Consider the following 57,671-nt stretch of genomic DNA (forward strand, 5'->3'; position numbering starts at 1 on the left):
AAGTTCGTCAGTCTCGGGATCAATCAGCTGATTGATAATGACACAGGTACACGGAAAATGATGCTCGGTAATCAACCGCCTCAGGACAGGCCGCCCTTCCTCGACTTGAAACATCTGAGCCACATCGCCTTTGGGACGGTAATTGTGTAGATCGCGCTGCGTGCGGATAAAATTCTTGCCATAATCGACCTTCATTTTGACCGTGGCTATATCATCCTCGCCCTCATTATCGACCAGACCTTCATGCAAATAGCTGACATGCGTGGCATCCAGCAAATTATCGTGGAGCAACTGGAAATTGCCGTTCATGGGTAGGATTGCGAGATAGCGGTCCTCGTAATTTGGCCGATGGAAGAACTCCGATTCGGGCAGAAGGTCGAGATCCGCCTTTTCCGGATCGCCCATCCAGGCCCATACCCAAAAGGATTTCTCTGCGACCGGATAGCTGCGGACCTTCATGACATTCGGAATTGTCGATTGAGACGGAATGTGGACGCACTTGCCGTCGCTGTTGAATGTCATGCCGTGATAGCCGCAAACAACGTTATCGTTTACCAGCCGGCTTTCCGAGAGCTTGAATCCGCGGTGGGGACACCAATCAGACAACACGACCGGCTCGCCGGTCGACTTGCGGTACATGACGAGACGATCTCCGCAAACCTGGCGACCGAGTAGTTTTTCGCCAACTTCGTCGCGACCGGCAACGATATACCAGCAGTTGCGAGGATATTCCTGATTTGCGGCGTTTGGAACGACGTGAAGCGGTCGTGCGATAATCGGGGTCTGAGTGTTCATCGCAATACTCTCCATGAATCGGCGTCAATCTTATACTGATATAATTATCAATAACGCTTTTATGACGCAAGTCCGTTCTCGACAGCCCCGTTTTGCTGCTCAAATAATGCCTTCTTTGGGCATTGCCCGTTTTATGAACCGGCGTATCGACCGGAAAAAGCGGCACGACCCACTCGCACTGCGCACCGGAAAACCAAAGGATCAGAAATCCAAACGCTTCCTCACGGACACGAAAAATCACAACCTCGTGCGATTGAAAGCCGGTTATTGCGCTCGTACCCAAAACTATCCCAATACAGCGCCTAATATAGTGTCAAATTGCGATTGTTTGCTTTTCTATAAATGATATTCTGGTTTTAACGTAAGTGCTTGCGCATATGAGGATCTTCACTGCTCTCTTAGAATTCTGTTCCGCCGGTCTCGATTATCGCGCGGACTTGGCTAAAGAGATGAGCGTCGTAACAGGCGCTCCGCCTCGTTTATTTCGGAAATTCCATGGCTGCCTAATAGGAGATTATAGTGACGATCGTGGATGTTCAAGAAAGAGAGGAAAAGGTATCTCGGCTGATCATCCAGAAAATTGCCTATTTTCTTGGGATTATTCTCTTCTTGAGTACACTCGATCGAGTCAGCGTTAGTTTTGCGGCGAAAACCATGAATGTCGAGATGGGGTTCAATCCCGAGATCTATGGGTTCGGGGTTGGCCTCTTTTTCATAACTTATATGCTGTTTCAGATGCCGGGTGTAATCTTGGCAAAGCGGAAAGGTCCCGCCTGGACGCTCGCTATGATGACGGTCATGTGGGGCATTGTAACGGTCGCAACGGGCTTCATGTGGAATAAGAACTCATTCTATATCTTCCGCCTGCTGCTGGGCATGATGGAAGGCAGCATCGCGCCCGTGCTAGTTTTGTATATATCGCGGTGGGTGCCCACGAGTGTATTCGGCCGGTTCCAGAGCCGTTCTTCGCTTGCCTTGCCAGCATCCTTCATTCTCGGCGGGCCGATTTCAGGGTGGCTCATCACACAGTTCGGCGATCTAGGTGGCCTTGCAGGTTGGAGGTGGATGTTCATCATCGAAGGCTTAGCAACTATCTTGGTCGGCATCCTCGCTTTCCGGCTGCTTCCCGAGCGGATAGAAGACGCGAAATGGCTGAATGCCGAAGACGGTGCTTGGCTCGTCCAAGCGCTGGCGCGAGGAGCCGATGCGCCGCCAAGTCATGGTGCGAAGAGCCCGTATCTCGGGAATTTGAAGCCGGGCCTTATGCTCCTCAGTTGGAGCGCGATATTCTTTTGTCTTTGTATGGGTTTCTACGGATTCATGTACTGGCTGCCGCAGGTCATCCAAATGCTCGCTCCGGATAGTAGCTCGCTCCAACTCATGGGTCTGTCGGCCGTGCCATGGTGCGCCGCGACGATAGGCATGTTAGCAAATGGCAAACTGCTCGATCGCACGATACACCGGTCGCTTCATGTCGGCGGCGCTACCTTCATTGCCGCCGCCGGCCTCCTGATCGCCGGTGTGGCTCCAAATCCAATAGTCGCCTTTGCGGGTCTGGTTATCTGCGGCCTGGGGATCGGCGGGTCGCAAACCCTGTTTTTTAGCATTCCAGCTGACAAGTTGCGGGGACGCCCTAGCGCTGGTTTCGCATTTGCTTGCATCACGCTCGCAGGCGGACTCTCGGGCCTCGTTGGGGCAAATCTGATCGGCGTTATGCGCCAGGCGACGGGCAGCTTCACGTCAGCCATCTTTATGTTGGCAACGGTGTATATGATCGGTTGCTTGATTATGATCGTATCGGGACGTGGCGAGGGGCGAAGCAGGCGATGTTGAAGCCTCGATGCGATAGCGAAGATCTCGCGCGTTGGAGCCGCCAAGCATAAGCACGAAGTGCGCATCATCTAGGCGGCGTGGACAAATTTGAGCCAGTATCTGGCTGCGGCGATGTGGACCATGGATAGGAAGCTTTCGGCGAGTTGGTCATAGCGTGTGGCAATGGCGCGGTTGATTTTCAGACGCCCAAAGAACCGCTCGATCTGGTTGCGCTGCTTGTAGAGTTCGCGGTCGTGGCTGATTTTAACGCGCCGGTTGGAACGCCCGGGAATGACGGGCTGTATATTCCGGCTCGCAAGATCGACCCGGATGGCGTCGGCATCGTATCCCTTGTCGGCCAGAAGTGCCTTGGGCGGCTGCTCGGGTAGAGCGATCAGGGCGTCATAAGCCTTGCAATCGGCGGCTTCGCCAACCGTCAGGTGGAAGGCGAGCGGTCGTCCTTGTCCATCAGCCAGACAGTGAAGCTTACTGGTGAACCCGCCCCGCGAGCGGCCAAGAGCGCGTCGATGAGCCCCCCTTTTCCGCCCGCTGCCGAAACATGGGCGCGAACCGTGGTGCTGTCGATGCTGTAGTGGCCGCTATCTGCCATGACCTCGGCCAATGTGACCGACACGGCCTCCCAGACCCCGGCATCGCTCCATCGTCTGAAGCGCCGGTAGATCGTGTTCCAATTGCCATATTTGGGTGGAACGTCGCGCCACGGCGTTGCGCAGCGAAGTCGCCAGAGTATGCCGTTGATGATCGCCCGGTTCTCTTCAGGGAGGCGCCCGCGCCCTCGGTTTGCGCATCAATCGGCAGCAGCCCCTTTAGAGCGCGATGACTTTAGGTCGATCCAGACCCGTCATTGCGAGCGTAGCGAAGCAATCCAGAGCGGTGTATGCCACCTTGGATTGCCGCGTCGCTGCGCTCCTCGCAATGACGGAGCCATCTAATGTCATCACGCTTGTCTTATGACTTTACGGTCCGTTCGGGTCAGGATGCGATGTCCGGTCCGGGGTGGCCACCCCGGACCGGACGGAAGGGGACGGATCGCAAAACCGCTGGTCGGCAAGGGACCGGGTTAGAGTAGGATCGCCCCTTTCTTTTTCATCAGGCCCGAACGGATACCGGGGCTTTCAAGGCCCGGATGACAAGCATGGGACAGCGAAAAAGATGAGCGACTCTCTACCACAAACCATCGGCATCGACATCTCCAAAGCGACGTTGGACTGCCATGTCCATCCCGCCGGGATCGAGCGCCAGTTCCCCAACACCACCAAGGGCCACAAGGCGCTGATCGCATGGGCCGGACAATGGGAGGTCGAGCGGATCGCCTATGAGGCTACCGGCACCTACCACCGCGCGCTGGAGGTCGCGCTCGGCCATCTGCCCTGCGTCAAGCTCAACCCGGAACGGGCAAGGCGCTTCGCCCAGGCGACGGGCACGCTCGCCAAGACCGATCGCATCGACGCCAGGCTGCTCGCCCGGATGGCGGCCACGCTGCAACCGCCGGTCAGGCCCGCCCGCAACCCGCAGCAGAACCAGCTGGCCGAACTCGTCAACGCGCGCGACGGCCTGGTGCGTGATCGCACCGCGCTCAAGAATCGCGAAAAGAACCTCACCGTCACGCTCCTCAAGCGCCAGTGCAGCCAACGGCTCGAACAGATCGCCCGCCACATCGAAGCGCTCGATGCCGAAATCGCCACCGTCATCGCCGCCGATGAACATCTCGCACGGCGCCACGACATCCTCACCAGCATCGCCGGTCTGGGTACACTCACCGCCAACCAGATCATCGCCATCATGCCCGAACTCGGATCGCTCGATAACAAGCAGGCCGCCTCGCTCGCCGGCCTTGCTCCCGTCGCGCGACAGTCCGGCCAGTGGAAAGGCAAGAGCTTCATCCGCGGCGGCAGGGCCAATGTCCGCCAAGCCCTCTATATGCCTGCCTTGGTCGCCGCGCGCTTCAATCCAGACCTCAAGGCCAAATACCAGCAACTCATCGCTGCCGGAAAGCCCGCCAAAATCGCCATAACAGCCATCATGCGAAAGCTCATCGTCACCGCAAATGCTCTGCTCAAGCAAAACCGCCTCTGGATCAAATCTCCCGCTTGACCATCACGGATACTCTAATATCCGCCATTCTGCTTCTGAAAGATCACCCCGGCTCAAACCTGCCTCCAAAAGGCAGCCTTGAATCAACCGGCCATCGCAACGTCAACCAATTTGTCCACGCCGCCTAGCTCGAGGTTGCAGCGTGGAGTTCACGAAACTTTCGCTAGGCCAATTGCGCGCAATGCACGTGAGCCTGCAGGCTAGACTTCCTACGCTCTCGACGGCATTTATCCCGCTGCTGCCGCTCCTCCTGTTAGCGCAGCGACCTCGACGATCGTCGGAACATGAGCGAAGATTCCGCCATCCACGGGCAACACCTGCCCGGTGATGAACTGGGACCTCGACGATCCCAGGAACGCGACCATCTCCGCGATATCCTCGGGACGACCAAGCTTCCCGGTAAGACTGTGGGCCTGAAAGATTGCTCTTACCGGGTCCGGTAGCAACGCATTCACCAAAGGCGTCGCGATCAGGCCAGGCGCGATCGCATTGCAACGGATACCGCGGGATCCGTATTGGACGGCGACATAGCGCGTCAACGTATTGATTGCGCCCTTGGTGCACGCATACGCTGTGGCGAAGAAATCTCCGCCCTGCGCAGTACCCGAGCTGATATTGACGATCGAGCCACCGCCGCCCTCGATCATGACAGGTAATGTGTGCTTACACATCAGCATCGTACCGCGCGCATTGATGCCAAAAACACGATCCCAAAAGGCAGCATTCATGTCGCCGACCAGAACATCTTCCTGATGATTCTGGACTGCGGCATTGTTGTCGAGGATATCGATACGCCCGAACGTGTCCTTAGTGAATGCAATCAGTGCCTTCACTTGTTCTTCGCTTGAAATGTCGGCGAAACACGCCTTGATCGCGAGACCCTGATCGCTCAAGGCGAGCGCCGTCTCGAGAAGGTTGCTTCCCGGCAGATCGGCGATCACTACCTTTGCTCCGGCGTTTGCGAGGACGTGCGCCGTTACCGCGCCGATGCCTCCGGCACCGCCGGCCCCCGTCACGATAGCCACCTTTCCCTCAAGGTCAGCCAGCTGTTTGGTCATTGTTGCACTCCATCGCAATTCACAAATGCCAATCCGCCATGCCGAACGGCTGATCGCTCCCATCAGGCTTAGCGTCACGCTTATTCGCTCGCCAAGGAGCGCCAAACCGCACCCGTGACATGGCCGAGTTATACCGGCTATTCGACACGGTTACGAAGTACGCCGATCTTCTCGACTTCAGCTTCGACAAGGTCACCGCGCTTGAGAAAGTTGCCCGTTGCATCGGACACGCCGTGCGGTGTGCCAGTGAATAGGATATCGCCCGCTTCCAGGCTGGAGCGTTCATCAACAAAGTTGAGTAATTCCGCGATGCTCCAGGTCATGTCGCCGCTATTCCCGTCCTGACGCAAATCCCCGTTGACCCGGAGGCGAAGGCCGAGTCGGGGCTGCTGCTCGGTGAACTCATCAAGGGTAACGATCCACGGCCCCACGCCACATGTGCGATCCTGGCTCTTCGCTCCGAAAAGATCGAGGCCGATCCCTGCAGGGCCAAGGCGCTGTATATCGCGTGCGCTCACGTCATTGCCGACAGTGTAACCGAGCAGACTTGCAAGGGGGTTCGCGCGATCGAGTGAGAAGGTGCCCATAACGGCGACGAGTTCGACCTCGTGATCGAGCTGTTTTGTGGTGGGTGGGTAACGGATGGCATCATTCGCGCCAATGAGTGCGCCATATGATTTCAGGAATGCCACTGGCTGCGATGTGGGCTTTACCCCAAATTCCATCAGATGCTTCGCATAATTGGCACCACAGACCACGATTTTGTTGGACTTCTCGACCGGCGGAAGCAAACGCAACCCTGCGAGAGGCCGTGTTATCCCATTGAAGGGGAGCGTGCTGTCGTCGCGCGTCTCGGTAAATTGCGGAGCCCAATCGTTCAGCGCACCACTCAGCAATCGAACGGATTGACCTTCGGGATCAACCGCGGCCCAGAATATTTTGCTATCCTCGTCAGCGCATCGTGCGATCCGCATCAAACAGTCGCCTGCTTTGCCATGATCTTGGGAAGATCGAAGCGACAAAGATCGACCGCATTTTCATAACGAATTTTGCGACGGTCCGAATCTGAAATGCGCAGTCCCTCTGTCAGATCGGTTCGAATAGCGTCGCTGCCGCCAAAATTTGTTCCGTACAGCAGATTATCGGCGCCGATTACCTCGACAAGCGCCTGCCGCATCGGAAGCTCATGCAGTTCAGGATCAAACCAGAAATTGCGCTTGAGATAGTGACGCAAAGGTTTCTGATTCCTCGACACGTCGAGGTTTTTCACCGTCTCCTCAAAACGGCCGATCTGGTAGGGGACGAAGCCCCCAGCATGGGTGATGTAAACCTTGAGATCAGGAAAGCGATCCAGCACACCGCCGACCGTGAGATACCAGAAACATTTGGTTTCATCGTAGTTCATGCCTACGATCGAGGTCGTTTCGTAGCGATCTTCGTTGGCGCGCTCCCCCCATGTAACCGATTGGTTATAACCATGAACGAAAATGGGGAGATCCACGTCACACATAGCCTGCCAGACGGGATCGAGCTCGGGAGAATCGAAGTCGAGTCCGCCGAAGTTGGACCCGCCCGCGCTCAGGCCGACGGCCCCCAGTTTCACGGCCCGACGGATTTCCTTGGCAGCTTCCTCGGGAGCATTCAGAGGGGCGTGAGCCCAGAAGTAGAGTCTATCATTGCCGCGGCTGCAATATTCCGCCAGCGTGTCATTGCAGGTTTGCGCAAATCGAATTGAAAAATCGCGATCCGCCCAATACATGTAGGCGTGAGACGGGATTGAGACGGCCTGCGCACTTTGATTTAAGGCGTCCATTGCCTTCAGGCGCCCAGCCGGGTTACCCCAGGCGTTCATGATCCCTTCAATCCCAAACTTTTCGCCGCGGGAGAGGGCAGCCTTCTGTTCGGGGATGCCGAGCGTCAGAAGCCAATGCCCGATGCGCAGGCGCAGTTCGCCATCATCGCCCTGCTCCCAGCGTGGACCCCAAAATGGGTCTTGGTCATAGAAACCGGGCAAAATGACATGCGCATGCAGGTCGATCAACGGGGAAGTCTGCCGCAACGGTGGGGAGAGATCAAGATTGGCTATATGGTTCATTCTAAACTCCAAGTATTCTTGACGTGCAAAACTGAACTTCACGAGTGAAAGGGACGTCTTCTGCGATCGACGAAGCGATCAAAATTTTATGCGTGCTTCGACAGTGAATGTCCGTGGGTCTCCGGGATTACGGATGTTTGCCTGGAAAATTTGCCCCGCGTTGACTCCGCCCGTATAATATAAGCGGTTGAATGCATTCTTCAGGTTTGCGGTTAGAGACCAGCCAGTCTTGCTATCCTCTAGTCCAACATGAAAATTGGCCAAAGCATAGCCCGGGATATCAGTTCCAAAGTTATTGGCCGACGTCGGACTGGTGAAGGTATTATCCTGCGCATACACATCTCCATGCAACAGGATCGACAGGTCAGCCTTGACCGGAATTTCGACATCCGCATAGAATACACCGGATTTCCGCGGGGTATCTGGAACCTGATTAAAAACATCAGGGTTTCCGAACACCACCACGCCGCCGTTTGTAAAACGCGGGTGCAGGTAGCTGAATGATCCGCCAATAGTCAGCCACCGCAAGAGCTTGATCTGCCCATCGACCTCGAAACCGTAAGTCTTTGCGGAGGGCACGTTGACTGTCACTGCAGTTGGTCCAACGCCTGGCGGCGGAATGAACGCGTAGGCAGTGCGCTGACTGTCCTTGTCCCAAATGTTGAACAGCGCGACGTTCAAACGCGCTGGCATGTCACCCACCCGACCACTGAACTTCGCGCCGACTTCAACATCAGTCAGCTGTTCCGCGCCAAACTCATTGCCTCCGACAACCGCAGTCCCGGTTTGCGCGCCCACCTGGCCATTATAGCCCCCGCTCTTATAGGCTCTCCGCGACACAATGTAGAGAAGTAGGTTGGAGCTCACTTGATCCTGAACGCCGATCTGCCAGCTCAGCTTGTTGTATTTGGTGGATGGGGAGTAATTGAGTCCCGCCGGCGCTGGAGCGGCTATGGCACTCCCGTCTGGATTGAAAAAGTCCGCCTTTACCTTTTCATTGGTATATCGAGCGCCTAACGTTAGCGCCAATCCATCATCATTAAGCTTTAAAGTCGCCTGACCATAGGCTGCATAGGTTTTATTGATGGTGCTATACGCAGCGCTTATGGGAATCCCCCCGGCGAGTATGTCAAACAACGTTGCATTGTTAAGCGTGTCGCGCTTCTCATGGGAGTAATACAGCCCCGTAACATAGGATAACCTATCGGAGAATGCGCTGCCTAAAAGCTGAAATTCGTCAGATATCTGTTTGGTATTGTCAATAAAACGCGTGTCGGATCCCGGTGCCGCCGTAAAGATGACTCCAAACGGGTTGCCACCGGCATCAAACGCGCTTTCCGAGAGCAACTTCGTGTAACCAAAAATATTCTTGATCTGAACCTCGTCGCTCAGGTCGAAGATGCTGGAGTTTGAGATGATCGTGTTTTTGGCATTGTATATATTTTGGCCCCTGACCGCGACAACGAATGGCCCACGCGCGAGCTGCTCTGCCAGGAATGACCTCAATCCCCCCGCTGGATGCTGGGGATTCGCAAAATAGGCGTCGTAAAAGGCCGGCTGCGCAGCGATCGCGGCTGCCGGGAAACCGAAAGCTGCCATCAAGCCCTGCGCGGTTGCGATGCCCGTCGCGCGCGCTTGCGGCGTCGCGTTTCCGGCATAGAGGAGTTCGGCCGGTATGAATGGCGCGCCGACGCCGGTAAATGGCATCAATCCTGAGATCGAGGGGATGGTGTTGGACCCATCATACTTATAATAATCGACGACAAGCTCATTGCGGAAGCGATCGCCCAGTTGTGCGGTCAAACTGCCACGAATGCCCCACCGATTATGATCGCCTTCGCGGCGTGGACTACCAGGGTCGAAGACATTCGTCTGAAAGCCGTTGCGTGTGTCATAGAAGCCCGCGACCCGGGCTAGCAACGCCGAGCCATTAGCATTCTGAGCCAGGGGCAGGTTGATGGCGCCCTCGATCTTACGAGCGCCATAATTACCTAGCAATCCGCTTGCGTAACCGTTCAATTCGTCCGTCGGCTTGGCGGTGGAGAAGAGCACCGCTCCGCCGGTTGCGCTGCGACCGAACAGAGTGCCCTGTGGCCCTTTGAGAACCTGAACCGAAGACAGGTCGTAGAAAAGCGAAGCGCCGCCGGCTCCACCAATCTGAACATCGTTGAAATAGGGCAGCACGCCGGGTCGCGTGCCGCTGTAAACATCACGGGATTGTCCGCGGATTGCATAGTTTAGGTTATTCGACGAGAGCCCACTACGGACGCTTAGGCCAGGCGTGGCAATGTGCAAATCCTGCTCCGAAACGATCTGATTCTTCGCCAGGGTTTCTGAATTGAATACAGAGACGGCAACTGGCGTCTTTGAAAGACTTTCGTCGCGCCTCTGTGCCGTCACGATGATGTCCACCACAGCAGGATCAACGGTATTGGGCGTCGTGGGTGATGCCGCGCTTTGCGCGTAACTCAAGCTGGCCGTGAACATCGAAGACAGCATTGTTGTCGCCCAGATCGCTCGACGACCTAAGCCGTTCCGAAAGTAATCCATAATCCTCTCCCCTAACAAAGCGCGGCATTTATATACCGATTACACTTTAGTATCGATCGTTTGTACTAGTCCGATAAGCTAATAAATCTTCAGAATGCTTCGATCTTATGCCGATTTAGAGCCAGGCCTCCAAGTATTCGACCTAATTAGAGACACTCATGATCAATTGACTTCTCAAATTTCGTAGGCGGCACGCCCATCGGACACTCTCCCATGGAGCTTTAACGCGCCGGATGGAGGAATTGCCTGTTACTGACAATGCTATCCGAATAAGGGCCTGTCAACAAAAAACGCCCCATGGGTAATGTAGTGACCGATCGGACGTTATATCTGCGTGGCGGACCATCCGACCCGTCTCTTATGCGCCACCGGAGGCGGCTTCCGTGGCGCGATGAGGCAGCGAATACTCTTGGTGATCGGCTTGCGACCGTGTGATAACGGTGCGCTCGTCCGACCAGGAAGGGTCGTACGGCTATGAACTGCGTCGTCTATTAGTTCCCAAGCCGATTCTCGGCACTTTCGGCGCTCCTCTGCTTTGGAACGATACCCGGCCGATCGTTTTGCTTAGATCTGGTGTGCATCACATGCGGGCCGAGGAGAATTGCGACCGCATTTCGTCAGACCTGGGCCATGCCGCCATCGGCAAAGATAACGCTACCGCTCAGATATCCACTGTCGCCCGACGCAAGAAACAGCGCGACCTTGGCGACATCTTCAGGCACTCCGATGCGGCCGAGCGGTACCGCGCTCACCATCTGGTCGAGCATCGCATCATAATTGTCGGTTTGTCCCGGCACTCTTAGTCCGGGCGTGTCGACGATACCGGGCGCAACAACATTCACGCGGATCCCGCGTGGTGCCAGTTCGGCTGTCCAGCCTCGCGCATAATTGTGAATAGCTGCTTTAGTTGCCGTGTACACTCCCATGCCGGGCACGCCGGAAACAGCCGCGATAGACCCCGTCAGAATGACAGCTGCGCCAGATCGCAATAGCGGCAGGGCCTTCTGGACAGTGAAATAGGTCCCTTTGGCGTTGACCGAAAAAATCCTGTCGAACAGTTCTTCTGTCACGTCTTCAACGCGCGCAAACTCTGCGATTCCGGCGTTTGCCATGACGATGTCGATCCCTCCGGCTTCGGTGCCAACAACATCATACAGGGCGTCGAGATCAGCCATCCGGGAGATATCGCCCGGAATGGCACGCGCACCGAGCTGCGCCGCCACCTGTGTCAGGTTGTCGCGATCGAGATCGTTGAGAAAGAGCGTTGCCCCATGCTCGGCAAACAGTCGTGCCGTGGCGAGGCCGATCCCACTCGTCGCGCCGGTGATCACCGCGACTTTGCCGGCGAGACGCTGCGTCATTTGCCCGATTGCCGAAACAGGAAGCTCAGCGCGAAGGGTAGCATACGCCACCCAAGCATTTTGATCCCCTCCCGCATCGCCTCGGGCGTAAGCACCACGTTCATCGGCATTGCACCAAGAACCCGCGTCTTTAGGATGAACGTATTGCCTGCTCGCTCGATTGAATCGAGTTGCATCGCTTCTGCGCCGTCCGGCGTTTTAATTTTCATCACGCCGCCCCTTGATTGCGAAAGCTCGGTCAAAGCGTCGCAAGATGATCGACCTTCATGCCGAGATCCTGGAAGATCTTGATAGCAACGGGGCGCCCGCCACCAATAACGCCACCGCCGGGGTGCATGAACGGTCCGACGAGATACAGATCTTTAATACCGGGCACAGTATAATTGCCAAGTTCGGGTGTGGGACGACGGCCCATGAATTGCGAAGCAAAAAGGCCAACGCCGCAGATGTCGCCGCGCTGGAAACTCGGCGAGCAGATTTCCATGTCGCGAGGACTCTCGACGTAACGGCCCAGAATATTGTCGTCGCCCATGTTGGTCGTGATCTTGCGGAGTTGATCAAGCATCTGGTCCGCAACCTGCTCCTTAATTTCATGCCATTTTTCGGGACCACCATCTGCCAACGCATAGGGCATAAAGGTATACAGGTAGAGCGTGTGCTTCCCCTCGGGCGCACGTGCGGGATCATGGTTGGTATTACAGATCGACAGCACGCTGATATGTGCTGGAATCTCCCCATAGCGCAAGTCGTCGAAAATCTGCCTAAATTCCTTCATCGTGGCAGGCTGCGCCTCAACCGCGAAGGAGTCGTTGGCGTATTCTGCGCCTTTATAATTTGGCGCTTCGTTGAGCGCATAATGGGTATTTACTGCGGCATAGTCGGAGAACTTTATGCCTGCAATTCCGTATCGGGTCTGGTCGTCGAGTGCACCATCGGTAAAAGCATCAAGGAGCTTGGGGTGAACCGAAGCCACAACGGCCCGCTTTGCCCTATGCACTGATCCATCGGCCAGCTCGACGCCGGTGGCACGGCCTCCGTCCATCAGCAGCTTCTTGACGGGCGCATTCAGGACCACCTCACCGCCATGATGTTCGATGCAGCGAACGAGCGAGTGCGACAGCTCACCACTACCGCCCTTTGGAAATTTGCAGTTATAGCGATGACAAAACGAGCCCTGCATGTAGAGGATCGAACCAGTCCCGTTTGTCTCGGGGCCGATCATCCCCTCGGATGCCCAGCGCATATAATGCATACGCACCTTATCGTGTTCAAACAGCCTGTGCACCATGTCCCAGGCGCTGCCCAGAATGTCGCCCAGCATGGATTTGCCATCTGGCGTACCCTCCAACATCGCGGCGAAAGTGCCGAAACCCATCGGGGGGTTGAAAAGCGCCATCTGAAACATCGGCAGGAGCAATTCACTCTTTTTGACGAAAGCTCGGTAACTGTCGGCATCCTTTTGCGAAAACTGCGCAATGGACTCGCATGATTTATCGAGATCGCTAAAAGTCTGGAGTACCGTCCCATCTGGGAACAGGCTGGTGAAATAGCAGCCGGCGGATAGGTACTCGAGGCCGAATTTGGCCTGCAATCCGAGCTCATCCTTCTCAATGAGGGGATTAGCTTGAATAAAGATGTGGCCGGTCGAATGAAGGTCGTGCTTGAACCCCGGTAACGTTTTTTCCAAGCTCACAACCCCGCCGCCGGGATATTCGTTCTTTTCGAAAACGGTCACTTTGAGCCCAGCTGCTGCCAGATAAGCCGCCGTGGTCAGCGAATTATGACCCGCGCCAACTACGATGACGTCAGAAATTCCGGCCATTCCGCGATCCTTCTCGATGTGAGGTGGCCGCCCCCTGAATCCGGGCCACACCAGTTGCTTTGAGCGCAATATAGTATCACTGACATATATGTCAAATCTCCTGACACATTGTCAGTAACGTATGACTTGTGGTAGCATTACGATGTTCAAATACGATGTGAGAGGCCATACAGGGCGGGACGCGCATTGTCGGTCAGGAGGGCGGGAAGGATTTGTAATGGCGGACAATCGTGGGCCTGTTGTGGCTGTGAACCCTGAGGGCGCAGGCGAGCCCACGGCACCCCCTCGCGCCTTGGCTCCCCGGGGCGCGGGTGTCACAGGTACGCGACGTAGCGAGGTGCTGGCGAAGGCTGCGAGTATTTTCGCGGAGAAAGGGTTTGCGGCAACCACGTTGCGCGAAATCGCGGATGCGCTGGGCATCAGCAGGCCGACAGTCTATTACTATTTTGCGAGCAAAGAGGAAATTCTCGACGAGCTTGTCAGGAATGTCTCCATGGAGGCAATCACGACGGTGCGGCTCCCCGAAACGACGGACGCCGCTGAATATCGCCAGGCACTTCGTTCAGCCGTTCGCGCGGTTTATCTTTACGTTGCGGCCAGTCCCGAAATGTTTCAGATGCTGATGTCCAGCGAGCTTCATCTCCCACAGGGCACCTCGCAACGCTTCCAAATGGCCAAGGCTAATTTCGTTGAGCGGGTAGCGCAGTTGATCGAAGCCGGGATTGCGGCAGGCGCGTTTCGAAAGGTCGACGCGGCGGTTGCGGCGCTCGGGATCATGTCAATGGCGACGATGCGATCGCTTAGCTATCCCGATACCAAGCCCGCATCCGACCAGGCCGCGGCCGATCTGATCGCTGACATGGCAGTTCGAGCGATCGAATCCGGATCGGAGTATGACGTGTCGCGCGCGAGTCAGGTTTTTGAGCGTCTTCGCGAAGATCTTTCATGGGTCGAACGACTGGTTCGCGAACAATGACCCATTCCGCTTGGTGTCCTTATGCGCTTTGAGCGTCTAGACCTTAATCTCCTTGTTGCGCTTGATGCGCTGCTAGACGAACAAAGCGTTACAAAGGCCGCCCGGCGCCTGAATCTGAGCCAGCCGGCGACAAGCAATGCCCTTGCCAAATTGCGGAATCACTTTTCGGACCCGCTGATCATCCCGATGGGACATCGGATGGTCTTGACCCCATTCGCTGCTGGCTTAGCCCCCTCAGTGCGAGATCTCCTAAGACGTGCGCGCGACGTCGTGCGAAGTGCCAACCACTTCGATCCAGCAACGGCCTCGCGGTCTTTCTCGCTCATCGCGTCGGAGTTAATCGCGACGATTTTCATTCCACGCCTTGTGCGGCACCTGGCTTGTGCGGCACCAAATATATCATTGATCCTGATCGAACCCGACGCAGGCGATCCGGTCGGCGATCTTGATAGTGGCATTGCTGATTTCGTGATCGTGCCGAAGGAATTTGCTAACCGTGAGCATCCCTCGCATAAATTATACGAAGACCGGTGGATTGGTGCGATCTGGACTGGCAATCGCCTCATCGGTGACGAGATGACACTCGACCAATATCTTCGCAGCCGTCATATCGTCACCAAATTTGGTCGCGCTCAATGGATGGCCGCCACTAGCGCAATTGTTGAGGCACTTGGCCCGGATGCATCGATCGCTGTCACCATGCCTGTCTCGGCGGCTTTGCCTGAGGCGATCGTGGGCACCGATCTCGTCGCGACGGTACCTGAAAGGCTCGCGTTGCCGCGGATGGCCGATCTCGACATACGTGTCGTACCCATCCCTCTGGTACTGCCGCCGATCATCGAAGTCGTCCAATGGCATCGAGAGCGTTCGAGTGAACCCGGTATGGGCTGGATGCTCAACACCCTGACGGCTTTGTCATGAGCGCATCCTTGGCACGAATACCGACTATCAAAAAATGAGATTTGAATCTTGATCGGCGCTGTTGGAAGAGGTGACGAACAATGTCGGCAAGGCGATCACGGAACCGCGCCACGGCCTAAGGAAAAGCGATATGGATCATGCCGTCATCAGCAGGAGCAAGCGGGAAGCGCGGGGCGATGTCGTTCCGCAACTCATCGCTCACATTGTCTTTGCCACGAACAACCATGATGAAATGCTCGATTGGTACATGAAGGTTCTGAATGCGCGTATCGCGCTTCAGAATCCGGGTACGACCTTCATCGCCTTTGACGATGAGCACCACCGTATTGGCATCGCTCGCGTTCCCCGCTTGGCGAACAAGAATCCAAATGCGAACGGGGTCAATCACATCGCCTTCACCTACGCCAACTTGGGTGCGTTGCTCGGAACCTACAAAAGGCTTGCGGTAGAAGGAATTTACCCGCGCTGGCCAATGAATCACGGCATTACCGTCTCCCTCTATTACCAGGATCCGGACGGCAATCGTCTGGAGCTGCAAGCGGAGCGGTTTGGCAATGTTGCCGACACGCATAATTATTTCGAGCACAATGCCGACTTCCGTGCCAACCCCTTTGGTGCGCCATTCGATCCGGAAAAGATGCTTGCCGATTATGAAGACGGCGTCCCCGACGACGACATGCTTCGGTTCGAGCCGTATGCCGAGGGCGAAGGCCCGATGACTATCATCACCAGCATGGGACTCGGCAAGGAAGACGTCGAGATTTGAAGCCTGCCATGGTCTTGACCCTCATGGGTTGATCAATGTCTCAAACGGCAAGGGCAGTTGCGAGCCGCTGAACGGCTTCGATACCACCACGGTGGTGGAACGCGCTTCTCATTCGAACGGGATCGAAAGCACGACTGTTTCTCAACCGGATGGCGTAAGTGACTAAATATCGCTGGCGTCGTTGTGGCTGAACGATCATCAGCCTTTAGGCGGGAGACATCGGCGCGAGTGCCGCTTTCAAGGCGCGAGCATCGCTCCGCAATTGATCTTTCCTGATCTTTCCCGTTATTGTTCGCGGCAATGCTTCTACGATCACCACGCGTTCCGGCGTCTTCTGCCTGGCTAGGCCCTGCGCTATCACGAAATCGATGATCGCGCGCTCAGTTGGGGTGTGATCGAGGCTTGTCACAACATAAGCGCATACGCCTTCCCCCAGGCGCTCATGTGGCATGGCGACGACGGCTGCTTCGAGGATGCCGGGACAACGATGAAGCACGTCCTCGATTTCCTTTGCACTGATATTCTCTCCGCCACGTATGATCAGGTCCTTCTTCCGGCCTGAGATCAGTAATGCGTTTTCCGTGGTGAGCATGCCAAGGTCACCCGTTCTGAAATAGCCCTCGGGCGTTATCACCTCGCTCGTTTGCGCGGGATCGGCGTAGCCGATGAACATGGATGGGCCGCGCGCCAGGATTTCACCCTCTTTGCCCGCGGGAAGGATCGCTCCGCTATCGTCGACCACCAACACCTCATAATCGATCGGCTCGCCGTCTGTGGTAGCGGCTCGTTCACCTTGGTCCGCACCGCGCCAGTCCAAAGTGATCATCGGCAATTCGGAACAGCCAAAAACGCGAAAGCCTGGCTCTGCTGCCATATTGGCGTTTGCGTCCCGGATTATTTCGGGCGGCACAGCTGCCCCTCCGCAGGCAAAAAAGCGGAGCGAAGGCAGGTGATTACCGGCGGCACGAGCGGCGCGCGTCAACTCCTGAAGGAAGGGTGTTGCCGATATGGTGCCAGTCACTTGGTGCCGGTCGATGAGGCGGATTGCCTCATCGGCGTCCCAGGCCTCCATCAGAATCGTTTGCGTTCCGCTCAAGAACGGCATTTCTAAGCCGAACGAATAACCGGTGATATGCGTGACAGGGGAAGGCATCAGAATGGTCTCGCCTTCGCTGACGGACCAATGGCGCGTGCAGGCATCAACGAACCGCGCAGTGCTGTTATGGCTGTGCAACACGGCTTTGGCGCGTCCTGTCGTTCCCGATGTATACAACAGCAACTTTACGGCGGCCGCAGCCGGCGCTGGCGTGCCCAGCGCGCGTCCTCGGCCGACCTCGATCAACGCATCATAGCTGGTTGGCGCGTCTTCGCGTACATGAATGACATGATCTAGTGATGGAAGGCTTGGTCTGATGCGCCCAATCATCGCGCTATAATCAAATCTGCGGTGCATCGATGTCAGGAAGACGGCGCGACAACCACTATCTGCGAGCATCTGCTGAACTTCGACATCGCGATAGATCGGGCTGATGGGGTTGACCACAAGTCCGGCCATCGCCGCAGCCAGATTTATAACCGCGCATTCTTCCCAATTCGGGAGCTGGAAGCCGACGACATCGCCCTCTGTCAGGCCGATATAAAGAAGTCCGGCGGCGAGCGCTTCGGCATCGCCGACGATGTCGGCAACCGTGCGTATCTCTGCGCCAGCAAATGCAATTGCCTCCGGCCTCGACATCGCTCTGTCGCGGGCGATATCGCCAAAGGGCCGATCGCGCCACACGCCAGTACCGTCATAACGTTGCAGGTGTGGTGGGATCGTACCGTTGCGCCAATTCAAATCGGCAACGGTCATTTTTGCGCCTTTTCCGGAGAGCCAAACAACTGTTTGACGATAATCTCCTTCATAATCTCGCTGGTGCCCGCTCCGATGTTGAATAGCCGTACATCGGTGAACCACTGGCTGATCGCATATTCCTTCATATATCCCCAACCGCCATGAAGGGACACGCAGGCGTAAGCGATTTTATTGGCGAGATCGGAAGCGATGTACTTGATCATGCTGATTTCCTTGATCAGATTCTCCCCCGCCATGTAACGTCGCAATACGTCATAGAAAAATACCTTGGCCAATGTCACCTCCGTGTACATCTCGGCCAGTTTGTGCGCATTGACTTGAAATTCAGAAACCGACCTTCCAAACACTTTCCGATTCTGGGCATAATCGGCCGTTATGCGCAGCATTTCCTCACATGCAGAAATGTAGATACCGCACGACAGGAGACGCTCGATGCCGAGATCGGCCATGATCAGACCCCAGCCTTTGCCCTCTTCCCCGATGAGATTCGCGGCGGGAACCCGCATGTCTTCAAAGAACAATTCTGCGGTGTCGCTCGCGCGATTTCCCATCTTCTGAAGCGGTGCTCCCTTCCTGAAGCCGGAGGTCGTCGTCTCGACAGCAAAAAGGCTAATGCCCTCGTGCGGGCGGGCAGGTTTGGGATCGGTTCGCGCCACGACGATTATCAGATCGGCCGAAATACCGTTCGTAATGAACACTTTCTGCCCGTTGATGACGAAGTCTGAGTCGTCGCGGACCGCCGAGGTTCGGATCGCGGCAACATCTGAGCCGCCACTGGGCTCAGTCAGGGCAAACCCGCAGATAAGTTCGCCCGAAACAACTCTCGGCAGGTATTTGTCCTGTATTTCCTGCGAAGCGTCTAGCATGTAGTTTGATGACATGTCTTTGTGGTTGCAGACCGCGAAGCTAAAGCCCGACACGCGCGTCTTCGTCAGCTCCTCGGCGAGTACTACCGAATAAAGCAAATCGACGTCAGACCCACCGAAGCACTCGGCATAGGCGGTGCCAAGAAAGCCCAATTCTCCCATCTCGATCCAGATAGATCGTGGCAGCATACCAGCCGCGTTCCACTCTTCGGCATGCGGCTCGACCCTCTCGCGGACGAAGCGGCGAACCTGATCGCGGAAAGCCTCGTGGTCAGCGGTAAAAAGCTGCTCACCCGCTACGATTGTCGTGTTCAATTTCATGCTCCTACCATCCCTGTTTCAGCACAGAGACGCCGCAATGCCCCCAGGCACCAAAAACCTGTGCCATCCCGACCCGGGCGCCGTCGACCTGCCGTTGATCCGCCTGTCCGCGGATCTGGTGAACGATTTCGTAGATCTGGCCGAAGTGGGAGGCTCCGAGTGGCTCTCCCTTCGCCTGCAAGCCACCACTCGTGTTGACCGGCAGACGGCCGCCGATATCGGTCGCGCCGTCATCAATCAGCCGGCCGCCATCGCCTTTTGCGCAGAAGCCGAGTTCTTCGTAATATTCGAGTTCGGAAAAGGCATCATTGTCTTGAACCTCAGCTAGGTCAAAATCCTCGGGTCCGATACTAGCGGCCTCGTAGGCCGAAGCCGATGTCGATGCATAAACGCTTGGGTGTCCGGATGGCGTGGAGCAGAATGAACTCGCGTTGAGCAATGGGTAGCGCGATACCGTGTGAACGCAGGCCGCGACTTCCACCGGTCGCGATCCATAGCGATGCGCTATCTTATCGCTTACGACGATCACTGCGGCAGCGCCGTCGACCGGCGAGCACAGCATGTAAAGTCGCAACGGATCGGTGACCAACGGCGATGCCAATACCTCCTGGACCGTCATTTCGCGCTGAAAAAACGCCTTCGGGTTCTTGACACCGTTACGCTTGGCTTTGACGGCGACCTTCGCGATCTGCTCGGCCGTCGTGCCATAATCATGCATGTGACGGGCTGCGTTAAGCGCCCAATATTGTGGATTTTGCGTCATCCCCATCTGGCACTGCCAGTCTTCATACAGAATGTGTGGCGGCATGAAGCCCTTGCCAATCTTCTCAACCCCGAAGGCGAGCGCGATATCAACTTGGCCAGCTTCAACCATCATCACCGCCTGTCGAAGGCCAGCAACCGCTGCGCCGCACGCGCCCTCGACATCCGGACAGGAGATACCAGTGCGGCCCATTACTTCCATCACCCGCGCTCCGGTGGATGACGGCAGGTAGACCCGCGAACAGAAAGCCTGTTGAACGTCGCGGAAATCCATGCCCGCGTCCGCGAGCGCTTCCTCGATCGCTTCGGCCGCCAGCCGCGTAAAGTGGGTATCGGGGTGCCTGCCAAACCGGGTCATGCCAACGCCAACGATCATCGCTTTGCCCATGGAAAAGTTCTTTCTCAATTCCGACTTTTTGCGAGATTGTTCGCGTCCTATGAAAGCTGTTTAAACCACTTGGTAATCAAATGTCCATACGGTATAGGTTAGGCGGATTGGTGACTGTTTCGCCCACCCGCAGACCCTCCTACGGGTGGCGAATCTCAATAGGAGAGTGCCAGATGATTGACGAGAAAGTGCAATTCCGGAGTGGGCAGGAGACGATCGCTGCCGTGCTGTCCCGTCCCGATAATGCGGAGGGAGATGTGCCTCTGGTGATCATGGCCGGCGGCTGGTGCTACACCAAGGAGGTCGTCATGCCGCATTATGCGAAGCACTTCCTAGGTATCGGCTGCGCAACACTTCGATTCGATTATCGGCACTTCGGTGAGAGCACCGGGGTTCCGCGCCAGCATATAGATCCCTGGAGCCAGATCGAAGATTATCGCAACGCGCTGAGCTTTGCCGAGACGCTGCCCGGCATCGATCTCTCGAAGACGGGGATCTGGGGCATTTCCTATTCCGGCGGACACGTGCTTATCGTCTCGGCGCTGGATCACCGGCCGGCGTTCGCGATTGGAACAGTGCCAGTGATCGACGGTTTTCAAACCGTTCGTCGCAATCATGGCGAAGCCCGGTTCAAGGCGGTTCTCAAGCTGATCGAGGACGATCGGAAGAACCGTTTCCTAACCGGCGCACATAGCGCGCAAATGGCGATGTCACCAAAGGAATCCGATGCCGAGATGAGCGCTTGGCCATTCCCCAGCGTATATGCGGGTTTCATGCCGATCAAGGAGCGCGAAGCACCGCTGCACGAGCATGTTAACACGATCGAGTCGCTCGAAAATCTGCTTGGTTATCGGGCTATCCCGTACGCGAGCGAAATCTACGAGACGCCGATCATGGTCGCTTTGGCGCACGGCGACAATATCACGTCCCACGATCTTGAGATCGACGCGTTCAACGCGATCCCGAACCCCGACAAGACTTTGGAATCCGTTCGTGGTGTAACGCATATGAGCATCTACACCGACGTCGCGCACCTCGACAAAGTCGGGAGAGCTCAGGCGGAATGGCTCGCCGCCAAACTCGAGGAACTTTAACCGTTTTCGATTTCTCTTCGGGTCGGCGAAAATCCAGCGACCGGCCTTGCAAAGGAAGCAGGCGGGAGCCAGTAAAAAGCATGCATGCAAAAGAGAGAGCCATGACCGACGCCAAGGTAAAGCGAGCTAGCGTTCAGCGGGCTGAACGAATTGGGAAACCATCACCTTGGAAGCCCATGGGTGCGCGAAAGAGTGATCGCGCCGCAAAAAGACTGGCCGTGCTCGAGGCGGCTACGAGGCTGTTCCTGGAACGCGGTGTGCATCGCGCCACAATGACGGAATTGGCCGAGAGTCTTAACCTCACGAAGCCTGCCCTTTACAATTACTTTCGCAGCAAGGACGAGATTCTTGTCGCCTGCGTCCATTTGGCGAATGAGTATACCAGTGCGGCACTGGCCGAGGTCGAGGCGCTCGAGGGAACCGGTTTCGAAAGAATGCGCGCTTTCGTAGAACGGTATGTTGGCGTCTGCATCCTCGAATACGGCGCCTGCATGAACCGCATCGACGATCGCGATCTTCCCGATCCCGTGCGTGATGAGATCAGGCGCATCGACCGCGTCATTGATCAACGGGTACGCGCGCTGATCGAGCGGGGCGTCGAAGACGAATCGATCGTGAAGTGCGATGTCCGGCTGACAACATTCGCGATCATGGGGTCAATGCAGTGGATCAGCCGCTGGTATCGTCCCGACGGATCTCTTGGTGCGGAGGAGATCGCCGCGGAGTTCACTAAGCGCCTGATGGCATCGCTGTCTCCGGGGAACGGCTTGCCGGCGTGAATGATCCACAAACCAGCGCGCGCGTCGCGTTCCGGCCGGGCTTCCTTGTGGGAAACCTCGCAGAGCTTGCGTCGCTTCGGCTCGCCGGAAGCCGATGTAATGAATGCGCGATTACGCTACTGGGAGAGCGCCATCGGTGCGAAAACTGTTCCAGTGCCGACCTCTCGCATCAGGCGTTTGCGTCACATGGTGTGGTTCACAGCTACACTGTTCAGCGTTTCGCGCCGCCCAAGCCCAATGCTTGCCTGCATCCGTGGGTGCCGCGCCCCCTCGCATGGATCGATTTGGCAGATGGAGGACCCAGAATCATGTCGCCCGTCCTATGCGATCCCGACGCGATCGATATCGGCTCAAAGGTCAGCCTTTCTTGCGGCATTGGGTGGGTCGATGCGGAGGCGCGTGAAGTGGTCGCGTTCCAGTTTATTTTAACATCATAGGGTCGTCATTTCCAGAATTTGGCGTGAACAAGCCAAAATATTACTTTCCATTAAATGGTCTAGATAAAAGCCAGCAAATTGATCAGAATTCTGATGGAATTTCTCTCGGCTTTGGCGTGAGCCAGGAGCAATGATTTGAGTAAAAACCCCAGGTCTGGCGCGTATAGATCGTATCCATGTTAAGTCTGGCTATGCCCGAGCGCAATATTATAATATAATTTCACTAAAGAAGAATTTAGTTCGGTTCGGATTGGTTAATTAAACTGATTGGATGTTAAATCCAAAGCATCCAATGGAGGCGTAATGAATTACATTATCGATGTTCATGCCCATGCCATGCCTCTGGGATATGCCGAATGTCTTATACGGCATGGTGTTAATTTGCCAATGCTGTTACCAATATCATCCAACACGTTCGCCAGAACCCTTGCGCCATCTGGAAATTCGGACGGTGAACTTAAATGCCGCTTAAATTTGATGGACAGTGCCAGTGTACGTTATCAGTTGTTGTCACCAACGTTCGCGCCTTATTTTGCTGACCGTACGGTTGCAATAGAAACCGCTCGCTCGATCAATGATGAACTTGCGCAAATGGTGAGCAGAAAGCCTGATCGATTGCGCGCCTATGCGTCATTGCCCTTGCCGCATGTCGACGCAGCCCTCATGGAAATCAACTACGCTCTCGACGTTCTCAAGCTTGTCGGAGTGACGCTGCAATGCTCTTGCGATGGCCTCTCTTTTGCGGATGCCCGCTTCGATCCAATATTTGCTGAATTGAGCAAGCGCAACGCGACTCTTTTCCTTCACCCTGCTATCAATGGTCTTTGCTCACATCTCATAAATGATTGGAAGCTTACATCCGCGGCTGGCCCACTCTTCGAAGATGCGGTCGCAGTGATGCATATTATCGTGGCGGCGATTCCGCAGCGTTTTCCGGGAATCAAGATTGTTGTGCCGCATCTCGGCGGCGGATTGGCGACGTCCATCGCTCGCTTGGATAACCAACTGCCTCTCTTCACCGACTTGAGAGAAAATCCGTCTGTCACCGTACGACGACTTTGGTATGATACATGCTGTCACGGCTCCGCCGCTGCAATGATATCCGCCATTGAAGTATTTGGCGCAGACAGACTCTTGGCAGGCAGTGATTACCCATTTTTGACGCTTCATGAAGACTATGCCGACACGTTCGACTTCATCCAAAATATCGGCCTGACTAAAGAGGTTGCGGAGCGGATATTAAGCGGTAATGCCACCACATTATTCCCCGATCTGTCATAGCTAACGATCAAGATGCGCTTCGTGATCTATGCCCATTAGGATCATGTTTTGTTTGATAGGCGACATATAGCTTGGCTCACAGCCTGCTTATGAACGCTTCGCCGAGCTGGTTCTAATTTAATAATCCATTGCTGCAGCATCACAGTACGGTACGGCCCGGCTTCATTCCCGGGGATCACGCTAAGCTAGTGCGACGAAGCCAAGATAGATTTTTAATTTGGTGGCGCTGGCGATAGAGCAACACACATCTCAGGAAGGCGCGCTCGATCCCCCAAGAGGGAGGGCCGTGGTATATTTTATCTCCTCCATGGCGAAAGATGAACTCACGGAGGTCAATCGCACCGAACGGATGAGTCGCTGATAGACCGCGTCATACGCTTGGATATCGGCCACGCGCAATTTCAGCAGGTAATCAACGTCGCCGCTCATCCTATAAAATTCTACGACCTCGGGAATGTTGGTCACAGCTCTTGAAAACTCACTTAACCAGCTTTCGGAATGCTCAGCCGCGCGGATCATGACAATCACTGTCATTGGCAAGTCCAGCTTGTACGGATCGAGCAAAGCAACTCGGCGTCGTATGATTCCAACGGCCTCCATATGTTTGATCCGGCGCCAACAAGCATTCTGGGAAAGGTGAATCCGTTCGCCGATTTCAACCGCAGACATTGTTCCATCTTCCTGCAATAGCCGAAGGATCGAAAAATCGAAATCGTCGAGAGAATTTGTCAAATCATCACACTTTCTCATTAGATATGTGGTTTCTTTGAGATTATTTTTCTGAGTATTTCAAGTACCATTATCCGCATCGATAACCGAGCGGACAAGTAGATGATTAAGCGTTGGTTCCTCAGCCACCCACTTGCGGTTGGTGAAACATATTTGGCGCATCAGCGCACCGCGCTGACTTTTGCGGGCCAGCTTTTCGTGGCCGCGATGGCCTGCGCGATCCATGCGATTTTCCCCAGTCTCTTTACTCGGACGGGCAGTCAGGCGGTGCAACGGATCCATGACAACATGCAGCGCAGACATGACTAGGACCGTGATAGCCAAGGCGGCCAGATGCTTGTCCGTTTCGAGCGATCCTCCGACCGCGGCGACGGCCCCCTCTCTGACCTTTTTCATCACCAAGTTGCTGCCGGGGCTCGTGCTTATCGCGGGCCTGACTCTGAGCGCTCTTAAATTGGCAGCGACACTCGGCTGGCCGGCACCGGCAATCGCATTGCTACTTGGCATCGGCGTGGCTCTCTTGCCGGGGACTATCTGGGTCGCGCCGGCCGCGAAAGTCGCGTCACGAACGTTGCTTCGCTGGGGAATCGTCCTCTTAGGTTCGACGATAAATTTTGCAATTATTCGCGATATCGGCACCACCGGCGTTTTGGTGACTGTGGTGGCGTTATACGCCACGCTTTTAATGGGCATCCTGCTCGGGCGCGCGATCGGTATCGATCCCCGCAACACACTACTGGGCTCGATCGGCGTAGCGATTTGCGGCGCAACCGCAATCATGGCGGTTGCTGCAGTAGTGAAGCGCGATGATCAAAAGGAAGGCGCGGTGGCTTATCTGATCGGCTTGACCACGCTTGCGGGCTCGATCGAGATGCTGCTGTTGCCGGTGTTGGCGCATTTGATGGGGCTAAGTCCACACTCCACCGGAATATTTTTGGGGGCCGCTCTGCACGATTTGGGCCAGGCGGCCGGCGCCGGCTACGGGGTTTCTGCCGAGGTCGGATCGATCGCCGTCGCCACAAAGCTGCTTCGGGTGGCGTGCCTCGCTCCCACGGTTATCCTGATTTCCAGGATCGCAACGAAACAGCAGGATCGTTCCGGCCCGAAACTGGCAATAGTACCATGGTACTTAGTTGGATTCGTGGCGATGATGATCGCGCGCGCCCTTGGGATTTTGCCCGAAGTCTTGGTTGAAAACGCGATGATAATTTCTCAGGCATGCATAGTGGCCTCCTTAATCGCTTTGGGGACGATGATTTCTTTTAATGATGTAATGAAATCTGGGTGGAAGCCAATATTACTCACGGCATCTCTCAGTTCTATTATTGTATGCTTAGTTCTTGTTTTTATTTTAGGGAGCAAAACTGCCTTTAATCTTTAGTTACGCTGGGGGTCTGGCGTGGGGCGGCATCAAAAGGGGGAAATGATCATGCTGAAATTATTGACCGATATATCGTGCGCGAAGGGGCTCTTGCTGGCAGCGACCGCACTAACAATGCCGACACACCTGTTTGCGCAAGGGGCCGATGTTGCATCGTCACCCGCGGACAATGCCGACGACATCGTCGTGACAGCACTTCGTCGAGATCAACGCGTTCAGGATGTGCCGGCGTCCATCACTGCGATAAGCGGCGCGACCCTGTCGAAACTGGGGGCCAAGGACTTCCTGGATTTTTATCGCGCCGTTCCGTCGCTCCAGATTACCGCCAATCCGGTCACGCCTGGCGCTAGCCGCATTTCTATTCGCGGCGTTTTTGCGGCGGGTGAGTCTACGGTTGGTTTGTATTATGGCGACACGCCGGTAACCGGGCCGTCAGGCAATCTGGCCGATCCGGGAGGCCAGGTGCCCAATCTGAACCTTTTTGATGTCGCACGAGTTGAAGTTCTACGTGGGCCGCAAGGTACGCTTTACGGCGCAGGCTCTGTAGGCGGCACGATCCGTGTCATTTTTGAACAACCCAAGGTCAATGTTACCGAAGGGCACGTCGAGGCGCAGGGTAGCACCACTCAACATGGCGGCCTTGGTGGTTCATTGCGCGGCGCGCTCAACATTCCGGTCATCGCCGATATTCTTGCGCTTCGCGTGGTTGGCTTCGCCGAACGCACAGCGGGTTATGTCGATAACGTCCGGTTCAACCAGAAAAACATTAACACCGGGACGGCGTCAGGCGGGCGCGCGATTCTGGCCTTCACGCCTACGGATAATTTCGATCTGACCGGCACGGCGATCTATCAAGAGAGCCATCAGAACGATAACGCTACGTGGTTCCAGCTCTACGGCAAGCAATCCTACAAAACGGATTCACCAATCAAGGTACCGTACGACGACAAGATGCGTGTTTATACGGTCACGTCGAACTGGATCCTGCCGTTTGTCAAGATTACAGGTACCGCATCCCATTATAAGTGGAATATCGTTCGAGAAGGTGATGGCACAGTGGCCCTCTATCCTTCCATTATCGGCACCGCGGCAAGCTCCCCATTATGCAAAATCTATAACGGCATCAGTGAAAATTGCACGACGGCGCAATTGACGAGCTACAAAAACTACGCCCTGAGTACGCTTCCCGCGAGCTTCCATGCGCCGATACGGGAAAAGGTCGATAATCAGGAACTGCGGTTCGCCTCCGTCGGCAAGAGTTGGCTGGACTGGACCGTCGGCGTCTTCCACGAAAAGCGCGCCGATAGTATCGACAACTATCTCGCAAAGGTAGACGCCGCGACCGGCGTTCTGATCGAGCCGCTGCAAAGCAGCAGTTACCGGGTGATCGGGACGGATTTCTCGCAATTTTCCCAGTTCGCCGAGCTTTCGGCACATCCGCTGACCGGAATAACGGTTACAGGCGGCGCACGCCACTTTAAGTATACGAAGACGGTTTCCGGTCAGGTTCTTCAGACCGGAATCGTGCTGGGCTCCTTTGCGGGCCCTCAGACATCTGTCAGACAATCTGAATCGGGCTGGGTCGGCAAGGCGGGCATTTCCTACAATCTCGAAAAGGACATTCTTCTCTACGCGCAATGGGCGCAGGGCTTTCGGCCCGGTGGAGCGAACAACGTCCCGAACCTGGCGCAAACGCTGGTTCCGTATGCTTCGGACTCGCTTGAAAGCTATGAGGCTGGCGTAAAGACCACCTTGCTAGGCGGGATGGCGACCTTCAATCTAGCCGCGTTCCAAATCGACTGGAGCAATATACAGTCAGCGGCAATCGTCCTTCCCGCATTTCGGATCATTACCAATGCAGGCGATGCCCGCATTCAGGGCATTGAGATGGAAGCGACGGTGCGCCCGATCATCGGCTTACAGCTGAACACCGGCATGAGCTATATCCCGTCTGCAAAACTGACCTCTGCCCAGACAGGCAGTGGCATAGTCACAACCGGACAGAGCGGTCTGGTTGGCGATCGTCTGCCTTACACGGCAAAATTCACAGGGAATTTTTCTGCGGATTACAGTTGGGAAGTGAATTCGTCGATCATGGCGTTCGTGCGGGGTGACCTGAATTATCACGGAAAATCTGCGAACGAATTTCGTCCGACCTATGTGAACTACGAGACATTGGCGGGATTTGCTGAACTGAATGCCAAGATTGGCATGAACAAAGGAAAATGGGGCGCGTATCTGTTCGTCAATAATGTGACCAACGAGATCGGTGCGGTTGGTGTGCAGTCGATAGTGACGGCTGCACCGTATCAGGCGGAGCGCATAATCGGCACGATCAGGCCGCGCACGTTCGGCATCAATCTCAGTGCAGGATTCTGAGGTCAGCGCCGGAAAAGAAACGGGAACGGCGCGATGCTTTCTGGGACACCTGCAATGGCAGATGCGATTGTTGGGATGCTGAATATCGGCATATCCGGCCTTGCGATCATGTGCTGCCCGTTTGCCGTTAGCCCAGCTCCGTGCCCCATTTCTGACCCATCGCATGTCGCGTTCGCTTTGCGCGTCAATGTCGGCGGAGCGTGCAGCTCATGGACGCTGTTGGAAAGGATATTCGGTAAGCTGGAAAGACTCCGGCCCTCCGCTTTAGTCATAGACAACTTCTTCATTATAAGGATTAGGCCATGCGTTTTGCCATCTCCACCATTCCACTTTCCTACGGACCGCAGCACGATGAATGGGTTATGGAAGCCGAATTGCGAATGGCCCAGATGGCGGATGGCCTCGGCTATGATCTGGTCATGGTCGGAGAGCGTCATTTCAGCGGCGCTGTGGGGGGGAATCCGCTGCTTTCGCTTGCTACGCTTGCCCCTCGTCTAACCCATGCGTGGCTCGGGACCGGCGTTGTATTGGTGCCTAATTATCATCCGATCCGCCTCGCGGAGATGCTGAACATCATCGATCACTATACCAAGGGTAAAGCGATAATTGGCCTTGGCAGCGGTATGAGCCCGGAAGATGCGGTCGCCTTCGGTTTCGAGGTTGCACAGCAAACGGAGCGGATGTTCAACGACAATATCGACGCATTGATCGCGCTATGGAAGAAGCAAAGCGATGATCCGGCCATCACCATAGACGGTGCTCACTATAAGGGTACGTTGCTTGAGCGCATTACGCCGACACCCTATCGCAAGCACCAACCTTACGTAAAGACGACCGCATCCTCGGACGTGCATATCGAACGGGCGGCACGAGAAGGATGGCCGGTTTTCTTCATCAAACGCGATGCTGAAGATGCCAGCGATTTGTTCAAGAAATACCAGACGGCGCTCTTCTCACATAATCACCCGGCGAACGTTCTTGCCCACTGTGCAGACTGGACATCCGTTGCCAAGCCTTCAATGCATGTTGCTGAAACCGACGAACAAGCCGCGGCCGAGTGGACGTATCTTGATGGGCGCGTGAAGCCCTTCATGCGTACTAAGCTAGCTTATAATGAGCGCGCCCGGGAATTGCAGGGTCTGAAGATGCCGCCTGCCAATGTCGAACTGCGCCATACGGAAGAATTTAGGGCGAAGATGACCGTCTATGGTGGCATCGATACGATGATCGAGCACGTTCGCGGATTCGAGGACGCAGGGTACGGCATGTTTCATCTGTCGCTCATATCCCCAGTGGATGAGGAAGGTATGGCGATCTGGGAGCGCTCGGTTACCCTGTTCGCGGAGAAGGTGATGCCGCATTTCCGTGGCGTAAAGCCCACTTGGGCGAAGGCTGCCATCGGTTGAGCGCATTGCCGCGAGCTGAAAGCCACACTGTGCCTTTGCCTTCGATTAATACGATCGACGGTTGAGCACTATTTCTTCCCCGCGTGCCACGGCAAGTCCTTGGCGGGTTCATCTTCCGGCGCGCGATTACGCTCGAAGTATCCCACTGTCGGTACCGGTCACCTTCTTGTGCCTAATTGCAAGGAGACAAGAGCTCGGTCAGTGAACGCAGCAATCCCTGTGGCACGCAGTGCGGCACGCGATAAACAAAGGATCGCCAGATGGCTAAGAAAACAATCGCGATTGTGGGCGCCGGTCCCGGAGTCGGATTGGCAATAGCAAAGCGCTTCGGCCGACAGGGCTTCAAGGTCGCTCTTCTATCTCGAAACCAGACGTCTCTGAACGATCTTGTCGAATGCCTGTCCATCCAGGGAATCGAGGCAGCGGCGTTCACGGCCGACGTGACCGACGACAATAGCGTGACATCGGCGCTCAACACGGCAATCTCGCATTTCGGTTCGATCGACGTCCTGGAATATAGCCCGTGTCCGCCGGCCGATACTTTGCGAACCCCCAAAACCATCGACGTCGCAAATCAACTCTACCATCTCCGGCTCACGGTGCTCGGCGCGGTGGCTGCTGTCCAGACCGTCCTGCCGGGAATGATAGAGCGAAAGAGCGGCAGTCTGCTTTTTACCGGGCCCGCGTCCGCTCAATACCCCGTTGCAATGACCGGCAGCGCATGCGTAGCAGCGGGTTCCGAACTCAACTACGCTAAGGTACTGAATCAGGAGCTTTCTGGGGATGGCATTTATGCCGGCTTCGTTTCGATATGCGGATGGGTTATTCAAAAAGGCGATGAGAATGGCACCCATCCATCAGGACTACCCCTGGTCGCGGCCCAGGATGTTGCCGATATCCATTGGGATCTACACGTCAAGCGTGACCGGGTTGAAGCTTTCGCTGGCGATTTAGCTCCGCTCCTGAAACTGGCCAACGCTACTGTTGCGGGACCGTGATGAGCGTTTCGTCTCGACGGCTCGCCGGTTTGTTGTGGCAATCCAACGACGAATTCAACCGCCGTTGCGAATACTGTCAAACCGGGTGTTTGCGTCCTTGATTATATGATCATGCACCTCCGCCCAGCTAATTACGGAATTCGTAAGTCCAACAAGCTCCCAGCCCAATTGGGTAAGTGCGTAATTTACCTGCGCGACGAGACCAGGTGTTTCGGTCCGGGATATATAGCCGTCTCGCTCAAGACTGCGCAACGTGAGCGTGAGAATTCGCTGGGAAATGCCATCGATACGTCGCTTAAGCGCGTTGAACCGCATGCTCTCGTCCTGAAGATTGAACAGGATGAACAAGCTCCATTTGTCACCGAGCCGATCGAGCAGGCCACGTGCTGCACATGCTTCGGATTGGAGGGCCCCCGGACGGTCGATAGTGCTGCCGATATCAAACGTAATCCCATGGACTGTCATCTCTTTCTCTCCTGGCTGGCCGCGTCGTGCGAACATAGAACACGCCGCCGAATGTCGGCACCAAAAACCAAACCATGTCTTCAGTGGGGCCAGCATTGGCTCGGCGTCTCCACCCATTCAGGTAGCCGATTGAATCGGGTGACGCTCAAGCCTGGAAGGTCGATTCAAATGTCTTCCACGCGCCAAAACCCAATGCCTCTAGGACTCGCTATCGCGATGTGGCCACAGAAGCGTGATTGCTATCGCATTTAAAAACTTCAACAAGGAGAGATAATGTGAAATTACTTCACATCGACGCGAGCATTCATACAACGCAATCGATAAGTCGCAATTTGTCGGCCGCTACGGTTGATCGACTAAAGCGACAAAATCCGGATATCGAGATCCAGTATTTGGACCTTTCCGCTAACCCGCTCCATCATATTACAGGTCGGGTTTTCGCGGCCCACGCGCAGGGTGCCGATATCACTGATCTCGATCCTGCTGAACTTCACGATGTCACGGAGAGTGGAAAGGTTCTTGAGGAGTTTCTAGCCAGTGACATCGTTGTGTTGGGTGTTCCATTCTACAATTTCTCGATCCCGAGTTCGCTTAAGGCTTGGATCGACCGGATCATCGTTGCGGGAAAGACTTTCAGCTATGGTGCCAACGGCGTCGTTGGCCTGGCCGGCGAAAAGCGACTGATCGTTCTTATTGCGCGCGGCGGAGTCTATAGCGAAGGATCTCCCTCTGCCCATAACGAACATGGGGAAACCTATCTAAAGTCCGTTTTTTCAATAATTGGCATCGACGATATAGAAATCATTGTTGCCGAAGGCGTAGCGATTAGCCCGCAAGCGCGCGACGCCGCCCTGCAAAATGCTTTGGACAGCATTGAAACCTTGGCTGCGTGATACCGGGCGTGACGAGCTGGTTCGATCGGCGCACCGCTAAATTGCCGAGATACCTTTAGCATTCACGCGGGCGAACCCATCGAACAGGTCTCTGGAGAACCGCCATGCCATGCTGGTGTATGCTGCAGACGTCACAGGAGCACGAATTAGCTCTGGGCTGCAGGTTGAACTGCTCGATCAATAGAAAACGGGCCGTCAATTAGTCATCGAGCACGCCAGGTCGTCGATGGATCGTAGCACGGTGCCGCCACGAAGATCTGGTCTTCCATTGCCGAGCGGGGTTTGGCGACGAGTCCGCGCATCATGGACGAGCGACGCGCAGCACCGTGGAACTATCCCCTGCAGCTATCAGATCGCCAATTCTGCAGAAAGCATAGCTCGTAGATGAGTTCGCATCACGGCACCCCACAGCAAAAGATTATCGTCAAAATTCGACCAGCCGAGAAAACGAAGTGTGATCTGTCCGTGACTTCTCATGCCGACCATGTGAGCGATAATCATCGCAGTGCGTAGGCGGGTTTCGGGATCATCGGAGGCCTTGCCAATCACTGCGCCCACTACCGGGGCAAATTTCATCAGAACCCGCTGGTTAAGTCTTTCAAAGATAATATCGAAAACCGGCCCCGACGAGGACATCTGTTCTCGCGCCAGAAAGAGCGCTCGTTGCGCCATATCGCGATCGTCGTGAAGGGTTTTTTCCTGGGCGAGGAAGAAATCTGCCAGCGCATCGATCATGACGTCGGGATCGGTGCCCGGGGGAAGATCGTCCAAATGGCGTGCGTCACTATTCAGCTTTTGCCATGTATTGTCGGCCAAACATTCAGCGCAAGCGCGGTACAGACCGGCCTTTCCTCCAAAATAATATTGAATCGCGGCGGGACTTGCGCCAGCGGCGGCGACCAACATCCGGGTCGAGGCACCTTCAAAACCCCTGTCGCCAAAAATGGGTATGGCCATGTCGATGATCAACTGCCGGGTCTCGTCTCCCCGAACATAACCGCCTTCTGCGGGGCGATACTTCAATCTACCACTATGCATGAATCGTTCCGGGGACTTCGATGTTCACCACTGATCATGATGACCACCCGATATCCCATAGATTGGCCAGGCGGCGCAAGCATACAGCGCAAATCACGTTGAAGCGCATTTGTCGCGATCAGCGGTGCTGCGGTTGCGCGGTTGGTGGGCCGTTTGAATGCCATAGTCCGTCAGGATCCTGTTGATCCACAATCCAATAATGGACGACTTTCAGCAGATGTTTTAGGATTGCCCACTCCGCTCACCCGCCGGCTTTATCAACAAGTTGCGTGATCGGGGACTTGCAGGTCCGGTCAATACCCACGGACAGGAATTGCTTGCCTTCCCCAGCATAATTCCGGCGACATTACTATCGAGAATTCGAGGAAATAGCGCTCGAGTTGCTGCCGTTTCAACTGCCGCCGTCGATGTCAGCAATTCCATGCCCGCTGCGACACCGGTGGCTAATTGGCGGCCGATAATTCCTTCCGCATACTCATGGCCGTTTCAATTGCGCGTACGGTCGCGGGACGCGCCCTGATGCTTTCAAGCCACGCCGAAAGATAGGGAAGATCGCCAAGGGACTGTCCCAGCCCCTCATGCGCATCGATCCATGGATAAGATGCCATGTCGGCGATCGAATAGGCACCGCCGGCGATGAAGGGCCGATCGGCGAGTCGGCGATCTAGAACGCCATAGAGTCGCGCAGTTTCGTCGGCATAGCGTTGAAGAGCGTATGGAATCTGTTGCGGCGCAGCCCGTCGGAAATGGCCGCTTTGGCCAGCCATCGGGCCCAGTCCTGCCATCTGCCAGAACAGCCATTGGATGACCTCTATCCGGCCCACGCCATCAGCCGGGAGGAACTTACCGGTTTTTTCGGCCAGATAGAGAAGAATTGCGCCGGATTCGAATATGGAAATGCTTTTCCCTCCGTCGATAGGCGCATGATCGGTGATGGCGGGTATACGGCTGTTCGGCGAAACCGCCTGAAAGATGGGATTGAACTGGCCGCCGGTGCGAATGTCGATAGGCGTGACCCGATATGGCAGGCCGGTTTCTTCTAGAAAAAGCGTGATTTTCAGGCAGTTCGGTGTAGGAAAATAATAAAGCTCGATCACGGTCTCACTCCCTTGCCGACGGCTGGTCGGCGGTCACTGCTGGATCTTCGGCGGCGCAAGCCCATCAACCTGTGAAGCGGCTCACAGACAGCAGCCGCGCTGCTTGTTTCAGGGAAATGGCTGTCAGCCCAGTTCGGCAAAAGGCCGCACCGGTCCCTTGAAAAGCGGCATGACTTTTTGCGCAAACATACGCATCGATCGTTCCACTATAGCCAAGCTCTCTTCGTCCGTCGGCGAGATCAGAGATAGATGGAACATCCCGAAGCCGGCATCGTGAATTTCGCGAACATGTTCGATTATGGCCGAAACACCGCCATGCACCGTCATTTTCTTCCTGAACTCAGCTCCTGCGCGATCCTGAACCCCTGGGAGAGGCTTGTCGACGCCCTGCAGTGCCCGCGCTTGCGCGCCATAGTCAATCTTGCGCTCGATGAATCGACTGAGCTGTGCATTTAGAAACGCCCATTCCTCTGCTGCGGTGGCATCATCCATGGCAATGTGCATCGATGGCTTCGCGATCGACGTCCATTCGGCACAATGCGCAAGTACCGCCTCGTCATGACCGTGGCTTAGCAACGCGGTGCGATATTGGGTAAACAATTCCCGGGCATCCTCTGCGTCGCGCTTGATGAAGAAGATTGGCCAACCCTCGCGCGCGGCCCGTTCGATGTGGCGAGGCGTGGCGGCTGTCGTCTTGAGAAAAGGCCGCGCCTTGCGATAAGGAGTAGGTGTGATTCGCTCCAGCAGTGTGCCGTGATAGGTGCCCACGTTGATGGACCGGGGCGGATCTTCGCGACGCTTGGCCCATAATGCGAGCAGCGCCTCGATCCCATCGTTGAACATTTGGTCATTCTGCTTGGAGATGTCGAACCCGAACGCCACTGCATCTTCCGGCGACATGCCGCTGCCCAGGCCGAAGATCACTTTCCCCTTGGTCAGGTGATCGACGATGTTCAGCATCTCGGCAAGCCGCACAGGATGGTAGTTGGGAACGATCGTGACACCCGTCCCTAGCCAGGCGGTTTTGAGCCGCGGTGCCAATGTGGCAACAGACAGTAGCGGGTTGCCGCCCACCATCCCGCTAAAATGCCGCTCGCCAACCAGCACCATGTCGTAGCCAAGCTCGTCCGCTAGGACGCCGAGCCGGATTTCGGCTTCCATCATCCATTCATCGTGCTCGGGGCCAAGTGACAGAGGCAGCAGAGAAAATCCAAAACGCATTGGCCGACTTTCTTCATGGAATTAAAGGTTTTGATGCCAACAATGTAAATTCTGGGCCTTGCGGACGTTGCTACGGCGGGTCTCTTGGCGATCAATAAGCTGATGTCTGCGCCAATTCGTACCCAGATATCCCGAGGAGATCGGGTCATCGATTGATCTCCATGATGATGTGGCGTCGTGTCCTGGCGAATTCATCGGAATGGCCGTCCGATCGGCACAACAAGGGTACTGGGGTGAGCGGCGTCATGAACAATGCGCACGATCACCGGACGACTGTCGGCAAAAGTCTCGCGACCGATGTCCCCGCCGGAATTATAATTCTTCTCGCTGTAGATCGAATTGATCGGCCCTATCACCATGCGCAGACGGCTGCCTTCGGCAATCGCTCGCGCCACGAACGGAAACTGGTCAAATTCATACCGCAAGGGCTTGTCGGTCTGGATCAGTACCGACCGCCGGTTGCTGTATCGAAAACGTGCGCGCTTCTGGTCCGCCGCGAGCAATACGGTCGAGCCATCGGCCTTAACCTCGTGAATGGAGGCTTGGAAATCCGTGTCGGGCTGGTCGATCGCTATCCATAGCGACAGCTTGATAAAGCCGGACACGACCGTTTCCCGCTCGAACGGCGCGGTCTGGTAGACCAGTTGCTTTCCGTCGCGAGCGCGGATGAGGCGGTCGTCGATCAGGCTGGTCGGGTCGGTCCGGCTTTCCAGATCGGCAAGGGACACATCGGCCGGATCATAGACATAATGGTCGGCCCCGCCCGGCAGGGCGCGCGCCGATCCGCCAACCGCCAGCGTGCCGGGCGCCGAGAGGCGGTCCGGATTGACCGTCGCACCCAGGCGATAGCTTCGCGTTTCGACCCGGATTTCGGCAAGATCATCAGCATAGCGCCACGCTTCAGCACCAGTTACATAATAGGCGATCTTTTTTTGGAGGAAGGCTGGACGCTCGCCGTCGCCCAGCGTCCAGCGATACCAGTCGAGATTGAGCTTTTGCAGATCCAGGACACCGGCCGGCGCGATCGCCATGCCGCCAACCTGCGGCCGGGGTGTCCGCGTGCCGGCATGATCCCATGGGCCGATGACCAGATAATCGCGGTCGGGGGCGTCAGGACTGGAATAGAGCTTGTGCCGCTTGAAATATTCGATGGCACCAAGCTGGAGATTATCAAACAAGCCAGTGAGACTGAGCGTGGGTATGGTGATGGCGGCAAATTGTTCTTTGGTTGGAACCTGAGCGTCCCAATAAGCGTCGATAGCGGGATGCTGTGCCCATATCCCCAGATGCGGCGAAAGATGCGTCGGATCGCCCACCGCACTGTTGAGCGTTGCAAATGGCATCCCCGCAACGAACCTGTCGCGCAACAGTCCCGCCCACAGAGCGCCGTCAGTCACGATCTCGCCCTGTAGGGTGCGACCGGCGATGTAGATTGCCATCGGTAAGATTGCGGTGGTGCGAATATTGCTGCGGCCAGGCACGTCAACGCCCATGAAGGGCGAGGCAGCGGGGATGATCGTGGCCAAATGCGGTGGTTTGCGACTGGCAGCGGCCCACTGGTTATAGCCCTGATAGGAACCTCCCCACATGGCAACTTTGCCGTTGCAATAGGGCTGCGAGGCCAGCCATTCCACAACCTCGGCACTATCGTCGGCTTCTTGCTCAAACAGACGAAGCTCGCCGCCCGACCCACCGCGGCCTCGCACATCCACCACGAGGAACGGGAAGCCATTAGCAGCGAAATAGACCGCGGTGCTATGATAATTCTGTGCAGTATAAGGGGTGAGGGTCAGCAGGCAGGGCAGGGGGGCGGTCTGGCCCTTTGGTCGGTACAGTGTCGCGTTGAGCGTTACGCCATCCTGAAGCGGAATGCGCTCACCCCAGCGTAAGGTTATTCTCTGAGAATCCGGGATCGCGGCGGCTTTCGCAGACGCGACGTTTGCCGTCGCAGGCGACGTCTGAGCTGCAGCGTGTCCGAAGCTCGTCCCAGCAAGCGCGAGCGAGAACAGACTGAGCCGTCGGCTTCGTGATCCCTTAATCACCTTCGCCAACTCCTAAACCATGGAAAGCGTCCTGCGATTGCCACGGAGGGATCGGCGCGCCCCTCAACCACAGCGGTTTTGAGACGATTGAGACCTTCGTGCAACGGTCCGCCTTCGCCGTAGACGAGATCGGCCCGAACCTGAGCCTCTGCTAACAGTTCGGCAACGAATGGAACGCGCGTTGCGCGATCCCAATAGGCTTGGAAATCCGTCAGACTCGCCAGCGCTGCGCCAATCGCGGTCAAATCGGCAAAGCGCGATATGCCGTAAAGAAACGGAAGCAGGGCGGCATCGGAATGGCCGAACGAAACGCCATTGAGCCATGGCCCTGACCGATCGCGGTAATATTCCAACGCCTCGAGCCCCGCCGCAAACTGCGCCCAGGTCTCGTCGACGACGTCTGCATTCGGCGCGCCGGCCAGCAACGCTCTCGTATAATTCGTTACACCGGGTGCTATCGATACGTCGATAAATCGCGCCAGCAAGGCTTCCCGCGCGCGCGCGCGCGGCTCGGCCGGCCACAGTGACGGACCCGGCAATACAGTGTCGAGGTAGTCCGCGATCACCGCCGATTCCGGGAGATGCAAGCCATCGTCATCTAGAAAAGGAATCTTTCCTTGAGGATTGATCGCGAGAAAGGCCTCCCGATCCGGCCCCTGCAGGGGCCAAGGAAGCACGGGCAGACCGCTGCCCTTCGCCCGCAGGACAAGGATCACTCGGCCCGTATAGGGCGACAGGCTGGTGCCATAGAGCTTCAAAATGTTATCCTTCAAAAACGGTAACTGGAATTAACGCCGATGGTCCGGGGGCGGATTGAACCCAGCATACGTTCGAGGCGGTTGGGGTCGAGCGGGGTAAGCTGCGATTGCACGTTCACGCCGCCAACCGTGCTGGTCAGGTTTTTGACGAACAGCTGCAAAGTCCATCGATCGGTCTCCAAGCCCGACCGCAGGTTGATTTCTGCAAACCCCGGAAGAGTTTCGTAGATATTGAAGGTTGGGCGGAATTCATTAGCTACGCCGCCGCGATACGCGATGTCACCGCGCACGAATGCACCCAAGCGGGCATCGATCTTCCAATCATATTGGGCTGAGAAGGAGCCGGTGAATTTCGCCGTATAGGGGAGGCGATCTCCAGCTATGCCGGTCTGACCGGTCGGTGTCACGGCGACTCCATCCGCTTGGCCGCGGGTCAGCTTCGCTTTTGGAAGGTAGGAAAGGCTGCTCTCCAGCGCGACGCCAGGGAATGGTCGCGCGGTTCCCTCCAATTCCAGACCACGGATGCGAGCCTTCCCTGCATTTGCCACAATGCGGAACGCCGGCGGCCAGTTCAGGGTCGACTGGATATCTGCCCAATCAATCTGAAATATTGCCGCGTTCAGTGTATAGCGTCCGCCTGACCAGGACGTTTTCAATCCTGCTTCATAGCTGTCGATCGAATCCGAACCATAGACGAGCAGGTTGGCGGGCAGGTTCGTCGCGGCGATGCGGTTGACGCCGCCGGGGCGGAAGCCCTGTGCCCATTGGACATATCCCATTACGCCCTGGCTGAAGTCATAGGCGATGTTCGCCTTGCCGACCCAGCCTGCGGCCGAGGTACTTACACTCGTCGCCGGCCCGGCAAATGAGCCATAGACGAAGTTGGATTGCAGCACCTGACCCGAACTCGTCTTGTCATAATCATAGTGCCGAACACCACCAGTGATGGTCAGACCGGATGCGGGCCGCAGCGACACTTCGGCAAATTGTGAAAACTGCCTCAACTCCGTTTTGCCTGTGCTATAACCGTTGTAGACCCGCAGGGGGTCGATCAGATCACCAGTCGTCGCATTGCCGACCGACGCATAGCTATCGATATAATCGTCGCGCTTTTCGTAAAATAAGCCGATGGTCCAGTCTAATATCTTTGGGCTGGTTGATGCTAGTCGAAGCTCATGCGTCTGCGTTTCAACGCCGAGAGGCTGGTGAAACGCGGCCGGCAAGCTGTTTGCGATGTAAGTCTGGTAACTGGCTCGCTGTGCCGGGGTGCAGGGCGCTGTAGAAGCCGCAAATTGCTGACAGAAGAGACCCAGATTGGCCAATGCTGCGAAATTGGCCGTGACATCGACATTGCGGACAATATCCCATTTGTACCAAGAAGACGTTCCCGTCACCTTGGCGAATGGCAGCGTCCAGTTTGCCGTGGCACTGACGAGTGTGAACTTGTCCTCATAGGGTATGAGGAGCGGGCTGTCGGTTTGGTAAGATTTCTCACCCAGCCGCTGATACCAGCCGCTGTTGCTGTCCTGATCCGTCTCCTGGTGAATCCCCGTGCCGACAAGGCTGAAATTGAGGTCTGGGGTCCACGCCAATATCGCGCGACCGCCCTTGATCGATCCTCTGTTGGTGTTTTTCTGAGCGAGCACCACATTATCGACGTAGCCGCCGACGGCCTGGACGCCGCCAACCACCCTGAGGGCCAGCGTGCCAGGAGCCAATGGGATATTAACGGCCCCGCGCACAGAACCGTCTGGATCTCCGCCGCGGGTGAATGACCCTTCGGCCTCGACATGCCCGCTGAACTTTGTGGGGTCGGGTTGTGCGAATAAGACGCGAATCGTGCCGCCGGCCGAACCAGAGCCGTACAGTGTACCCTGCGGACCGCGTAACACCTCGACCCGCTCGACGTCGAACAGGTTGAGGTTGGGCGTCTGCTGCCCAGCATCTGCAGTACTGCCTGCCGGACCGGTAACCGGCGTGTCGCCATAGTAAAGGCCGACCGTGGATTCACCCGCAGCCCAAATACCTCGAAGAGCGATGCGACTGGCACCAGGTGAAACGGGATTGTCGGTGATCTGCAGCGACGGGACGCTGCGATAATAATCGTGAAATTCGCTGACACCCTTGCGCTGCAGCGTGTCCGAATTGAGCACGCTTATCGCTGCAGGTGCTTTTTGAAGAGTCGAATCCCGTCTCAATGCAGTGACGACGATCTCGTCGCCGGCTGCATTCTCGGGCTTGGATTGATCGGCGTCATCAAGGCCGGCGGCCACCGCTGGCCCGGCGATCAGCAGGCCGACGCTCAATGTCACCGAGCTCGCAAGCCAGCGCGGGCGGGCCTTCTTCGGTTCAAACATATTACCCCCCGGAAATTGGATAAGGAAAGCCCTAGGAGGGCATCGAGCGCCGCGTTGGCAGCCCTTCCAATCCTTGCTTAAACGATTTTCCGCTGATGCAAGAGTAAATTCTGTCCGATTGGGCAGAATTTCGCACGTTGGGATTCGAACGACGGTTCGAGGCCGATTATCCCTCCCTTGGTGGAGACTTTCGCTGAGGTTAATTCGAGAGAGATGTCTCGACGATCAGGATGAGGAGGGAGCTTTTTCTCGCGTTTGAGCAGCAGACGATGGCGCTCCCTGAAAGTCGCGATCGACTCATGTCGCCATTAGCTGCGGTAGCCACACATTGCACCGCCGTAACGTCGGAGCACCAAGTGTTCAGTCCCGGAATTAATCGACCGGATTGGCAATGAGTCGCCTGATTCTGAGGTCCTGATCTTGCAGATTTATCATGGGGGCGTGAGGCCGCGATAAGTCGCGAAAGTGGGCGCGGGACACGTCCTGTCCAAGCTCATTTGCCGCAACCAAGTGCCGTTACAACGCCTATTGCTTCAAGTACGTCGCGATGATGGTGTTGACATGGTAGGCGGCCTACAATCGTGTGCATGGATCCCCGTCAGCGGGCGATTTGGCGCACCTTCAGGAACTGGTGAGGATCGAAAATCCAAGTGCCGCGTCGATATAGAAGCGGATAAACGCATTTATTTCGTCAGTTGGCATACCGTTTCTCAACATTGCCGCGACTGTCAGCGATTGGCCGACGATCAATCTGGCCGCGGCGGTGGCGTCGAGCGAAGACGCTATATATCCATTGGCTTTGCCACGCTGGATGAGCATTCGGTAGGCCGCAATATCCCTATCGATAAACTCGTTATATCGACACCAATAATCTTCGTCCCCTATCGAACTCCACTCGAGCCAAAGTGTGGCGAATTCAGGGTTTCTCTGAAACATCTCGCCAAGCGACACGACGATCGCATAGAGCGCCACTCGAGGATTCTGATCAGGATCTTCTGGTAGCCTGGCAATGACGCCACCATACCAGAAAGCGGCGACGGCCTCCAGCACCGCGCTCACCAACGCTTCCCGGGTAGGAAAATAGCGAAAAATCGTAGGAATTGATACGTCTGTCAGTGCCGCAACGTCGGCATGCACCGCCCGCCGCAAACCCTTGACTGCGAAGGCCTTGACCGCAAGTTCAAGCAATTCCGCGCGCCGCGCCGCGCTGCCTTTCCTTGTGCGCCGTCGCGGACCGGCTGAAATCTCTTCTGAATTTCGTTGCTTCAACGCTAACCTCTTGTAGGTTCGGCGAGGTTCACGCCTCGCCTCTTTGCACCATTCCATAGTCGCCAAGTCAAAGCCAATCTTCATCAACCTCTCAGCTATTGTCCGCCATCCGATTTGCAATCTAATCGCACAAATAGGAGCGAAAGCGGCATCCTCGTCAAAATTGCCCTTAGTCTGCATAGTGGATAATGGCACCTTGCGCCTTACACGTCCGCCATTGTCGTGACGACTTTCCGAAGCCGACTGGGCCAAATGTCCTAGCTCCAGCCGCAAAACAGACGGCTTATGATTAATGTTCTTCCCGCGTCAGTGCTTCTGCGGCGAGAAAATGGAGCTGATGGAATGAGAGGCAGCAGTCAGCCGGACGACCGTTGCGCGCGATGATCGGGCGTAAATCCAGAGGTGTCGAGCGCCAATACGCTGGCATCCTCCATGATTGTGCCGGCCTTGGTGCGTAAACGCACGATGAGCTCCACATCGTTGGCATCCATATTTCACCTCCGCCACCACACAAGGCGTCTCCGTGACGAAGTCCAGACGCAGCTTTTTCAGCTTGTGAGACTGCAGATACCATTCGACTTCGCTGCGGAACAACCGCTGGGCGTTCAGGCCATCGAGCACCATAGGAAGCGGGAGGGGCATCACTTCTCAATGGAAACCCCGAGTTACGTCTCAGCAGCCATCAACAATATGGCGGTTACCATCGCGCGTCGCGGGCTCTCCGAAATTAAATATATTTTTTTACATAAAATGTTGTAGATCATGGCCGCGCGATTGAACCAGAAGGTGGAGAGAGTGATGGAAGGGATGGTGTTCGGGGCCAGCGAAGGGCGCGGTGACGGACCGGCTCTGGATCCGCGTATGCAGCCCAGCGCTGATCCGCTGGTCAAGGTGTGGGACATTGCGAGCGTGGAGTTCGGGCGGCCCGACCTCGACAAGGCCTTGGCCTTCCTGTTCGACTTCGGACTGTCCCTCGATCATCGCGATCAGGATACGGCATTCCTGAGCGGCCGATCCGGATATGGGCCTTGCTACATCGTCCGCCGGACCGACAAGCCGTGCTTCCTCGGCATCGGCTTCGTGGTGCAGACATTGGAGGAACTCGAGCGCGTCGCAAAATTGCCCGGCTCTTCGCCGATCGAGCCGGCTTATGGCTGGGACGCGGGCAAACAGGTGCGGCTGGTGGACCCGGCGGGCTTCAACGTGCGCGTGGTTCAGGGCCCCCGCAGCGAAAGCCCGGCGCCGCGGCGGTCTCTCGTCCAGAATCTCGAAATGCCGCGGACCCGCGTCAATACGATGCAGCGACCACCCCTCGCCTCCGCCAATGTCCTTCGCCTTGGTCATGCGGTGTTGTCGGTCGTCGACTTTTACAAGAGCGTCCGCTGGTATATGGACATTTTCGGCTTTTTGCCGTCGGACGTCCAGACCATCGGTGACGGCGAGCCCGCTTTGGTGTTCATGCGCTGCGACCGCGGCCATACGCCTGCCGATCATCATACGCTGGTGCTCGTCCAGAACGTCGTGAACCAATATGGGCATAGCGCCTACGAATGCCTCGACCTGGACGATATCGCGATGGGTCAGGAGCATCTCCTGTCGAAAGGTTGGAAACACGCGTGGGGGATCGGGCGGCATCTGCTTGGCAGCCAGATCTTCGATTACTGGCGGGATCCCTGGGGCGACAAGGTGGAGCATTTTGCCGACAGCGACATGCTCACCGCCGATCATCCCGCCGATATCTCGCCGCTGACCACCGGAGGGCTTTACCAATGGGGGCCGCCAGTGCCCTCGGATTTCGAGGCACCCAAGCTGACGCCCGCTTTCCTGTGGAAGGCGATCCTCAACGTCCGCCGCAGCGACGAGATGACCTTCCCGCGAATGCAACGATTGCTCAAAGCGATCGGTGGTAGCCCGCGCCCGTGGCTCGGCAAGCACTGAAGACGACGATCGGAACCGCACCATGATCCGCAGAGATATATTGAAGTCGCTGGCCGCATGTGTGCCGCTGGCATTTCCCATGAAAACAGCCTGGGCCGCACAGGCCGCCGCGCCCCCGATTCCGGTGGCCGGGCGATGGTCAGTCGGGCGGATCAAGGCGTGGTATTCAGCGATGCCGTGGCTGGTGGGTGCCAATTATCTGCCTTCCGCCAAGATAAATGCCATCGACATGTGGCAGGCATCGACCTGGGATGCCCGGGCGATCGCGCGCGAACTGAAGCTCGCCCAGTCGATCGGTTACAATACATTACGCGTCTTCCTGCACCCGCTGGTGTGGGAGGATGACGAGCAGGGACTGTACCGCCGCATGGACCGGTTTCTCGCGATGGCCGCGCGCACGGGCATCCGGCCCTCCTTCGTCTTTTTCGATGACTGCCACTATCCCTATGCCGCGCTTGGGCCGCAGCCGCTGCCGGTGCCGGCATTTCACAACTCTGGTTGGGTCAATTCTCCGGATCGGGAGCTGGCCGAGCGTTATGCGCGCGGCGCGGCGAACGCCGGAGAGACAGCGGCGCTCAAGGGCTATGTGCAGCGGACCATCGCGCGCTTCGCTCACGACCGACGCGTACTCTACTGGGAATTGTATAACGAACCGGGGAGGGGGAATGGCGAGTATGATGATACTGGCAAGCTAATCCTGGCTGAGATCGGCGATCGGTCGCGACGGCTCGTGCAAGACAGTTGGACCTGGGCACGCGAGGTAGCTCCGTCGCAGCCGATCACCTCGACCAGCCTCGGTGGCATCGGCTCTGCGAATGCCGAGATCAACGCGGTGAACAGCGATCTCTATTCGATCCACGTCTATGACTCGTTCTCGGAACTGCAGAAGGCGGTTACGACCTGGTCTGCCGATGGCCGCCCTGTCCTTGTCACGGAGTGGCTGAACCGCTCGACCGTTGCCGACATTCCGCAGGATATGCTTACTCTGCTGAAGGACGCCGACTGGCTCAAGCGTGCGGACGGCACGAACGTCCCCAAATACGTCCTGCCCTATCTGAAGGAGCGGAACGTCGGGGCTATCAACTGGGGGTTTGTGACCGGCAAGTCAGCGACGAACTGGCATTGGTCGAGCCGCTATGAAAACGGCAAGATCCGCAACCTTGCGGCCGAGCGCCGCGCCGGCAATGTGATCCAACCCGGTGGTCTCCTGCCCGAGCCGGCGACTTGGTTCCATGACCTGTTCCGGCCGGATCATACGCCACATGACCCGTCCGAGATCGAACTGTTCCGGTCGTTGACCAGCGCTCCCAGATCCTGGCCCCGCGGCACCTTCTAGCGGCGGCGCCATACCGGCCAGGCAGACATGAAAAGGGCGCCGGAAGCACGATCTGCTTCCGGCGCCCTTTCGTCATCCGATCCGATTAGAAGCGGAATGTTCCCGAGATGCCGATGGTGCGCACCGAGTCATATCCAAAGGAAGACAGGAAGCTGGCGGTGTTCACCGTCGCATCGATCGGGTCAGCGGCGATATACAGCGGGTAATGCTTGTTCGTGCAATTCTTGCAGAAGATCGAGAATTGCATGGCATCAACCTGAACCCCGATGCTTGCACCGAAGATGTCGATCGGTCCGACCGCGGATGCCGGCGCTTCGTTTATGTTGTAATTGATCGAGGCGCGATGATACCAGTTCCCGTCGATAAAGGCAGATGCCCCGCCGCCGATATCCGTCTCATACTTGGCCTGGACCGTCGAGGTGAACCGCGGTGTCGTCGGCGTCCGGAAGCCGGACGCGTTGAACGAGCCGATGGTCGAGCATCCCGGTGTGGGCTGTCCCGGATAGCATTGCGCGCCTGGGAACGAGCCGAACTTCGAGTCGATATAGGAAGCGTTTGCATTGATCGTCAGCCCGGCGAAGGGCTTGGCAATGACGGTCACCTCGCCACCCTTGCTGGTCAGCGACGCGGCATTCTGAATGACGAAGGCGGTAACTGCAGCGTTGAACGATTGGGTCTGGAAGTCGGTGAACTTGCTGTGAAACAGCGCGACGTTGATAATTAGGCGACGGTCCAGCCAGCTCGACTTGATGCCCGCCTCGATATTTTTCGAAGTCTCCGGCCTGACGACCAGGTTGGACGTCACGGTCGCGCCATTGTCGTTGACGCCTGGTCCCTTGTAGCCACGGGCGTAGGTGGCGTAGCCCATGACGTCGGGCGTGACCTGGTATTGCAGGCCCGCCTTGTAGCTGAAATCGGTGTTGCCGAAGGATTGGTCGTATGTCGCACGAACGCCGAGGAATCGAAAATAATTGTTCTGGTTCTGGGCCTGCACCATGTGCAGTTCGTCGCGGGTGAGGCGGGCACCACCGATCATCATCAGACCATCCGTCAGCTCATAGGTTAGCTGCCCGAAAGCAGCATAGCTCCTGTTGTCGAGGCGGTAATCGATGTCACGCCCAATGACGAACAGGTTGCGCGACGCGCATCCGGGAGTGGGGCCGGTACCGACGCAGAAGGGGGCGTTGGGCTGGGCCACCGCTGGCACGTTGAAGCTGCCCGATGTCAGGAGCGTCCGGTGCATAGTGGCGTCGAAATAATAGAGCCCCACCTGACCGCCGAGGCGATTGCCCGACGGCAGTGCGAGGCGCAACTCGTTCGAGAATTGGGTATAGTTCTGATCGACCAGGTTGGTGTTGAGGATGTCGGCCGAAACACGGTCGATATCGAAGCGGGTCGTATCCTTGTAACGCTTCCATGCGGCGATGTTGCTGATGTTCCAGCCGCCGCCAAGGTCGTAGCTGAGCGTCCCCTGGGCGCCGACGTTCAGACGATCGCGGTAAAATGCACCATCGGCGGAGATCAGGAAATTGTTGGAGTTCGCGGTGATGCCGTCGGCCGCCAGGATCGGCCGGATGATCGAGGGGCCTGTTCCCACGGAGGTGAACGCGTCGGTCGTCGAACCGCCATGCGATTTCGCATATTCGCCGATCAGATACAGCGACAACCGGTCGCTGAAGTTCGTGAGCAGCTTGGCCCGAATGCCATATTGTCGCTGATCCTCGTCCTGCCGTGCAGCGGTGCGCTTCGTCAGCGTCATGACCGGCTCGGCATAGGAATAGAAGCCGTTGAGCCGAATGGCCGTGTTGCTGCCGACCGGCAGGTTGATCGTTTCGCGCGCAAGCACATAATTCGCATCGCCGGGAACGCCAGGCTTGCCGCGCGCGCCGGTCTCGACGTTGAAGATGTTTTCAGTGACTCCGATCTCCGGCTGTCCTGTCACGATGTTCATGAGGCCTGCAGATGCGTTGCGCCCAAACAGCAGACCCTGCGGTCCGTTCAGCACCTCGACCCGCTGTACGTCGTTGAATAGGTTGATCGCGTAGCCCGGCTGTCCGAGGTTCACATCGTCGATGGCCACGGCAACGCTCGAATCTACCGAGCTGGAATTCGCCAGCGTCCCCACGCCACGGATCGAGTAATTCCCCAGCAAACCGATCTGGAGGCTCGGGGCGACCAGCGGAAGCTGATCCAAGCCATTGATATTGCGATCGCTGAGCGTGTCGGCTGTTACCGCGTTGACCGATAAAGGAACCTTCTGCAAACTCTCGCTCCGCCGCTGCGCGGTGACGATGATTTCACCCATGCCGGCGCTGTCGTCGGTTGCCTGACCTTCGGCTGTCCCGCTGTCGGCCGATGTGCTGGTCTCTTGTGCCAAAGCCGGCATCGCCAGCAAAAGCATTGCCGTGCTCGCTGCGAACTTGATCTTCATTGAAACTTTCATGACCTCCCCTTTCAAAGCGCCTCTTCGGGCGCAATTGCAGCCACCACTAATTGGCCTGTCCGAACCACCCATTGCCAGACTACATTTTATCGCACAATATATATTTTATGACGAAATCTGGAGAGCGATGTGGGTAAGTGGCAAAAGAGGCTGGCGATAACAGCGCTGCTGGCACTATGTTCGGGAGCAGCCGCAATCGCATGGTCGCGCGGCCCTAACCGACCGGTTGTCGAATTTCCTATATCCGGACGACTTCGCATCGAAGGCGTCACTGTTGTCGATCCAAGTGACGGACGCCTGACGCCCAATATGGACATCGAGACGGAATCGGGCAAAATTGTCCGCATTGCGCAGTCAGGAAGTCAGGGGGCGGACCAAACTGCCAAGCGCGTTGATGGGCACGGCAAGTTTGTCGTGCCCGGTTATAATAACATGCACGCCCATGCGCTCGGTCCAGACGACCCGTCGGGCGATCTCGCGCTGATGCTGGCCGAGGGAGTGACCGGCTTCAGGCAGATGTCGGGTTCAGACGCGATGTTGCAGGAACGCCGCGAGCACAGGCTGCCACTGACGCAATATGCCCCAGGACTTCTGGTGATGCCGGGGGCGGTGTTGACTCCATTCAACGCCGGTTCGCCGGACGAAGCGCGGCGTGAGGTGACGAAGCAGAAAGCGGAGGGTGCCGACTTCATCAAAGTGGCGCTCGTCTCTCCCGAGGTGTTCTGGGCGACCCTCAAGGCGGCAAGCGAGGCGGGGCTTCCGGTGGTTGGCCATTTGCAGCCGGGAGTAGATCCCTTCCGTGCCTCGCGGGACGGTTTCCACGCGATCGAACATCTCGGTCCTGGCGACCCCATTTGGATTGCGTGCTCGAGCAATAGGGATGCGCTGTTCGCAGAGTCCGCCGCCCATCCGGCGATGAAGGCTCCGCCGTTCAAGATCCCGTTTCTTGAGACGATCGTGATGCGTCGGCTCAAGAAGGTGCTGATCAACCCGGCCGCCTTCGCCGAACCGGCCGAGGTGGCGCGGCTTCAGCGGGCGCTCGACAGCTACGATGCGGATCGCTGCAAAGCGATGGCGGAGGAATTCGCGCGGCAGCAGGTCTGGAGCGTTCCAACGCTGGTACGGTTGAGGACGCAGCAATTGGCGGACGATCCAGCCTATTTCAGCGATCCGACCCTGCACTACATGCCCCAGGCCAATATCGACCGGTGGAAGGACGTTACCAAGAGCTTCAACGCGTTACCGGCTCCGATGCTCGCGACGTACCATGCCACATACGCACGTAACCTCACGCTCACCAAATTGCTTTCCGACTCCGGCGTATTGATGTTGGCCGGCACAGACAGCGGTGAACTTGCGGGGCCGGGGATGACGCTCCAGCAGGAGTTCGTGGAATTGGCACGCGCGGGGCTCACACCGCTCAAGATATTGCAAATGACAACGGTTCTTCCGGCACGCTTCCTCAACCGGGAACGCTCGATGGGGTTGGTCGCGGCCGGGTATGACGCAAATCTGGTGCTTCTGGATGCCAACCCGCTCGAAAGCGCTGCCAATCTGGGCAAGGTCGCCGGCGTTGTGCGTGCCGGATTCTACTATTCTGCCAGAGACCTTCAGGCGCTCCGCGACCGGGTCGCAAAGACGCACGGCATACTTGGGCAGGCTGAGCCCGGCCGGTAACCGCACACATGACCAACGAAGAAAAAAAATATATTGCTTATGAAAATATAGCGCGGCAAGGATGCGGCACAGAGCGTATCGTGCTCAATGGGAGGATCAAATGCGGTTGTTGCGGTTTCAGGATACCAATGGTCCGCGGCTGGGCGCGGTCAAAGGCAATGGCGTGGTCCCGCTTGGCGCGCTGGCAGATCGCTATCCCACGATGCTGTCGCTGATCGCCGGCGGCGACACAGCGCTCGCGGCGGTGCGCGCGATCCTCGATTCCACTAATCCTGTTCTCGAAATCGAGAAGGTGTCGCTCCTCGCGCCGATCGAACGCCCCGGCAAATTCCTCGCGATTGGCATGAATTATCGCAAGCATATCGAAGAGGCCAAACGACTCGGTCAACCCGTGCCGACCAATCAGTTCTGGTTCAACAAGCAGACAAGCTGTGTGGCCGGACCCTATGACGATACCGATCCCGGCATGAGTGAAGCACTCGATTACGAAGTTGAACTGGGCGTGGTCATCGGCCGGCCCGCCAAGCATGTGACGGTTGATCAGGCCAAGGATCATGTCTTCGGCTATCTCGTCTGCAACGATGTCTCCGCGCGCGACTGGCAAAGGCATTCGCCCACCTTCACCATCGGCAAGTCGTTCGATACGCATGGCCCGATCGGTCCGTGGATCGTCACTGCCGATGAGATCGCCGATCCGCATACGCTCGGGCTGCGCAGCTTCGTCAATGGAGAAGCGCGCCAGGACGGCAATACCAGTGAACTGGTTTACAATATCTGGGAGCAGATTGCCTATCTCTCTTCAGCGCTTACGCTCGAATCCGGCGATCTGCTTGCTACCGGAACCCCGGACGGGGTGGGCGTGGCGATGACCCCACCAAGCTTTCTGCAGCCGGGCGATGTGGTCCGGTGCGAAATCGATGGAGTGGGCGCTATCGAAAACAAAGTTGTCGCTGCGACGCGGCCATAAGATCGAAATTGGAGAGTGTCAGTGCCGTCACCAGTGTCGCGCGAATGCGAGGTTCTCATCATCGGGGCGGGGCCGGCCGGCCTTGCTGCTGCAATCGAACTGGGGCTGCGCGGCATTCGTGTCCTCGTTGTCGAGCGGAACGCGCGCGCTGGGGTTGCGCCGCGGGCGAAGACAACCAATGTTCGTACCCGCACGCATCTTCGCCGCTGGGGCATTGCCGACCGGCTGGCTGAGGAGTCGCCGTTCGGGATCGATTATCCCAACGACATGATTTTCCTGACGCGGATTGGCGACGGCGGGCAGGTGCTCGCGCGATTCGATAATGCCTTCAACGCGGCACCGGCACGTTCCGATCTCTACCCCGAGCACGCCCAGTGGATTCCGCAATATACGCTTGAAAAGGTGCTGCTCGAGAAGGCGCGGTCGTTGCCTTCGGTCGAAATACGCTTTGACACGCAGTTTCTCAGCGCCAGTCAGGACGAGGATGCCGTCCATGCGCAGATCGAATCGCAAGGCGAGAAATCCGATATCGTCTCGCGCTATTTGATCGGTGCCGATGGCGCGCGTAGCGCGGTCCGCGATTTGATCGGTGCCAAGATGGAGGGCCGTCACGGCCTGTCCCGCAGCTACAATATCATTTTCCGTGCGCCAGGGCTTGCTCAAGCGCACGGCTTCGGTCCTGCTTCGGTCTATTGGCAGATCGGCAAAGCCGGGTTCAGTGCGCTCGGCCCCATGGACCGCGACGATATCTGGTTCTTTGGCCCGGCAATCGGGATGGAGGCCACGCTCACGCACGAGCAGGCCGCGGCGATGATCCGCGACCGCACCGGCATCGACCTGGAGTATGAGATTCTGAGCGCTGACGCCTGGTTCGCCAGCGAATTGCTTGCCGATCATTATTCTGATCGCCGTATCATCCTTGCCGGTGACGCGTGCCATCTTCATCCGCCGTTCGGCGGATATGGCATGAATATGGGGATCGGAGACGGTGTCGATCTCGGCTGGAAGATCGCCGGGACACTGCAAGGCTGGGGCGGACCAGCGCTCGTCGCGAGCTACGAAGCCGAGCGTCGCCCGGTCCACCGCGCCGTGATCACCGAAGCAGTCGCCAATCTTGGCGTTGCTGCGTCGTCTCTTCCCCCGGAAATCGAGGACGATTCCCCCTTGGGCGCTGGCATCCGCGCCAAGGTGGGTGGCATGATCCAGGCGACCAAGGGCCGCGAGTTCCACACGCTGGGGACGGTGCTGGGTCTCGGTTACGAGGATTCTCCGGTCATTTGCGGCGAAGCCGGCCCGCCGCCGGAGCATCAAACGCAAGTCTATACGCCGACTGCGCGACCGGGCTATCTCGCGCCGCATGTTTGGCTGGATGATGGCCGCTCGCTCTATGATTGCTTCGGGCTGGGATTCACATTGATCGCCGATGTCGCAGCCGATCCCGCCGACGTGAAAAGCGCTGTCGCCGACGCTCGAGCATTGGGGGTGCCGCTAGACGTGGTTCGGCCGGATGGCGTAGACATCGCAGGCTTGTTCGAGGCCAAACTGGTATTGATCCGACCGGATCAGCATGTCGCCTGGCGCGGTGAACGCTGGGGGGATGCGCTGCGCGTCGCAACTGGCCTGGGCGTATCCGAGACCCTGGCATGAGCGCCGAGGCGCTGCGTCGACAAATCGACGAAGCGCCGATGAGTTCTCTGCAAGAGCGGGTAATCGCGATCACATTGCTGCTGTCGATGCTCGACGGCTATGATGTGCTGGCGATGACGTTCGTCGCGCCGGCGCTGACGCGCGACTGGGAAATCGGCAAAGCCGCATTGGGCGGCGTTCTCGCGGCCGGGCTGGCGGGGATGGCGATCGGATCTCTGGCCATCGCGCCGTTGGCAGATGTCTTTGGTCGCCGCAAACTTGTGTTCGCGGCGCTCGGTTTGATGGCGATCGGGTCTCTCCTATCGGCATTTTCCGCGTCGCTTGGGCAGCTTGCGGCGTGGCGCGTGGTGACCGGACTTGGCGTCGGTGCCTGCGTCGCGGTGATCAGCCCGCTTGCTGCCGAATTCTCCAATGGCCGCCGCCGGCCGCTGGCGCTCGCGCTCACCGCACTGGGCTATCCTGCCGGTGGCCTGATTGGTGGGCTGCTTGCGGCGTTTCTCCTCCACGTCGCCGACTGGCGCGCCGTGTTCCTTGCCGGCTTCGTTTTTGCCGCGCTGCTGGTGCCTGTTGTTCTGATCGCACTGCCTGAATCCTTCGCTTTCCTGATCGGCGGACGGCGTCCGGACAGTCTGGCAAGACTCAACGCGTTGTTGATGCGTTGCGGCCAGCCGGCACTTGCATCACTGCCGGATCCCGCCCCGCGTCACATGCGTGGCTATCGCGGCGTGTTTGCACCCGAGCAGCGCATCGCGACGATCCGACTGGCCGCAATCAACATATTTCATGCCGCCGCAGCCTATTTCGTCCTGAGCTGGCTGCCGCAGATGGTCGCTGACGCGGGCTTTGCTCCCTCCGCCGCAAGTCTGGCGTCCGCTGCATCGAGCCTGACCGGCATTGCCGGAGGACTCATGCTCGGTGCCTATGCGCAGCGCGGCGGCGTGAAGGGGCTCACCATCATCGCCATCCTGTGCCTTGCCGGCGCGATCGTGGCCTTCGGGGTTGCGCCCGCCAATCTGCTGGCCCTGACGATGCTGGCCGCATCGTGCGGCTTCGCATTGTTTGCTGGCACTGCCGGCTTATTTTCCATCATCGCACTGAGCTTTCCGGACGCGGCACGCGCTTCGGGGACCGGCTTCGTCGTAGGCGTTGGGCGCATATCGAGCGCGGTCGCCCCGTTGCTCGCCGGCTGGCTGTTCTCGATCGGCTGGGGGCGGGCCGAAGTGTCGCTCGTATTTGCGATCTGCTCGGTCGCCGCTGGCGCTCTGCTTCTCATCCACTCCATCCGCCGAACGCTGGCCTGAACTTGGGACATTGCGATACGACGGCAATTGCGACTAAAAACGGTTATGCTTCAGATTATAGATATTCCGGCGCTCGAAAGCGAAGGTCCCCGTAGCCAGGCCACCCTGGCATACGAAGTCATCCGATCGGACATTCTGAACGGGCGGCATCTGCCAGAGAGAAAGCTCAAGATCCAGGAACTGGCGGTGGAGCTTGACGTCAGCCCTGGCGCCGTTCGCGAGGCGCTGTCACGCCTTGTGCCCGAACAACTCGTCGTGTCGCGCGACCAGCGAGGCTTCGTTGTCGCGCCGCTGTCGATCGCCGACTTGATCGACCTCACCGATCTTCGGTGCGAGATCGAAGCGGTCGCGTTACGCCGCTCCGTCGAGCGTGCCGATCGCGATTGGGAGGCCAACATTCTTGCTGCCGAGCATCGGCTGCGCGGCCAGGTCGTCGTTATCGGCACTGACGAACCCAAGCTCAATCCTGCCTGGGTCCAGACTCATGCCGCATTTCACACCGCGCTGGTGAGCGCGTGCGGCAGCCGGAGACTGTTGGCGCTCCATGCCCAGCTTTACGAACAATCGGAGCGCTATCGCGGGCTGTCGCTGCATGTCGAAGCCCCACGCAACGTGTCCGACGAGCATAGCGACATCGTCAAAATGGCGCTTGCGCGCGATGCCGAGAACCTGATCCGGACAACAATCGAGCATCTGCGCAAGACCACCGCCCTGATCGTGGCCGCCGCATCGAAAGAAGCCATCGTACCCAGTGCATAATTAAATATATTAATGCAAAAAATATTGATTTTCTTGATGCGGTGTTGAAGAGCGTGCTTCCAAGAAGCCGATGGCGGCACCGTGGAAGAGGACCGTGAGCATGAACCCGACACCGCTGATGCGATTGTTTCGCCAAGAGGCTACGAAATGTTCCGGCCAGGAGTTTGCAGATTATGCGGCGCTCCATCGCTGGTCCGTCGAGGCACCCGATCAGTTCTGGCCAACGGTGCGGGACTTTGATGGCATCGAGACATTCAATTCTCCGACCGTAGCCCTCGCGGACGCGAAGATGCCGGGTGCCCGCTGGTTTCCTGGTGCTCAGCTCAACTATGCACGCCAGGTGCTCCGCCATGTCGATGCTGCGCACGCAGCCGGCCACCCGGCCATTATCGCGGAGGACGAACAGGGGGTCATTGGGATCGTCGAATGGCCTGCTCTGCGGCAACAGGTGGCGTCCTTTGCGATCGCTCTGCGAGCGTTGGGCGTCGGCAAGGGGGACCGCGTCGCGGCCTATCTTCCGAACCGGCCCGAAGCCGCGATCGCTTTCCTTGCATGTGCCTCGATCGGCGCTGTCTGGGCCATCTGCGCGCCGGACATGGGGGCACCCGCGATCCTCGACCGGTTCGCACAGATCGAGCCAAAGATTCTTATCGCCACCGATGGCGTCTTTTATGCCGGCAAGGCGCATGACCGCAGTGCGACCGTGCAACAGCTTCTGGGCGGATTGCCAACCGTCGAAGCGCTGGTGCTGGTGCGTTCCGGTCACGCGGGGGAGGGTGCTGTCGAGGGCCATGATTTCCAGCATCTGGCGTCTGGCGGCGGGCCGGACGTGGACGCGTTCGAACCCGAATGGCTGCCCTTCGATCATCCGTTGTGGGTCGTCTATTCAAGCGGAACCACCGGCAAGCCGAAGGCGCTTGTACACGGCCATGGCGGTATTTTGCTCGGGTCGGCATCGGGCCGGATCCATTCCGATCTTGGTGCCAGTTATTCCGATCGGACCCCGGGGGAACGCTTCCATTGGTTCAGCTCGACCGGCTGGATGATGTGGAACACGCAGATTGGAGGTCTGCTCGGAGGGACAACGATCTGCATCTTTGACGGCAGTCCGATGGGCACGCGCGAAGCGCCGGACTGGGGCGTTCTGTGGCGGTTCGTCGCCCGCAACCGCGTCACATTTTTCGGCTCTGGCGCGCAATTCTATACGATGTGCGTCAAATCGGGGCTGGACTTCGGCGCCCTTGGTGACCTGTCTTCCATGCGCGCGCTTGGCAGCACCGCGTCGCCGCTTCCCGCCGCGATTCAGACCGATATATCGGCAAGCCTTGGCCGAGCGGGGAAGCCGGATATCTGGTGGTTCAATTCGTCGGGAGGGACCGACATTTGCGGCGCCTTCTGCACTGGCAACCGCGAATTGCCCGAAGCGCCGGGCAAGCTCCAATGTCGCCAGCTCGGTGCTGCGGTGGAAGCGTGGGACGAGCAGGGTGGCCCGGTGACCGGCGAGGTCGGCGAACTCGTCTGCACGCGTCCATTGCCCAATATGCCCTTATTCCTGTGGGGGGATACCGATGGCTTGCGTTATCGCGATTCGTATTTCGATCTTTATCCCGGAATCTGGCGCCATGGCGACTGGCTGAAGATCGATGCCGACGGCACCTGCGAGATTTTCGGGCGGAGCGATGCGACGATCAATCGTGGCGGTCACCGCATGGGGACAAGCGAAATCTACGCGGCCATCGAGGGGCTCGACGAGGTCGCAGATTCACTGGTCATCGATGTGCGTCGCGCGGATGCGGACAGCCAGTTGCTGCTCTTCGTCGTGCCCGTTCCCGGCTTTGATGTCGCACAGGCGGCTGATCCCATCCGCGGTGCCATCCGCGCCTCGCTTTCGCCCCGCTTCCTGCCCGATCGCATCATCGCAGTAAGCGCCGTGCCGCGCACGCTTTCGTCGAAGAAGCTCGAGCTTCCCGTCAAGCGATTGTTCGAAGGTGCGCCGCTTGAGCGCCTGCTGGATCCCTCAGCGATGGTCAATCCGGAATGCCTTGCGGAATATAACGCACTGGCTGCCGCATTCCGCGCGGGCCGCTAGGCGGCGACAGGCGCGCCGCTGCCGATGGCCACCAACCACGCCTCGGCGAGAAACCGGGCATTCCCGGTGCCGAACACATAGCGGTCCGGTCGAACCAATACGGCCGCGGCAGAGCGTGCACCCAGCCACTTCGCGAGCGCTGGGCGGAAAGGCTGGAGCCGGTCATCGTCCAGCGATACCCCGAGGACGCCGGGAAGTTCGGGCACACCGCCTTCGCCGATCAGCCAAATGCCTTCTCCTAGGGCGTCGTCAAGCCCATGGCGCAGGCCGTCGACCAGCACGACCGGCTGCGGGAAGATCTCGCCAGCACCTTGGGTGGCAGAAAGGATGGCCGCCCCTGTAAGCGGCGGCGGATCCAGCGGCGGCAGTGCCGGGGTGCCGGCGGCCAGCGCGGCAAGCAACTGCCCGTCGCGCTCGCGCGCAGCCGCCGGATCGATCATGCACACCACCCGCCCCATGCCGATCGCGAGTTCAATATAGGCGCGGACGTTCGGTGCGCGCTCCTCCTGATAGCTATCCAGCAGCGCGTCCGCCGCCCTACCTTTGATCACCATGGCCAGTTTCCATGCGAGGTTGGCGGCATCCCGGATTCCCGAGCACATGCCCTGGCCGGCGAAGGGGGGCATCTGATGCGCGGAATCCCCCGCGAGGAGCACCGGCCCCTTGCGCCATCGCGAAGCCAAAAGGGCATGGAAGCGGTAGACAGCCTTGCGCTCGATCTCGATCTCAGCGCCCCATTTCTCGAGCAAGCGATCGACAAAAGCGTCCTCGAGCACTGCCTCTGCGCTCTCGCCGGGCAGCAACATGAATTCCCATCGGTGCCGTCCTGGGCCCATCTGCACACAGGTGGTCGGCCGCGCGGGATCGCACAATTGGAGATTGCCCTTGGGCAGACCGGCGAGCGAGCGAGGGATCGCATCGATGACAAGCCAGGGCTCGTCGAATTCGAAGCTCTCAAGCGCGCCGCCAATCGCATCCCTGACTGTGGAGCGGCCACCGTCGCAGCCGATGAGATAGCGCGCCCGCACAGCGTAACTTTGGCCATCATGGTCGGCAACGCGTGCCTCCACGCCCGCAGCAGTCTCACGCAGATCGATGAAACTGTGCCCGAGCCGTACCGTCACGCTCGCAAGCTTTTCGAGGTGACGCCGCAATGCGTGTTCCACGCCAGGCTGGTTGAACATGAAGGATCGCGGCCAGCCGGATACGTCCATAATCTGAGACATGTCGGGTATCTCGATCAGCGTCTCTCCGCTGGCCGAGCGAAATTCATAAACGCCCGCCGGCCGCGCGTGCTCGAGCACCTCGTCCGCCAGCCCCAGATCCTGAAATATGCGCATGATCTCGTGATCGAAATGAGCGGCGCGCGGCAACGGATAGACCACAGTCGATGTATCACAGGCAATCACCGAAATGCCGTGCCTGCC

The 57,671-nt window shown here is 57.5% G+C and carries 48 protein-coding genes and 1 pseudogene (2 of these 49 running past the window's edge); 24 read left to right on the forward strand and 25 right to left on the reverse strand.

The genetic code is table 11. From position 1 onward, the window contains the following. Positions 1-810, reverse strand: partial view of an aromatic ring-hydroxylating oxygenase subunit alpha gene (locus tag FHS49_RS04020; protein ID WP_184015432.1) — the 5' portion only. Its footprint begins 276 nt before the window's first position; the window shows 810 of its 1,086 coding nt (coding positions 1-810); its start codon is at positions 808-810; its stop codon lies off the left edge, out of view. 504 nt (positions 811-1,314) lie between these two features. On the opposite strand from FHS49_RS04020, the gene FHS49_RS04025 reads away from it, so the two are divergent. Continuing rightward, positions 1,315-2,628, forward strand: coding sequence for an MFS transporter (locus FHS49_RS04025; RefSeq protein WP_184015434.1), 1,314 nt, complete (start codon positions 1,315-1,317; stop codon positions 2,626-2,628). Positions 2,629-2,696: 68 nt separating this feature from the next. Here FHS49_RS04025 and FHS49_RS19975 read toward each other — a convergent pair. Both FHS49_RS19975 and FHS49_RS19980 read right to left on the reverse strand, forming a co-directional pair. Further along, positions 2,697-3,098 (reverse strand): annotated as a pseudogene (locus FHS49_RS19975) (IS5 family transposase); the annotation flags it as partial. Next, positions 3,044-3,370 carry a transposase gene (locus tag FHS49_RS19980; protein WP_425502669.1) on the reverse strand — a complete coding sequence of 109 codons (327 nt, stop codon included), beginning with the start codon at positions 3,368-3,370 and terminating at the stop codon, positions 3,044-3,046. The gene FHS49_RS19980 and the pseudogene FHS49_RS19975, both read right to left, overlap by 55 nt. 410 nt (positions 3,371-3,780) lie before the next feature. On the opposite strand from FHS49_RS19980, the gene FHS49_RS04035 reads away from it, so the two are divergent. After that, complete coding sequence (locus FHS49_RS04035; protein WP_184016006.1) at positions 3,781-4,722, forward strand: IS110 family RNA-guided transposase; 942 nt, start codon at positions 3,781-3,783, stop codon at positions 4,720-4,722. Between the two features lie 227 nt (positions 4,723-4,949). Here the strand turns inward: FHS49_RS04035 and FHS49_RS04040 are convergent, their stop codons facing one another. From FHS49_RS04040 to FHS49_RS04070, 7 genes are all read right to left on the reverse strand, one after another. Further along, on the reverse strand, positions 4,950-5,780 hold the full coding sequence (locus FHS49_RS04040; RefSeq protein WP_184015436.1) for an SDR family NAD(P)-dependent oxidoreductase: 831 nt from the start codon (positions 5,778-5,780) through the stop codon (positions 4,950-4,952). A 137-nt stretch (positions 5,781-5,917) separates the two neighbouring features. After that, positions 5,918-6,754 carry a fumarylacetoacetate hydrolase family protein gene (locus FHS49_RS04045; protein ID WP_184015438.1) on the reverse strand — a complete coding sequence of 279 codons (837 nt, stop codon included), beginning with the start codon at positions 6,752-6,754 and terminating at the stop codon, positions 5,918-5,920. After that, a complete protein-coding gene (locus FHS49_RS04050; RefSeq protein WP_184015440.1) occupies positions 6,754-7,875 on the reverse strand; it encodes an amidohydrolase family protein in 1,122 nt (373 codons plus the stop codon). The genes FHS49_RS04045 and FHS49_RS04050 overlap by 1 nt, the downstream gene beginning before the upstream one ends. 78 nt (positions 7,876-7,953) lie before the next feature. After that, positions 7,954-10,425, reverse strand: a complete 2,472-nt coding sequence (locus tag FHS49_RS04055; RefSeq protein ID WP_184015442.1) for a TonB-dependent receptor — start codon at positions 10,423-10,425, stop codon at positions 7,954-7,956. A 617-nt stretch (positions 10,426-11,042) separates the two neighbouring features. Further along, the gene (locus FHS49_RS04060) at positions 11,043-11,786 is read right to left on the reverse strand and encodes an SDR family NAD(P)-dependent oxidoreductase (protein ID WP_184015445.1); all 744 of its coding nucleotides are present in this window, start codon (positions 11,784-11,786) and stop codon (positions 11,043-11,045) included. Further along, a complete protein-coding gene (locus tag FHS49_RS04065; protein WP_184015447.1) occupies positions 11,783-11,995 on the reverse strand; it encodes a hypothetical protein in 213 nt (70 codons plus the stop codon). Before FHS49_RS04065 ends, FHS49_RS04060 begins: the two co-directional genes overlap by 4 nt. A gap of 29 nt (positions 11,996-12,024) precedes the next feature. Then, on the reverse strand, positions 12,025-13,608 hold the full coding sequence (locus tag FHS49_RS04070) for a phytoene desaturase family protein (protein WP_184015449.1): 1,584 nt from the start codon (positions 13,606-13,608) through the stop codon (positions 12,025-12,027). A gap of 217 nt (positions 13,609-13,825) precedes the next feature. Here FHS49_RS04070 and FHS49_RS04075 point away from each other — a divergent pair, with 217 nt between their 5' ends. The 4 genes from FHS49_RS04075 to FHS49_RS04090 all read left to right on the forward strand — a co-directional run bounded on the left by FHS49_RS04075 (position 13,826) and on the right by FHS49_RS04090 (position 16,437). Next, entirely contained in the window at positions 13,826-14,584 is a 759-nt protein-coding gene (locus FHS49_RS04075) for a TetR/AcrR family transcriptional regulator (protein ID WP_184015451.1), read from the forward strand. Between the two features lie 21 nt (positions 14,585-14,605). Further along, positions 14,606-15,505 (forward strand): LysR family transcriptional regulator, encoded by a 900-nt coding sequence (locus FHS49_RS04080; protein WP_184015453.1) that lies wholly within the window; start codon positions 14,606-14,608, stop codon positions 15,503-15,505. 70 nt (positions 15,506-15,575) lie between these two features. Beyond that, a complete protein-coding gene (locus FHS49_RS04085) occupies positions 15,576-16,271 on the forward strand; it encodes a VOC family protein (RefSeq protein WP_343052898.1) in 696 nt (231 codons plus the stop codon). Between the two features lie 28 nt (positions 16,272-16,299). Beyond that, entirely contained in the window at positions 16,300-16,437 is a 138-nt protein-coding gene (locus tag FHS49_RS04090; protein WP_184015457.1) for a hypothetical protein, read from the forward strand. Between the two features lie 39 nt (positions 16,438-16,476). Here FHS49_RS04090 and FHS49_RS04095 read toward each other — a convergent pair whose 3' ends face one another. The 3 genes from FHS49_RS04095 to FHS49_RS04105 are packed head-to-tail and all read right to left on the reverse strand — an operon-like array spanning position 16,477 to position 20,463. Then, positions 16,477-18,123 (reverse strand): AMP-binding protein, encoded by a 1,647-nt coding sequence (locus tag FHS49_RS04095; RefSeq protein ID WP_184015459.1) that lies wholly within the window; start codon positions 18,121-18,123, stop codon positions 16,477-16,479. Then, positions 18,120-19,313, reverse strand: a complete 1,194-nt coding sequence (locus FHS49_RS04100) for an acyl-CoA dehydrogenase family protein (protein WP_184015462.1) — start codon at positions 19,311-19,313, stop codon at positions 18,120-18,122. Before FHS49_RS04100 ends, FHS49_RS04095 begins: the two co-directional genes overlap by 4 nt. A gap of 4 nt (positions 19,314-19,317) precedes the next feature. Beyond that, complete coding sequence (locus tag FHS49_RS04105; protein WP_184015464.1) at positions 19,318-20,463, reverse strand: thiolase family protein; 1,146 nt, start codon at positions 20,461-20,463, stop codon at positions 19,318-19,320. Positions 20,464-20,636: 173 nt separating this feature from the next. Between FHS49_RS04105 and FHS49_RS04110 the strand changes: the two genes are divergently transcribed. The 4 genes from FHS49_RS04110 to FHS49_RS04125 all read left to right on the forward strand — a co-directional run bounded on the left by FHS49_RS04110 (position 20,637) and on the right by FHS49_RS04125 (position 24,054). Continuing rightward, on the forward strand, positions 20,637-21,557 hold the full coding sequence (locus FHS49_RS04110; protein WP_184015466.1) for an alpha/beta hydrolase: 921 nt from the start codon (positions 20,637-20,639) through the stop codon (positions 21,555-21,557). A gap of 101 nt (positions 21,558-21,658) precedes the next feature. Further along, positions 21,659-22,336 carry a TetR/AcrR family transcriptional regulator gene (locus FHS49_RS04115; protein WP_184015468.1) on the forward strand — a complete coding sequence of 226 codons (678 nt, stop codon included), beginning with the start codon at positions 21,659-21,661 and terminating at the stop codon, positions 22,334-22,336. Next, complete coding sequence (locus FHS49_RS04120) at positions 22,333-22,773, forward strand: OB-fold domain-containing protein (RefSeq protein WP_184015477.1); 441 nt, start codon at positions 22,333-22,335, stop codon at positions 22,771-22,773. Before FHS49_RS04115 ends, FHS49_RS04120 begins: the two co-directional genes overlap by 4 nt. A gap of 303 nt (positions 22,774-23,076) precedes the next feature. After that, on the forward strand, positions 23,077-24,054 hold the full coding sequence (locus FHS49_RS04125) for an amidohydrolase family protein (RefSeq protein WP_184015479.1): 978 nt from the start codon (positions 23,077-23,079) through the stop codon (positions 24,052-24,054). A gap of 249 nt (positions 24,055-24,303) precedes the next feature. Here the strand turns inward: FHS49_RS04125 and FHS49_RS04130 are convergent, their stop codons facing one another. Further along, positions 24,304-24,786 (reverse strand): Lrp/AsnC family transcriptional regulator, encoded by a 483-nt coding sequence (locus FHS49_RS04130; RefSeq protein ID WP_184015481.1) that lies wholly within the window; start codon positions 24,784-24,786, stop codon positions 24,304-24,306. A 99-nt stretch (positions 24,787-24,885) separates the two neighbouring features. Between FHS49_RS04130 and FHS49_RS19455 the strand changes: the two genes are divergently transcribed. The 5 genes from FHS49_RS19455 (at position 24,886) to FHS49_RS04155 (ending at position 30,947) form a co-directional block, all read left to right on the forward strand. Beyond that, a complete protein-coding gene (locus FHS49_RS19455) occupies positions 24,886-25,092 on the forward strand; it encodes a DUF6356 family protein (RefSeq protein ID WP_221240356.1) in 207 nt (68 codons plus the stop codon). Positions 25,093-25,120: 28 nt separating this feature from the next. Further along, positions 25,121-26,164, forward strand: coding sequence for a YeiH family protein (locus tag FHS49_RS04140; protein WP_184015485.1), 1,044 nt, complete (start codon positions 25,121-25,123; stop codon positions 26,162-26,164). A 42-nt stretch (positions 26,165-26,206) separates the two neighbouring features. Beyond that, positions 26,207-28,543, forward strand: coding sequence for a TonB-dependent receptor (locus FHS49_RS04145; RefSeq protein ID WP_184015487.1), 2,337 nt, complete (start codon positions 26,207-26,209; stop codon positions 28,541-28,543). A gap of 302 nt (positions 28,544-28,845) precedes the next feature. Beyond that, complete coding sequence (locus FHS49_RS04150; RefSeq protein WP_184015489.1) at positions 28,846-29,949, forward strand: LLM class flavin-dependent oxidoreductase; 1,104 nt, start codon at positions 28,846-28,848, stop codon at positions 29,947-29,949. A gap of 260 nt (positions 29,950-30,209) precedes the next feature. Then, positions 30,210-30,947, forward strand: a complete 738-nt coding sequence (locus FHS49_RS04155) for an SDR family NAD(P)-dependent oxidoreductase (RefSeq protein WP_184015491.1) — start codon at positions 30,210-30,212, stop codon at positions 30,945-30,947. A gap of 54 nt (positions 30,948-31,001) precedes the next feature. Here FHS49_RS04155 and FHS49_RS04160 read toward each other — a convergent pair whose 3' ends face one another. Further along, entirely contained in the window at positions 31,002-31,529 is a 528-nt protein-coding gene (locus tag FHS49_RS04160) for a winged helix-turn-helix transcriptional regulator (RefSeq protein ID WP_221240357.1), read from the reverse strand. Between the two features lie 158 nt (positions 31,530-31,687). On the opposite strand from FHS49_RS04160, the gene FHS49_RS04165 reads away from it, so the two are divergent. Next, the gene (locus tag FHS49_RS04165; protein ID WP_184015493.1) at positions 31,688-32,305 is read left to right on the forward strand and encodes an NAD(P)H-dependent oxidoreductase; all 618 of its coding nucleotides are present in this window, start codon (positions 31,688-31,690) and stop codon (positions 32,303-32,305) included. 348 nt (positions 32,306-32,653) lie between these two features. On the opposite strand, the gene FHS49_RS04170 is transcribed toward FHS49_RS04165, so the two are convergent. The 8 genes from FHS49_RS04170 to FHS49_RS19815 form a co-directional block, all read right to left on the reverse strand. Then, complete coding sequence (locus FHS49_RS04170) at positions 32,654-33,328, reverse strand: CerR family C-terminal domain-containing protein (protein WP_184015495.1); 675 nt, start codon at positions 33,326-33,328, stop codon at positions 32,654-32,656. A 458-nt stretch (positions 33,329-33,786) separates the two neighbouring features. Then, positions 33,787-34,440, reverse strand: a complete 654-nt coding sequence (locus FHS49_RS04175) for a glutathione binding-like protein (RefSeq protein ID WP_184015497.1) — start codon at positions 34,438-34,440, stop codon at positions 33,787-33,789. A 123-nt stretch (positions 34,441-34,563) separates the two neighbouring features. After that, positions 34,564-35,661 (reverse strand): LLM class flavin-dependent oxidoreductase, encoded by a 1,098-nt coding sequence (locus tag FHS49_RS04180; protein ID WP_184015499.1) that lies wholly within the window; start codon positions 35,659-35,661, stop codon positions 34,564-34,566. Positions 35,662-35,852: 191 nt separating this feature from the next. Continuing rightward, positions 35,853-37,703 carry a CocE/NonD family hydrolase gene (locus FHS49_RS04185; protein WP_343052899.1) on the reverse strand — a complete coding sequence of 617 codons (1,851 nt, stop codon included), beginning with the start codon at positions 37,701-37,703 and terminating at the stop codon, positions 35,853-35,855. Continuing rightward, positions 37,700-38,461, reverse strand: a complete 762-nt coding sequence (locus FHS49_RS04190) for a glutathione S-transferase family protein (RefSeq protein WP_184015503.1) — start codon at positions 38,459-38,461, stop codon at positions 37,700-37,702. The genes FHS49_RS04185 and FHS49_RS04190 overlap by 4 nt, the downstream gene beginning before the upstream one ends. An 11-nt stretch (positions 38,462-38,472) precedes the next feature. Then, on the reverse strand, positions 38,473-40,818 hold the full coding sequence (locus FHS49_RS04195; protein WP_184015505.1) for a TonB-dependent receptor: 2,346 nt from the start codon (positions 40,816-40,818) through the stop codon (positions 38,473-38,475). Between the two features lie 621 nt (positions 40,819-41,439). After that, positions 41,440-42,171, reverse strand: coding sequence for a TetR/AcrR family transcriptional regulator (locus tag FHS49_RS04200; RefSeq protein ID WP_184015507.1), 732 nt, complete (start codon positions 42,169-42,171; stop codon positions 41,440-41,442). Positions 42,172-42,443: 272 nt separating this feature from the next. After that, positions 42,444-42,578, reverse strand: coding sequence for a hypothetical protein (locus FHS49_RS19815; RefSeq protein WP_281397026.1), 135 nt, complete (start codon positions 42,576-42,578; stop codon positions 42,444-42,446). A 271-nt stretch (positions 42,579-42,849) separates the two neighbouring features. On the opposite strand from FHS49_RS19815, the gene FHS49_RS04205 reads away from it, so the two are divergent. Together FHS49_RS04205 and FHS49_RS04210 are read left to right on the forward strand one after the other, a co-directional pair. Then, positions 42,850-44,025 (forward strand): VOC family protein, encoded by a 1,176-nt coding sequence (locus FHS49_RS04205; protein ID WP_184015509.1) that lies wholly within the window; start codon positions 42,850-42,852, stop codon positions 44,023-44,025. A 40-nt stretch (positions 44,026-44,065) separates the two neighbouring features. Next, positions 44,066-45,361, forward strand: coding sequence for a glycoside hydrolase 5 family protein (locus FHS49_RS04210; protein ID WP_184015511.1), 1,296 nt, complete (start codon positions 44,066-44,068; stop codon positions 45,359-45,361). Positions 45,362-45,446: 85 nt separating this feature from the next. Here the strand turns inward: FHS49_RS04210 and FHS49_RS04215 are convergent, their stop codons facing one another. After that, positions 45,447-47,792, reverse strand: a complete 2,346-nt coding sequence (locus FHS49_RS04215; protein ID WP_184015513.1) for a TonB-dependent receptor — start codon at positions 47,790-47,792, stop codon at positions 45,447-45,449. A 321-nt stretch (positions 47,793-48,113) separates the two neighbouring features. Between FHS49_RS04215 and FHS49_RS04220 the strand changes: the two genes are divergently transcribed. The 6 genes from FHS49_RS04220 (at position 48,114) to FHS49_RS04245 (ending at position 56,244) form a co-directional block, all read left to right on the forward strand. Beyond that, positions 48,114-49,481, forward strand: coding sequence for an amidohydrolase family protein (locus FHS49_RS04220; protein ID WP_184015522.1), 1,368 nt, complete (start codon positions 48,114-48,116; stop codon positions 49,479-49,481). 100 nt (positions 49,482-49,581) lie between these two features. Beyond that, entirely contained in the window at positions 49,582-50,448 is an 867-nt protein-coding gene (locus FHS49_RS04225; RefSeq protein ID WP_184015524.1) for a fumarylacetoacetate hydrolase family protein, read from the forward strand. 21 nt (positions 50,449-50,469) lie between these two features. After that, positions 50,470-52,095, forward strand: a complete 1,626-nt coding sequence (locus FHS49_RS04230; RefSeq protein ID WP_184015526.1) for an FAD-dependent monooxygenase — start codon at positions 50,470-50,472, stop codon at positions 52,093-52,095. Positions 52,096-52,133: 38 nt separating this feature from the next. Then, a complete protein-coding gene (locus tag FHS49_RS04235; RefSeq protein WP_184015528.1) occupies positions 52,134-53,396 on the forward strand; it encodes an MFS transporter in 1,263 nt (420 codons plus the stop codon). Positions 53,397-53,441: 45 nt separating this feature from the next. Beyond that, entirely contained in the window at positions 53,442-54,155 is a 714-nt protein-coding gene (locus tag FHS49_RS04240; RefSeq protein WP_184015530.1) for a GntR family transcriptional regulator, read from the forward strand. A 70-nt stretch (positions 54,156-54,225) separates the two neighbouring features. Next, positions 54,226-56,244 (forward strand): acetoacetate--CoA ligase, encoded by a 2,019-nt coding sequence (locus FHS49_RS04245; RefSeq protein ID WP_184015532.1) that lies wholly within the window; start codon positions 54,226-54,228, stop codon positions 56,242-56,244. On the opposite strand, the gene mhpA is transcribed toward FHS49_RS04245, so the two are convergent. Continuing rightward, a protein-coding gene (gene mhpA / locus FHS49_RS04250) for a bifunctional 3-(3-hydroxy-phenyl)propionate/3-hydroxycinnamic acid hydroxylase MhpA (protein ID WP_184015534.1) crosses the window boundary here: on the reverse strand, positions 56,241-57,671 show its 3' portion. The gene runs 78 nt beyond the window's last position; the window shows 1,431 of its 1,509 coding nt (coding positions 79-1,509); the start codon falls outside the window, past its right edge; the stop codon is at positions 56,241-56,243. The genes FHS49_RS04245 and mhpA overlap by 4 nt on opposite strands.

This window comes from Sphingobium boeckii, assembly GCF_014199215.1.
Lineage (GTDB): Bacteria > Pseudomonadota > Alphaproteobacteria > Sphingomonadales > Sphingomonadaceae > Sphingobium_A > Sphingobium_A boeckii.

Coding starts and splice junctions, on each gene's coding strand:
- FHS49_RS04035 (WP_184016006.1), top strand. CDS start 3,781: ATGAGCGACTCTCTACCACAAACCATCGGCATCGACATCTCCAAAGCG.
- FHS49_RS04040 (WP_184015436.1), bottom strand. CDS start 5,780: ATGACCAAACAGCTGGCTGACCTTGAGGGAAAGGTGGCTATCGTGACG.
- FHS49_RS04045 (WP_184015438.1), bottom strand. CDS start 6,754: ATGCGGATCGCACGATGCGCTGACGAGGATAGCAAAATATTCTGGGCC.
- FHS49_RS04050 (WP_184015440.1), bottom strand. CDS start 7,875: ATGAACCATATAGCCAATCTTGATCTCTCCCCACCGTTGCGGCAGACT.
- FHS49_RS04055 (WP_184015442.1), bottom strand. CDS start 10,425: ATGGATTACTTTCGGAACGGCTTAGGTCGTCGAGCGATCTGGGCGACA.
- FHS49_RS04060 (WP_184015445.1), bottom strand. CDS start 11,786: ATGACGCAGCGTCTCGCCGGCAAAGTCGCGGTGATCACCGGCGCGACG.
- FHS49_RS04065 (WP_184015447.1), bottom strand. CDS start 11,995: ATGAAAATTAAAACGCCGGACGGCGCAGAAGCGATGCAACTCGATTCA.
- FHS49_RS04070 (WP_184015449.1), bottom strand. CDS start 13,608: ATGGCCGGAATTTCTGACGTCATCGTAGTTGGCGCGGGTCATAATTCG.
- FHS49_RS04075 (WP_184015451.1), top strand. CDS start 13,826: ATGGCGGACAATCGTGGGCCTGTTGTGGCTGTGAACCCTGAGGGCGCA.
- FHS49_RS04080 (WP_184015453.1), top strand. CDS start 14,606: ATGCGCTTTGAGCGTCTAGACCTTAATCTCCTTGTTGCGCTTGATGCG.
- FHS49_RS04095 (WP_184015459.1), bottom strand. CDS start 18,123: ATGACCGTTGCCGATTTGAATTGGCGCAACGGTACGATCCCACCACAC.
- FHS49_RS04100 (WP_184015462.1), bottom strand. CDS start 19,313: ATGAAATTGAACACGACAATCGTAGCGGGTGAGCAGCTTTTTACCGCT.
- FHS49_RS04105 (WP_184015464.1), bottom strand. CDS start 20,463: ATGGGCAAAGCGATGATCGTTGGCGTTGGCATGACCCGGTTTGGCAGG.
- FHS49_RS04110 (WP_184015466.1), top strand. CDS start 20,637: ATGATTGACGAGAAAGTGCAATTCCGGAGTGGGCAGGAGACGATCGCT.
- FHS49_RS04115 (WP_184015468.1), top strand. CDS start 21,659: ATGACCGACGCCAAGGTAAAGCGAGCTAGCGTTCAGCGGGCTGAACGA.
- FHS49_RS04125 (WP_184015479.1), top strand. CDS start 23,077: ATGAATTACATTATCGATGTTCATGCCCATGCCATGCCTCTGGGATAT.
- FHS49_RS19455 (WP_221240356.1), top strand. CDS start 24,886: ATGATTAAGCGTTGGTTCCTCAGCCACCCACTTGCGGTTGGTGAAACA.
- FHS49_RS04145 (WP_184015487.1), top strand. CDS start 26,207: ATGATCATGCTGAAATTATTGACCGATATATCGTGCGCGAAGGGGCTC.
- FHS49_RS04150 (WP_184015489.1), top strand. CDS start 28,846: ATGCGTTTTGCCATCTCCACCATTCCACTTTCCTACGGACCGCAGCAC.
- FHS49_RS04155 (WP_184015491.1), top strand. CDS start 30,210: ATGGCTAAGAAAACAATCGCGATTGTGGGCGCCGGTCCCGGAGTCGGA.
- FHS49_RS04160 (WP_221240357.1), bottom strand. CDS start 31,529: ATGGGTGGAGACGCCGAGCCAATGCTGGCCCCACTGAAGACATGGTTT.
- FHS49_RS04180 (WP_184015499.1), bottom strand. CDS start 35,661: ATGCGTTTTGGATTTTCTCTGCTGCCTCTGTCACTTGGCCCCGAGCAC.
- FHS49_RS04195 (WP_184015505.1), bottom strand. CDS start 40,818: ATGTTTGAACCGAAGAAGGCCCGCCCGCGCTGGCTTGCGAGCTCGGTG.
- FHS49_RS04200 (WP_184015507.1), bottom strand. CDS start 42,171: ATGAAGATTGGCTTTGACTTGGCGACTATGGAATGGTGCAAAGAGGCG.
- FHS49_RS19815 (WP_281397026.1), bottom strand. CDS start 42,578: ATGGATGCCAACGATGTGGAGCTCATCGTGCGTTTACGCACCAAGGCC.
- FHS49_RS04205 (WP_184015509.1), top strand. CDS start 42,850: ATGGCCGCGCGATTGAACCAGAAGGTGGAGAGAGTGATGGAAGGGATG.
- FHS49_RS04215 (WP_184015513.1), bottom strand. CDS start 47,792: ATGAAGATCAAGTTCGCAGCGAGCACGGCAATGCTTTTGCTGGCGATG.
- FHS49_RS04220 (WP_184015522.1), top strand. CDS start 48,114: ATGGACATCGAGACGGAATCGGGCAAAATTGTCCGCATTGCGCAGTCA.
- FHS49_RS04225 (WP_184015524.1), top strand. CDS start 49,582: ATGCGGTTGTTGCGGTTTCAGGATACCAATGGTCCGCGGCTGGGCGCG.
- FHS49_RS04235 (WP_184015528.1), top strand. CDS start 52,134: ATGAGTTCTCTGCAAGAGCGGGTAATCGCGATCACATTGCTGCTGTCG.
- FHS49_RS04240 (WP_184015530.1), top strand. CDS start 53,442: ATGCTTCAGATTATAGATATTCCGGCGCTCGAAAGCGAAGGTCCCCGT.
- FHS49_RS04245 (WP_184015532.1), top strand. CDS start 54,226: ATGGCGGCACCGTGGAAGAGGACCGTGAGCATGAACCCGACACCGCTG.